We start from the raw sequence: 49,543 nt of genomic DNA, 5'->3' as shown, positions 1-49,543 counted from the left end.
AACGCCCGGTTACATTCCGAACCCGGAAGCTAAGCCTCGTAGCGCCGATGGTACTGCAGGGGGGACCCTGTGGGAGAGTAGGACGCCGCCGAACAATCATTCCAAAGTAGCCCCCATCCATCCGGATGGGGGCTACTTTGCGTTAACCTCTGCGAATGCAGAACCTGACCCTTACCTGGCAGAGCGCCGGCGGATCCGCTGTCGCGCTCCTCGGAGCGGCGTACGCGGCGAAGCGTATTCGGCGTCCGCGGGCGGCTCCTGCGGCCGCCCTGCTCCGCGAGGCGGGTACGTTGCTCGCGCTCTTCTCCCTGTGGCAACTGGTCGGCCGTCTCTCGGTGTTGAGCGCGGACCACGCACTCGACCGGGCGGACTGGATCCACCGGACCGAGTTGCGGTGGGGGTTCCCGGACGAAGCGGCACTGCAACAGGCGGTGCTCCCGCACGCGTGGCTGGTGACGGCGAGCAACTACTACTACGCGACGATGCACTTCGCGGTGATGATCGCTCTGCTGGCCTGGGTCTTCCTCCGGCACCGTGACCGCTACGGCTGGGTCCGGAACACCGTCGTGCTCACGACGGGGGCCTGCCTGGTCATCCAGTTCATTCCCGTCGCGCCGCCCCGGATGCTCGCCGAGAGCGGGTTCGTGGACGTCGCGGCGCAGTACGGGCAGTCGGTGTACGGAGGTGCGGTCGGCGGGGTGGTGCCGGACCAGCTGTCGGCGATGCCCTCGGTCCATGTCGCGTGGAGCGTGCTGGCCGCCGTCGCAGTGCTGAAGGTGGCCAGGGGGCCCTGGCGCTGGCTGGTGGTGCTGCATCCGGTCGTCACGGTGTTCGTCGTGGTCGCGACCGCGAACCACTTCTGGGCGGACGGGCTGGTGGCCGTGGCACTGCTGCTGGTCGCGTACCTGGTGCAGCACGCGTTCAGCGGCTGGCGCCCGTCGCAGCAGGAGGCCGCCACAGCCCCGGAGCCCGAGCGGACCTCCGTCAGCAGCTGAGAGCGCGAACGCAGGCGGCCCCGGAAACACAGGTGGGCCGGACCTCCCCTCGCGGAGAGGTCCGGCCCACCTGCGTGTGCCGAGCTGTGCCTTACCTGACCGGCAGTGCGGCCCGGCCCCAGCCGCTGTTGACCAGCGTGCTGGTGGCCCAGTACCAGGCCGTCAGACCGGAGACCGCGGCGATCCACCCGGCGGCCTTGGCGAGTCCGCCGTTGCCGGCGAAGGTCGCGATGGCGCTGAGCAGCAGGCTGAGCGTCAGCAGGCCGTAGACGAGCCGGCTGAACAGCCCCGAGCGCCAACCGGCAGCGGTCAGGGTCAGTGCGAGCAGGGCCCACAGCAGCAGGAACAGGCCGGTGGCGTCCTTGCCGGCGCTGCCGCCGACCGACCAGACCGCCCAGAAGGCGCCAAGGCCGGTGAAGGCGGTGCCGGTGAATCCGTCGCCGCCGCGCAGCTGCCAGAGGCCGGCGACGAACAGGGCGAGCCCGCCGAGCAGGTGGGCGAGGGAGGCGGCGTCCTTGACGCCGGCACCGCTGAGGATGCCGGTGCTCAGCAGGCCGTAGGCGAGGAGGGTGAGGCCGAGTGCCAGGTATCCGAGAGGACCCGCGTCGGCTCCTGCGGGTCGGGCGTTCTGTGCCCCGGTAGCTTCGTTGCTCACCGGAGGCTCCTTTCACTCTGTGCGCCGGCATGGCGCGGTCAGTGCGATCAGGTGGGGGTGTGGCTGTGCGGTTGCCGGGCCTGGGCGCACGGAACCAAGGCGGCGAGAGGCCGTGGCAAGGTGTGGGCGGCTGCGGCTGAGTGAAGAACCAGCGGCTCGGCCGCCGGTCGGTGTCCCCTGCCGGGGGATTCCCCGGTGACAGCGGTGTACCCGCCCCTACCTCGCTTGTACCCTTGTGAATCGCACAATTTGTACGCTCGTCAGCTGTAGGGCGCCGTCGATGGACGGTTGTTGAACGAGAGTGAGCATCCCGGGGCCGGAAGCGCCACGGAGGCAGGACGGAGGCGGGGTGTCGGGTTGCCGTGGCCCGGACGCCCCGTCAGCCCTGGCGCTGCTGCGGGACCCGCAGGGTGAGGATGGCCATGTCGTCCGAGGGCGGCTCGGGCGCGAAGCGTTCGACCGCTCGCTGGACGCGGGCCGAGACGGCGCCGGCGGTCAGGCCGGTGCAGCCGGTGAGCACCTGGACGAGCCCGTCCTCGCCCAGCATCCGCAGCCCCTCCCGCCGTTCGGTGACGCCGTCGGTCACGCACAGCAGCACCTCGCCGGGCAGCAGGACGAGGTCCTCCGCGGTCAGCTCCAGGTCGTCCATCACGCCGAGCAGCGGCTGCGGGGAGGCGGCCAGGTCGACCTGGCCGTCGGTGCGCAGTCTCAGCGGCAGCGGGTGTCCGGCGCAGACCAGTGAGAGGGCGGTGCTGCCGTCGGCCTTGGGTGTCAGCTCCCCGTACAGCAGGGTGAGGAACCGGCTGCGGGTGCCCTCGTCCAGGATCGCGGCGTTCAGCCGGGTGAGGACCTGCGGGGCGTCCAGACCCTCGCGGGCCAGCAGGCGCAGTGAGTTGCGGGCCAGGCCGGTGACCGAGGCGGCCTCCGGGCCGGTGCCGCAGACGTCGCCGATCGCGAAGCCGTAGGTGCCCTCGCGGATCGGGAAGATGTCGTAGAAGTCGCCGCCGACCTCGTTGCCCTCGCCGGCCGCCTGGTAGAAGACCTCCACCTCGACGCCGGGGATCTTCGGCAGCTCGGGCGGCAGCAGGGCGCGCTGGAAGGCCTGGCTGGTGGCGTTCCGCTCCGAGTAGAGGCGGGAGTTGTCGAGCGCCAGGGCGGCCCGGCGGGACAGGTCCTCGGCGAGTTCGAGGATCTCCTGACGGAACCGCATGCCCGCGCCGACGCCCAGCACCAGCAGCCCGATCACCCGGTTCCGGGCGGCGAGCGGCAGTACCACGGTCTCGCCGAGCAGTCCGGAGAGCTCGGGGCTGTCCGCCAGCCCGGAGGTGCGGGCCCGCTCGCCGGGTGCGGTCCAGAACCGGGCGCCGGGGGCCGGGCTGCTGTCCGGGGCCGGGGTCTTGTCGAGCAGGGCGCGCAGCGGGTCGATGCGGTCCTCGTCCTCGTGCAGGACGAAGGCGAGGTCGGCTCCGGTGCCCTGCTCGCCGGTGGTGTAGACGGCGCACCAGGAGGAGAGCGTGGGCACGGCCATCTGGGCCATCAGGGCCAGGGTCTGTTCGTGCTCCAGCGTCCCGGCGAGCAGGTCGGAGGCCTCGACTAGGAAGGAGAGCGAGCCCCGGCGGAGGCGTTCGAGTTCGGCGAGCCGGGCGCTCTCCAGGGCCAGCGCGATCCGGTCGGCGGCGAACTGGAGCCGCAGCGCGTCCTCGTTGTCGAAGCGGCCGGGTGCGGCGGCGGCGACGCCGAGCGAGCCGGTGAGCCGGCCCTCGACCTTGAGCGGCACGGTGATCAGCGAGCGCAGCCCGGTGCCGATCAGCAGCGGCGCGGCGGTGGGCCGGACGGCGAGGTCCTCGTGGACGGTCGGCAGCCGGGCGGAGTCGTAGCGGCCGACGCCGGACTCGTTCGGGATGGGCGCGAGCCGGCGGCCCGCCGCCGCGAGGCCGGTGGCCGCCCGGACCTCGAACTCGGTCTCGTCCTCGGTGCTCAGCATCAGGTAGGCGGCGTCGGCGTCGAGCAGGTCGCGGGCCCGCTCGACGATGGTCTGCAGCAGCTCGCCGAGGTCGTCGGGGTTGGCCGGGCCGACCAGCAGGTCCAGCGGTTCGACGGCGGCCGGCTGCTCGGCGGAGCCGCCGGGGGAGCGCAGGACGCCCCGGTCGTTCTCGCGCACCAGCAGGCAGAGCGTGGAGGCGCTGCCCTCGGTGTCGCGGACCCGGACCTGGAGCCCGTAGACCTCCTCGACCGGCCCGGTCGCGCGGCGCACCCCGAAGGTGCCCTCCCAGCGGGCCAGCCGCAGGGTGTCGGTGAGGGCGAGTCCGGCGGCGGCGCCCGTGGCCTGCGGCCAGACGGTGAGCTCGGCCCAGGGGAGGCCGAGCACCTGCTCGGCGGTGTGCAGGAAGAGCGCTTCGGCGTCCGGGTTCCAGGAGCGGACCAGCCCGTCCTCGCCGACCTGGACGACGCCGACCCGGACGGGGGCGGCCGCCTCTGGCAGCTCGCCGCCGGGCAGGCTCGGCAGTGCGTACCGGGTGCCGGCCTCGTGCGCGGGCAACGGCAGCCGGAACCAGACGGTCTTCTGCCCGGCGGAGTACTCGACGCCCCAACTGGACGAGAGCGCCGAGCACATCAGCAGGCCGCGGCCGCCCTCGCCGTCGGGGTCGGCGTACCGGTCGGAGGAGGCGGTGGGGACGTGCGCGAACGAGGGCAGGCCGCGCTCGGGGTGGCGGTCCGTCACCTCGATCCGTACCGTCTCCTCCTCGCGAAGGCAGTGCACCTCGGCGGCCGTCCCCGCGTGCACCACGGCGTTCGTGACCAGCTCGCTGACCAGCACGACCGCGTCGTCGACGACCTCGGGCAGGCCCCAGCCGAGCAGGGCGTCGCGGACGAAACCGCGCGCTGCGGCGGCCGACCGGCCGACCGGTTCGAAGGTGGCGGCTGCGCGCGCGGTGACCACGTGCCACTTCTCCCATCAGGTCGACGTCTCTGCCCCGGGCCGGGCCGGGCCGGGCCGCGGGCGCACCCGCTGTCGGCGCCCGGAGGCGGGCGAGGCGGAGCGCTTTTGGCGCGGTGCAGCGTTCCACCCTACTTTCCGCTTGGTACCCCGTGGGGCCAGGGCGGTGAAACAGGCACCTGCGGGTGATTCTGGACACCTGATCCGGCATCGTCACCGTTGACCCTGCGCAACCCGACGGACACACGCCGCCGGGACTGACAGACTGGGGGGTCGGCAGTACCCCGGCCGGGGAAGTACGGTCGAGGCTGAGCAGGCCGCTGTGGAGCGGGCCGGCCGGGCAGGATCAGGCCGGTGCCAGGAGCCGGCTGGGAAGCGGCACAGAGCAGCACGGAACAGTCACGATGTGGGAGGGCCCGTTGAGTTCGGCCACCAAGGACGTACCCGGTACGACTCCGGCGCCCGCGCGCTCGGCCCGGACGGCGGCGCCGTCCCGCAGCGGTGCGGGACGGCGCCCGAATCACAACCGGGGTGCCGAACCGGCCGACCTGCGCAAACTGCTCGCCGCGCTCACCGCGATGCGGGACGGCAACTTCCGCCGCCGGCTGACCGTGCCGGGGGACGGGCCGCTGGCCGAGATCGCGGCGGTGTTCAACGAGGTGGCCGAGCGCAACCAGCACCTGACCGGCGAGCTGGCCCGGGTGCGGCGTGCGGTCGGCCGTGAGGGCCGGCTCTCCGAGCGGCTGGAGACCGGGGTCGGCGAGGGCGCCTGGATGGCGGCCGTCGACAACTGCAATGCGCTGATCGACGACCTGGCCCGCCCGATGGCCGAGGTCGGCCGGGTGCTCAGCTCGATCGCCGAGGGTGACCTGGACCAGCGGATGGAGCTGCGTTCGGTCCACACCAACGGGGTGAGCCACCCGCTGCGCGGCGAGTTCCTCAAGGTGGGGCGGACGGTGAACGGGCTGGTCGACCAGCTCTCGGAGTTCACCGACGAGGTGACCAGAGTCGCCATCGAGGTCGGTACCGAGGGCAAGCTCGGCGGCCAGGCCCGGGTGAAGGGCGCGACCGGCAGCTGGAAGGACCTGGCGGACTCGGTCAACACGATGGCCGGCCGGCTGACCGCGCAGGTGCGCAACATCGCCGAGGTGACCACGGCGGTGGCCAAGGGTGACCTGTCGCACAAGGTCACGGTCGACGTGGCCGGCGAGATGCTGGAGCTGAAGAACACCGTCAACACGATGGTGGACCAGCTCAACGGCTTCTCCGCCCAGGTGACCAGAGTCGCCCGCGAGGTGGGGACCGAGGGCCGGCTCGGCGGTCAGGCGCAGGTGCCGGGCGTCGCCGGGGTGTGGCGTGACCTCACCGACTCGGTGAACTTCATGGCCAACAACCTGACCGGTCAGGTGCGCAACATCGCGCAGGTGACCACGGCGGTGGCCAAGGGCGATCTCTCGCAGAAGATCGAGGTGGACGCCCGGGGCGAGATCCTGGAGCTGAAGAACACCATCAACATCATGGTGGACCAGCTCTCGGGCTTCGCCGAGCAGGTGACGCGGGTGGCCCGCGCGGTCGGTACGGAGGGCATCCTCGGTGGTCAGGCCGAGGTGCCCGGGGTCGCGGGGGTCTGGAAGGACCTGACCGAGAACGTCAACTCGATGGCCAACAACCTGACCGGTCAGGTGCGCAACATCGCGCAGGTGACCACGGCGGTGGCCAAGGGCGACCTGTCGCAGAAGATCCAGGTGGACGCGGCCGGCGAGATCCTGGAGCTGAAGAACACCATCAACACCATGGTCGACCAGCTCGGCGCCTTCGCCGACGAGGTCACCAGAGTGGCCCGGGACGTGGGCACCGAGGGCATTCTCGGCGGGCAGGCCAGCGTGCCGGGGGTGTCCGGTACCTGGAAGGACCTGACCAACAGCGTCAACCTGATGGCCAACAACCTGACCAGTCAGGTTCGTAACATCGCCGAGGTGACCACGGCGGTCGCCCGGGGCGACGTCTCCAAGAAGATCACCGTCGACGCGCGCGGCGAGATCCGCGAGCTGGTGATGACCGTCAACACCATGGTCGACCAGCTGTCCGCGTTCGCCGACGAGGTCACGCGAGTGGCACGCGAGGTGGGGACGGAAGGCAACCTGGGCGGTCAGGCCCGGGTCAGCGGGGTCTCCGGCATCTGGCGGGATCTGACCGACAACGTCAACTTCATGGCGTCCAACCTGACCAGCCAGGTCCGCAACATCGCCGAGGTCGCCACGGCGGTGGCCCGGGGCGACCTGTCGAAGAAGATCACCATCGAGGCGCAGGGCGAGGTCGCCGCGCTGGCGGGCACCCTGAACACCATGGTCGACCAGCTGTCGGCCTTCGCCGTCGAGGTGACCCGGGTCGCCCGCGAGGTGGGCACCGACGGCATCCTGGGCGGCCAGGCCGGGGTGCCCGGAGTCGCCGGGATCTGGAAGGACCTGACCGACAACGTCAACCAGATGGCCAACAACCTGACCGGGCAGGTCCGCAACATCGCCCTGGTCATCACCGCCGTCGCCCGCGGCGACCTGTCGCAGAAGATCGACGTGGACGTCCGGGGCGAGATCCTGGAGCTCAAGACCAGCATCAACACCATGGTCGACCAGCTCGGCGCCTTCGCCGACGAGGTCACCCGCGTCGCCCGCGAGGTCGGCACCGACGGCCGGCTCGGCGGCCAGGCCCGGGTGCCGGGCGTGGACGGCACCTGGCAGGACCTCACCGAGTCGGTGAACGAACTCGCCAACAACCTGACCCGCCAGGTCCGCGCGATCGCGCTGGTCGCCACCGCCGTGACCCGCGGCGACCTCTCCCTGCGGATCGACGTGGACGCGTCCGGTGAGCTCGACGAGCTCAAGGACAACATCAACCAGATGATCGCCAACCTGCGCGAGACCACCCGCACCAACCAGGAGCAGGACTGGCTCAAGACCAACCTGGCCCGGATCTCCGGCCAGTTGCAGGGCCGCCGCGACCTGGAGGCCGTGGCCGCGCTCATCATGACCGAGCTGACCCCGGTGGTCTCCGCCCAGCACGGCGCCTTCTTCCTCGCCCAGCCGGCCGGCCGGACGGCCGAGCTGATCACCGAGGACGACGACGAGAACGACACCGTGCTGCGCCTGATCGGCAGCTACGGCTACCAGCGCCGCGCCATGCCGACCACCTTCCGCCCCGGCGAGGGCCTGGTCGGGCAGGCGGCGGTGGAGAAGCGCTCGATCATCCTCAAGGGCACCCCGCCCGGCTACCTGAAGATCGCCTCCGGCCTCGGCGAGGCCTCGCCGGCCCACGTCGTGGTGCTCCCGGTGCTGTTCGAGGGCCGGCTGCTCGGGGTGATCGAGCTGGCCACCTTCAGCTCCTTCACCACCGTCGCGCTGGACTTCCTGAACCAGATCGCCGACCTGATCGGCGTCACCGTCAACACCATCAGCGTCAACACCAAGACCGAGGGCCTGCTGCTGGAGTCCCAGCGGCTCACCGCCGAACTCTCGATGCGATCAGCCGAGTTGGAGGCACGCCAGGAGGAACTGGAGCGCACCAACGAGGAGTTGCAGGAGAAGGCCGAGCAACTCGCCCAGCAGAACCGCGACATCGAGATCAAGAACAGCGAGATCGAGGAGGCCCGCCAGGTCCTGGAGGAGCGCGCCGAACAGCTCGCCCTCGCCTCCCGGTACAAGAGCGAGTTCCTCGCCAACATGTCGCACGAGCTGCGCACGCCGCTCAACTCGCTGCTGATCCTGGCCAAGCTGCTCTCCGACAACAACGAGGGCAACCTCTCGGCCAAGCAGGTCGAGTTCGCCGAGACCATCCACGGCGCCGGCTCCGACCTGCTCCAGCTGATCAACGACATCCTCGACCTGTCCAAGGTCGAGGCGGGCAAGATGGACGTCCGCCCGGCCAAGATCGCGCTGGTCCAGCTGGTCGACTACGTGGAGGCGGCGTTCCGCCCGCTCACCGCCGACAAGAGCCTGGACTTCGCGGTGGTCGTCTCGCCCGACCTCCCGGTCACCCTGCACACCGACGAGCAGCGCCTCCAGCAGGTGCTCCGCAACCTGCTCTCCAACGCGGTGAAGTTCACCGACACCGGCGCCGTCGAACTGCGGATCCGCCCGGCCGACGGCAGCGTCCCGCAGCACGTCCGCGAACAGCTGCTGGAGAGCGGGTCGATCACCGACCCGGACGAGCCGCTGATCGCCTTCTCGGTCTCCGACACCGGGATCGGCATCCCCGACAACAAGCTGCGGGAGATCTTCGAGGCGTTCAAGCAGGCCGACGGCGGGACGAGCCGCAAGTACGGCGGCACCGGGCTCGGGCTCTCCATCAGCCGGGAGATCGCCCGGCTGCTCGGCGGCGAGATCCACGCCGAGAGCGAGCTCGGCCAGGGCTCCACCTTCACCCTCTACCTGCCGCTGCGCAGCGAGGCCCCCGGCACGGTGACGCTGGAGCGCCCCGCCGGGCCGCCGATCCGGGCCGTCGTGGCCGTCACCCCGATGGGCACGCCCGTCCCGGTCGGGGAGAACCCGGCGGAGCACTGGGCCCAGGAGGTCCGGGAGCTGGCCGAGGAGCGGCGGCGCAGCACCGCCGCCCGGCGCCGGGCGGCCGCCGAGGAGGAGGCCGGGCAGCGCCAGCCGGCCGAGCCGGCCGCCCGGCCGGTGGTGCCCGCCCAGTTCCAGGGGCGCTTCCACGGCGAGCAGGTGCTGATCGTCGACGACGACATCCGCAACGTCTTCGCGCTCACCAGCGTGCTGGAGCAGTACGGGCTGACCGTGCTCTACGCGGAGAACGGCCGCGAGGGCATCGAGGTGCTCGAACAGCACGAGGACGTGGCGCTCGTCCTGATGGACATCATGATGCCGGAGATGGACGGCTACGCGACGATGAAGGCGATCCGCCGGATGCCCCAGTTCGCGAGTCTGCCGATCGTGGCGCTGACCGCCAAGGCGATGAAGGGGGACCGGGAGAAGAGCCTGGACGCCGGGGCGACCGACCACGTCACCAAGCCGGTCGAGACCGACCACCTGCTCGCGGTGATGCGGCAGTGGCTGCCGTCGGCCTGAGCGGCCCGGCCGGGCGGGGGCGGTCGCCGTGGGCCCGGTCGCAGTGGGCCCGGCTGCGGCGGGTTCGGTCGCAGTGGCGGGTCGAGTCGGGAACCCGATAGGGTCACCCATCGTTGCGAACAGTGACCGATCGGTGACATGGTGCGCAGGCCTCCGGTTGTGCGGGGCGCGGTCCGGCGGTACTGGATCACGTATCCCGACGCGGCGGGCGAGGGGGTGCGGCTAGCATGACCGGGGCAGTGGTGGGCGGCACACGGGTGCCTTCCCTCGGAAGACAACCGGCAGGAGGGCGGGTCGTGGTGCAGAAGGCGAAGATCCTCCTGGTAGACGACCGACCGGAGAACCTGCTGGCGCTGGAGGCCATCCTCTCCGCGCTGGACCAGACCCTGGTCCGGGCCGCGTCCGGTGAGGAGGCGCTGAAGGCGCTGCTCACCGACGACTTCGCGGTGATCCTGCTCGACGTCCAGATGCCCGGCATGGACGGCTTCGAGACCGCCTCGCACATCAAGCGGCGGGAGCGCACCCGGGACATCCCGATCATCTTCCTGACCGCGATCAACCACGGCCCGCACCACACCTTCCGGGGCTACGCGGCCGGCGCGGTGGACTACATCTCCAAACCGTTCGACCCATGGGTGCTGCGCGCCAAGGTCTCGGTCTTCGTCGACCTCTACATGAAGAACTGCCAGCTCAAGGAGCAGGCCTCGCTGCTGAGGCTCCAGCTGGAGGCGGGCGGGCAGCCGGCCCTGGGCGGTGCGCTGCTCGGCGAGTTCTCGGCCCGGCTGCTCGCGGTCGAGGAGCAGGCGGAGGCCCTCACCAAGCAGCTGGACGGCACGGCGGAGCCGGGCGTGGCCGCGGCGGTGGGTCACCTGGAGCGCAAGCTCGCCGCCTTGCGGCAGGCGCTCGACGCCCTCCGGCCCGGGGCGAACTGACAGTCCCCTCAGGGGGCACTGTTCAGGATCGGGTTCCTCCAGGGGCGCGGGGGACTGCGCGACCAGGGCTCTACGGAGGTGCAGGGTTGCGCGCGCAGTTCCCCGCGCCCCTGCTGTGGTTGCTGTGAGCACAGAGTCCATGCGCCCCCGCTGTGGTTGCCGTGAGCGCAGGATTCCCGCGTCCCGGGCAGGAGCCCGGCGGGGCCTGCCTGGTGGGTCTCTCGTCCCGGGTTCGCCCGCGCCGGTAGGCTGCTGACCCATGGCCACACGTACGCCCGGCAGCGCGGCACGCAACCCGAAGCCCGGACCGGCCAAGAAGGCCCCCGCGGCTCCCAGGCCGGCCGCGAAGAAGGCCGCCGCCAAGGCTCCGGCCAAGGCCCCGGTGAAGCGGGCCCCGGCGAAGAAGGCCGTGGCCAAGCCCCCGGCAGCGCCGCCGCCGCCCGCGCCGAGGCCGATCCTCTTCCGGGCCGTCCGGGCCGTCTGGCTGGGTCTCGCGCACAGTGTCGGCGCGCTCTTCCGGGGCTTCGGCGACGGTGCCAAGAACCTGCACCCCGAGCACCGCAAGGACGGCGTGGGCCTGCTGCTGTTCGCGCTGGCCCTGGTCACCGCCGCCGGGACGTGGTTCGGCCCGCAGGGCTGGCTCGGCGAGGCGGCGATCACCGTGGTGTCCGGCCTGTTCGGGCGGCTCGACGTGCTGATCCCCTTTCTGCTCGCCGGCGTCGCCGTCCGGCTGATGCGTCATCCGGAGCTGCCGGAGGCGAACGGACGGATCGTGGTCGGCCTGTCCGCGCTGGTGCTCAGCGTGCTCGGCCTGGTGCACATCGGCTGCGGCGCGCCCGTGATGTCCAGTGGCGCGACCCGGATACGGCAGGCCGGCGGCATCCTCGGCTGGGCGGTGTCGACGCCGATGATGGCCGCCGCGGGTCCGCCGCTCGCGGTGCCGCTGCTGCTGCTGGTGGCGTTCTTCGGCCTGCTGGTGGTCACCGCGACGCCGGTGAACCGGATTCCCGAGCGGCTGCGCCTGCTGGGCGAGAAGCTCGGTGTGGTGGAGCCCGCGTACCACGAGGACCACGACGGTCAGGACGCCGTCGGCCACGAGTACTCCACCGACCCGCCGGAGGACGCCGACCCGTCGGCGCTGCCCATCACGGTCGAGGGCTCGCCGGAGGACGAGATCGCCGTCCGCCGGCGGCGCCGCCGCAGGAAGGCGGACGAAGCCCTGCCGGAGTCCGGGCCGGACGGCGACCCGTACCAGACCAGGGACATCGCGGCCGGTGTCGCGGCCGATCTGGACGGCGCGCTGCTGTACGGGGTGCCGGCCTCCCCGGCGGTGGCCAGCATGATGCACCAGGTGCAGGACCGGACGGCGCCGCCCGAGGAGCCGGCCGTTCCGGCGGCCCGGACGGCCGGTGCCCCGGACGGCGTGGACATGGAGAAGCACACCCCCGCGCCGGCCCGGATGGAGCAGCTCCAGCTCTCCGGCGACGTCACCTACTCGCTGCCGCCGCTGGACCTGCTGGAGCGCGGCGGGCCGGGCAAGACCCGCAGTGCGCTGAACGACGAGGTGGTCGCGCAGCTCAGCGGGGTCTTCGCGGAGTTCAAGGTGGACGCCAAGGTCACCGGTTTCACCCGGGGCCCGACGGTCACCCGCTACGAGGTGGAGCTCGGACCCGCCGTCAAGGTCGAGCGGATCACCGCGCTGGCCAAGAACATCGCCTACGCGGTGGCCAGCGCGGACGTCCGGATCATCAGCCCGATCCCGGGCAAGTCGGCGGTCGGCGTGGAGATCCCCAACAAGGACCGGGAGATGGTCAACCTCGGCGACCTGCTGCGCTCGCGCACGGCGGCCGAGGACGACCACCCGATGCTGGTCGGCATGGGCAAGGACGTCGAGGGTCACACCGTGATGGCCAACCTCGCCAAGATGCCGCACATCCTGGTCGCGGGCGCGACCGGCGCGGGCAAGTCCTCGTGCATCAACTGCCTGATCACCTCGGTGCTGGCCCGGGCCACCCCGGACGAGGTGCGGATGGTGCTGGTCGATCCCAAGCGGGTCGAGCTGACGGCGTACGAGGGCATCCCGCACCTGATCACGCCGATCATCACCAACCCGAAGAAGGCGGCCGAGGCGCTCCAGTGGGTGGTCCGTGAGATGGACCTGCGCTACGACGACCTGGCGGCCTTCGGCTTCCGGCACGTGGACGACTTCAACGCGGCGGTGAAGGCGGGGAAGATCACCCCGCCGCTCGGCAGCCAGCGCGAGCTGACGCCGTACCCGTACCTGCTGGTGATCGTCGACGAGCTGGCCGACCTGATGATGGTCGCGCCGCGCGACGTCGAGGACTCGGTGGTCCGGATCACCCAGCTGGCCCGCGCGGCCGGCATCCACCTGGTGCTCGCCACCCAGCGGCCCTCGGTCGACGTCGTGACCGGTCTGATCAAGGCGAACGTGCCGTCCCGGCTGGCCTTCGCCACCTCGGCGATGACCGACTCCCGGGTCATCCTGGACCAGCCCGGCGCCGAGAAGCTGATCGGCAAGGGCGACGCGCTCTTCCTGCCGATGGGCGCGAGCAAGCCGGTCCGGATGCAGGGGGCGTTCGTCACCGAGGCCGAGATCGCCAAGATCGTCCAGCACTGCAAGGACCAGCTGACGGCGACCTACCGCGACGACGTCACGGTCGGCGGCGGGCCCAAGAAGGAGGTCGACGAGGAGATCGGCGACGACCTCGACCTGCTGGTCCAGGCGGTCGAGCTGGTGGTCTCTACCCAGTTCGGTTCGACCTCGATGCTCCAGCGCAAGCTCCGGGTCGGCTTCGCCAAGGCGGGCCGGCTGATGGACCTGATGGAGTCCCGTGACATCGTGGGCCCGAGCGAGGGTTCGAAGGCGCGTGACGTCCTGGTCACACCCGAGGAGTTGGACGGGGTGATCCTCGGTATCCGGGGCTGACTCCGGCCGCCCTGAGGGTGACTCACCCACCCTCTCACTCGTTCGGAGGACGGGGGAGTACGGGAACCGGCCGACCGGAGCGTACGTCCCCTCAGCGGAGGGTGCTCATTCGGGCCTGCTCCGCTTGAAAAGGCCCTGGACCCCACCCCTAGACTGTCTTCTCAGCAGGTGGCCAACGCTCGAAAGGCGCGCCCAGTGACCATCGGCAAGTCCCCCCGACGAGACAACCGCCGGTCTTCCGCCCCCCACTCCACCACCGGGTCGCCGTCCGCCGTGCCTTCGGGCGAGGAGGCGGCCGGGCCCGCCGAGGCGGTGGGCATCGGGCGGGTGCTGGCCGACGCCCGGCTGCTGGCCGGGCTGACGGTGGACCAGGTGAGCGCCGGCACCCGGGTCCGGGTGCCGATCGTGCACGCCATCGAGGAGGACGACTTCGGGCGCTGCGGCGGCGACTTCTACGCCCGGGGGCACATCCGGGCGATCGCGGCGGCGGTCGGTGCGGACGGCGACGCGCTGGTCGCCCGGTACGACGCCGCGCACGGCGGAGCCCCCGTCACCAAGCGCCCCGCCCAGCTGATGGACACCGGCCCGATCCGGATCACCGACCACCGCCGCCCGAACTGGACGACCGCGATGATGGTCGCGATCGCCGCCGTGGTCGCGCTGATCGGTTTCAACCTGTTCGCCGGCAAGCCGAGCCGGTCCACCGCGGGTGCCTCCGGCGTGCCGCTGGCGGTCGCCGCCTCGGCGGCGGCGAGCCCCTCCGTCCAGCCGCCCGCACCGGCCGCCCCGGCCTCGCCGAGCGTCGCCGCCATCGCGGCGGCCCCGGCCGACAAGGTCACCGTGAAGCTGGTCGCCGAGAAGGACACCAGCTGGGTGTCGGCGCTCGACGGCAACGGCAAGTCGCTCTTCCAGAACAACCTGGACCAGGGCGCCGACCAGACCTTCACCGACCCGAAGCAGATCAAACTGGTGATCGGGAACGCCGGCGCCGTGCACGTGTACGTCAACGGCAAGGACCTCGGCGCGGCGGGTGAGGACGGCCAGGTGGTGCACCTCACGTACACCCCCGGGGACCCGCAGGCAGGCTGAAGCAGGCGGTCCGTCGTGGGCAAAGATCTTGTGAAGTGAGGCGCGCGGCCTCCGGGGCGAACGGCACCGGGGGCCGCGCGTTAATCTTGGCGTTATGCCTGAACGCCGTACTGTCGCCCTTGTCACGCTCGGATGCGCCCGCAACGAGGTGGATTCCGAGGAACTCGCCGGGCGCCTGGAGGCCGATGGCTGGCTCCTGGTCGACGACGCCGCCGATGCGGACGTCGCCGTGGTCAACACCTGTGGCTTCGTCGAGGCCGCCAAGAAGGACTCCGTGGACGCCCTGCTGGAGGCCAACGACCTCAAGGGTCACGGCCGCACGCAGGCCGTCGTGGCCGTCGGCTGTATGGCCGAGCGCTACGGCAAGGAGCTCCAGGACGCGCTGCCCGAGGCCGACGCGGTGCTCGGCTTCGACGACTACGCGAACATCACCGACCGCCTCCAGACCATCCTCTCCGGCGGCACCCACGCCGCCCACCTCCCGCGCGACCGCCGCAAGCTGCTCCCGCTCACCCCCGTCGAGCGCCAGGCCGCCGCGGCCGACGTCGCGCTGCCCGGCCACGGCGCCCCCGAGGACCTCCCGGAGGGCGTCGCGCCCGCCTCCGGTCCGCGCACGCTGCGCAAGCGCCTCGACGACAACCCCGTCGCCTCGGTCAAGCTCGCCTCCGGCTGCGACCGCCGGTGCTCCTTCTGCGCCATCCCCGCCTTCCGCGGCTCGTTCATCTCCCGCCGCCCGTCCGACGTGCTGCACGAGGCGCAGTGGCTGGCCGGGCAGGGCGTCCGCGAGGTCGTGCTGGTCAGCGAGAACAACACCTCGTACGGCAAGGACCTCGGCGACATCCGCCTGCTGGAGACGCTGCTGAGCGAGATCGCCGCCGTCGAGGGCATCGAGCGGGTCCGGGTCAGCTACCTGCAGCCCGCCGAGATGCGGCCCGGCCTGATCGACGTGATGACCGGGACGGCCGGCGTCGTGCCGTACTTCGACCTGTCCTTCCAGCACTCGGCCCCGGCCGTGCTGCGCCGGATGCGGCGGTTCGGCAACACGGACCAGTTTCTCGACCTGCTCGGCACCATCCGGGGCAAGGCCCCGGAGGCCGGTGTCCGGTCGAACTTCATCGTGGGCTTCCCGGGGGAGACCGAGGAGGACTTCGCCGAGCTGGAACGGTTCATCACCAACGCCGGACTCGACGCGATCGGCGTCTTCGGCTACTCGGACGAGGACGGCACCGAGGCCGCCGGCTTCGACGGCAAGCTGCCGCAGGACGTCGTCGACGAGCGGCTGGCCAAGCTGTCCCGGCTCGCCGAGGAGCTGACCGCGCAGCGCGCCGAGCAGCGGATCGGCAGCGAGGTCGAGGTGCTGGTCGAGTCGGTCGAGGACGGCGTGGTCGAGGGCCGGGCCGCCCACCAGGCGCCGGAGACGGACGGCCTGACCACGCTGCTCGGCCTGGACGACGCCGTGGTCGGCCGCTACTACCGGGCCCGCGTGGTCGGTACCGAGGGCGTCGACCTGGTGGCCGAACTCGTCGGAGGCGGGGTATGACCAAGGGGCCAGGTGCCCCGGCGGCAGCCCGTCCCGGCCGTCCGGGGGCGGCGACGCCCCCGCAGGCCGGGATCTGGAACATCGCCAACATGCTGACGATGCTCCGGCTGCTGCTGGTGCCGGTCTTCGTGCTGCTGCTCTTCGCGGGCGGCGGGCACGACCCCAAGTGGCGCGCGGTGGCGTGGGCCTCCTTCGCCATCGCGATGATCACCGACCTGTTCGACGGCGAGATCGCCCGCCGCAAGGGCCTGGTCACCGACTTCGGCAAGATCGCCGACCCGATCGCCGACAAGGCGATCATGGGCTCGGCCCTGGTCAGCCTCTCCGTCCTGGGTGACCTGCCCTGGTGGGTCACCGTGGTCATCCTGGCCCGCGAGCTCGGCATCACCCTGCTGCGGTTCTGGGTGATCCGCTTCGGCGTCATCCCGGCCAGCCGGGGCGGCAAGCTGAAGACCCTCACCCAGGGCATCGCGGTCGGCATGTACGTGCTGGTGCTCACCGGCTGGCTGGCCACCGGCCGGGCCCTGCTGATGGGCCTCGCGGTGCTGCTGACGGTGGGCACCGGCCTGGACTACGTCGGCCAGGCCCTGCGGCTGCGCCGCGAGGGCCTGGCGAAGGCCCGGGAGGGCCGGTGAACGCGCCGGGGGGCGCGGGGGGAAGGCCGCAGGCCTACGGGCTGGCGGAGCGGGCCCACGAGGCGCTGCGCGAGCGCGGTGCCACGGTGGCCGTCGCGGAGTCGCTGACCGGCGGGCTGCTGGCGGCCGCGCTGGTCGACGTCCCCGGCGCCTCGGCGGGCTTCCGGGGGTCGGTGACCGCGTACGCCACCGAGGTGAAGGCGTCCGTTCTCGGGGTGGACGAGGGCCTGCTCGCCGTCCGGGGGCCGGTGGACCCGGTGGTGGCCCGTCAGATGGCCGAGGGCGTGCGGCGGCTGCTCGGTGCCACGTACGGGGTCGCGACCACGGGGGTGGCCGGCCCTGAGCCGCAGGACGGGCAGCCGGTCGGCACGGTCCACCTCGCGGTGGCCGGACCGACGGGAAGCCTGGTCGCCTCACCGTTGTTGTCGGGGTGTCGTGCCACGATCCGTGAGGCGGCCGTCGCCGGGGCGCTGGAGCTGCTGCTGAGCCGACTTGTCGACGAAGCGCGGTGAAGTACCCCAGGACTTGAGCTTTTCCCACTGAGTTTTCCTGAATTAGGGCTGAACTGGGGACCACGGCTGGAGTATGGGGTTAGACCGGACGGTCTGCTTGGGCAGAATCCAGGCAGCAGACCAGGTATCTGACGAGTCGCGTGGCTCCGGCCACGGGTCCCGGGCGGGCGGCCGGACTGTCCGGTGGCGAACGAACAAGGGGAGGGGGCACCAGTGCAGCCCAGAGTGAACACGACCACGGTCCCCGCACGTGATGCGGACAAGGCGGTACGGTGGGGGCGTGACATCTCGATCCGCAGTCCGAGGAGGGAGGCACCGATGATCCTGCTCCGTCGCCTACTGGGCGATGTACTGCGTCGGCAGCGCCAGCGCCAGGGCCGCACACTCCGCGAGGTGTCGGCGGCCGCCAGGGTTTCGCTCGGCTACCTCTCCGAGGTCGAGCGGGGGCAGAAGGAGGCCTCCTCCGAGCTGCTCTCCGCCATCTGCGACGCACTCGACGTCCGGATGTCCGAAGTCATGCGCGAGGTCAGCGACGAGCTCTCGCTCGCCGAGCTCGCGGCGATGGCCACCCTCTCGGAGGGCGACCTGCTCAGGCCGGTCCTCGAACCGGTGTCGCTGCCGGCCCCCGGCGTCGACCGGATGAGTTCGATCTCGTCCAAGACCGCCGTCGACGTGGTGGCGGCCTGACCGAGCCTCGACCTCCCCGGGACACGGGGAGCGGGGGTTCGGACAAGGAGGCCGTGGTGCGGAGTGTCGCGAGGTCGTGTGCCGGTGCGGCGTCCGCCCTGCTCGGGCGAATAGGTCCGCGCGGGCGTTGGTGTCTGGCCGCCCTGCTGGGTGTTCTCGCGTGGTGGCTGCTGCTGGACAGCGGCCTCCGGACGGATGGTGCCGCCCTGGGCCTGTTGGCCGCGGGCGGTTGGGGCCTCGGGCTCGTACCCGTCCACAGCAACCGGCTGCCGGTCGTGAAGCGGTCTCGCACCGCTGCGGAGCCGGTGGAGGCCGAGCGCGCTTCCTAGGACCCGACGAGGTGCCGGTCCGGTCCGACCAGGGCCGTGCGTGGGGGGCATGGCGTCCGCCCCCGGGTCCGCCCTCCGGTGCACGCCCCTTGTGTCCGCCCCCTTCGTTCGTCCTCCTGTGTTCGCTCCTCCTGTGTCCGCCTACTCGGGCGCGCCCTTGTGGCGGCGGCCCACCCGCTTCAGCCGCGCAGGCGCAGACCGCGCGGGGTGGGGTGGAAGCCGGCGGCCTCCAGGACCCGGCCGAGCGCCGAGCCGAGGGCGGGCTCGCCGTTGGTGCGTTCGATGGTGACGGTGGCGCCGAGGGCGCCCTCCCGGACCGCCGCGGCCAGGGCCTCGACCGCCGCGGGCTGCTCGCTCCACGCCAGCAGGGTCTTCCCGCCGCGTTCGACGTACAGCGCCGGTGCGCCGTCGACCAGCACCACCAGGGCGCCCGCCTTCCGGCCCGGCCGGTGGCCGGCGGCGGGCTTGGCGTCCGCCGCCGCCGGGGGATCGGGCCAGGGCAGTGCGGCGCCGTAGGCGTTGGCCGGGTCGGCGGCGGCCAGCACCAGGACCTGCGGCGGCTCGCCGGCTGCGGTGCCGGGCCACTCGGCGGCGGTGCCGCGCTCCAGCCGCCCGCTGACCGACCGCAGCCGGTCGGCGGCGCCGTCCATGGCGAACTGGGCGCCGCCCAGCCCCTCCACGAAGTAGCCCCGGCGGGCCCGGCCGCGCTCCTCGAAGGCCGACAGCACCCGGTAGACGCCGGCGAAGCCGCCGGGCACCCGCTCGGCGGCCACTGCGCCCCGGGTGAGGACGCCGTGCCGGTCCAGCAGGCTCTGGGCCTGCGCGGCGGCCCGGACGGTCGGGTCGGCCGCGAACTCCGGCAGCAGCGACCACCGCCCGGCGGCCGTCGGCGGACCGGAGCGCAGCGCCCCCGCCGGGCGGACCGGTCCGCGCCCCACACCGCCGTAGCGGGCGCGCGGGGCGCTCCTGGGGGCGCGGTGGGCGGTGGCACCCGCCGTCCGGCCGGAGCCGAGCAGGGCGCGCAGCGGGGCGAGCGTGTCGTTGGTGACGTACCCGGCCCAGACCAGGTCCCAGAGCGCCTCCACCAGGTCGGGGACGGGGGTGTCGGGCACGTGGTCGGTGAGCTGGCGGAAGAACAGGCCGTACCCGCCCGCCAGGGCGTCCAGCAGCGCCGTGTGCACGGGGGTGAGGGCGGGGGGCACGGGCTCGGGGCGGAGCAGGTGGGCGGAGTCGGGCAGGTGCAGGCTGACCCAGCCGTCCCGGCCGGCCAGCGCGCCCGCGCCGGACCAGCTGATCTCGCCCGCCGCCGTCAGCTCGTCGAGCATCCCGGGCGTGTAGCCCGTCAGCCGGGCCGGCAGGACCAGCTTCTCCAGCGCGGAGGCGGGTACGGAGGTGCCCTGGAGCTGCTCGACCACCCGCAGCAGCCCGTCCGGGCCGCGCAGCCGGTGCCCGCCCAGGTGCTGCCACTGCGGGAGGAAAGCGGCCAGCGCGCGCGGCGGCACCGCCTCGACCTCCTGGCGCAGTGCGGCCAGCGAGCGGCGGCGCAGCCTGCGCAGCACCTCGGCGTCGCACCACTCGACCGCGCCGGTGTGCCCCTCGCCGGGCCGGAACTCGCCCTGGACGAGCCGGCCCCCGGCCGCCAGCCGGTGCAGGGTGCCGGTGACCACGGCGGTGCCGAGGCCGAACCGGTCGGCCGCCTCGGCGGCGGTGAACGGCCCGTGGGTACGGGCGTAGCGGGCCAGCAGGTCGCCCAGCGGGTCCTTGACGGGCTCGGTGAAGGCTTCGGGCACGCCGACCGGCAGCGGGGTGCCCAGGGCGTCCCGCAGCCGCCCGGCGTCCTCGATCGCGGCCCAGTGCAGTTCGCCGCCGATCCGGACCTCGATGGTCCGGCGGGCGTCCCGCAGCCCGGCCGCCCAGGCCGGGTCGGCGCCGCGGGCGGCCAGCTCGGCGGTGCTCAGCGGGCCGAGCAGGCGCAGTGCGTCGGCGACGCCCTCGGTGTCCTTGATCCGGCGGTCGGGGGTGAGGCGCTGGAGCTCCGCCGCCAGCTCGGCCAGCACGGCCGGGTCGAGCAGCTCGCGCAGTTCGGCCTGCCCGAGCAGCTCGGAGAGCAGCCGGGAGTCGAGCGAGAGCGCGGCGGCCCGGCGCTCGGCGAGCGGTGAGTCCCCCTCGTACAGGAACTGGGCGACGTAGCCGAAGAGCAGGGAGCGGGCGAACGGGGAGGGCTCGGGGGTGGTGACCTCGACCAGCCGGACGGCCCGGGACTCCAGATCGCCCATCAGCTCGACCAGGCCGGGGACGTCGAAGACGTCCTGGAGGCACTCGCGGACGGCCTCCAGCACGATCGGGAACGACCCGTACCCGGCGGCGACCTCCAGCAGCTGGGACGCGCGCTGGCGCTGCTGCCAGAGCGGTGTGCGGCGGCCCGGGCTGCGGCGGGGGAGCAGCAGGGCCCGGCCGGCGCACTCGCGGAACCGGGCGGCGAACAGCGCGGAGCCGCCGACCTGGTCGGTGACGAGCTGTTCGATCTCGCCGGAGTCGAACAGGGCGGCGTCGGCGCCGACCGGTGCCTCGTCGGGTGCCGGCCGCTCCGCCAGGTGCCCGGGCGGGAACCCCGCCGTGAACTCTGCTGGGAAGTCGAGCAGGTCGGCGTCGGGGAGGCGGAGCACGATGCCGTCGTCGGCGTGCATCACCTGGGGGTCGAGGCCGTGCTTCTCGCGCAGCCGGGCGCCGAGCGCCAGCGCCCAGGGGGCGTGCACCTGGGCGCCGAAGGGGGAGTGGATGACGATCCGCCAGTCGCCGAGCTCGTCCCGGAAGCGCTCGACCACGATGGTGCGGTCGTCGGGCAGGTGGCCGCAGGCGGTGCGCTGGTCGTCCAGGTAGCCGAGCAGGTTGCTCGCGGCCCACTCGTCCAGACCGGCCCTGCGCAGGCGCTCGGCGGCCTGCTCCGGCGCCAGGCTGCCCAGCTCGCGGACGAAGGCGCCGAGTGCCCGGCCCAGTTCGAGCGGCCGGCCGAGGCTGTCGCCCTTCCAGAACGGGAGCCGCCCGGGGACGCCGGGGGCCGGGACGACCAGGACCTTGTCGTGGGTGATCTCCTGGATCCGCCAGGAGGTGGTGCCCAGGGTGAAGACGTCACCGACCCGGGACTCGTAGACCATCTCCTCGTCCAGCTCTCCCACCCGTCGCCCGCCGCCACCCTTCTTGGGAAGCGCTTCGCGCTGCCCCTCCTGTTGGCCCCCGCCCTTCTTCGGGTCGGCTCCGGCGATGAAGACGCCGAACAGCCCCCGGTCGGGGATCGTGCCGCCCGAGGTGACGGCCAGGCGCTGCGCGCCCGGGCGGCCGGTGACCGTACCGGCGACGCGGTCCCAGACCAGGCGGGGCCGCAGCTCGGCGAAGGCGTCCGAGGGGTAGCGGCCGGCCAGCATGTCCAGCACGCCGTCGAAGGCGGACTGCGGGAGGGTGGCGAACGGCGCCGCCCGGCGGACCAGGGCGAGCAGCTCGTCCACGTCCCAGGTGTCCAGGGCGGTGATCGCGACCAGCTGCTGGGCCAGCACGTCCAGCGGGTTGCGGGGGACGCGCAGCGCCTCGATCAGCCCGGCCCGCATCCGCTCGGTGACCACGGCGGACTGCACCAGGTCGCCCCGGTACTTGGGGAAGACCACGCCGGTGGAGACCGCGCCGACCTGGTGCCCGGCCCGGCCGACCCGCTGGAGGCCGGAGGCGACCGAGGGCGGCGACTCGACCTGCACCACCAGGTCGACCGCGCCCATGTCGATGCCCAGCTCCAGGCTGGAGGTGGCGACCACGGCGGGCAGCCGGCCGGCCTTCAGCTCCTCCTCGACCAGCGCGCGCTGCTCCTTGGAGACCGAGCCGTGGTGCGCCCGGGCGATCACCGGCGGAGCGCCGCCCGCGGCACCCGAGCCGCCCATCAGCTGCGCCGGGGCGTGCGCCTCGGGCAGGGCGGTGCCGGTGGCGCGTTCGACGGCGATCTCGTTCAGCCGGTTGCAGAGCCGCTCGGCCAGCCGGCGGGAGTTGGCGAAGACGATGGTCGAGCGGTGCGACTGGACCAGGTCGGCGATCCGCTCCTCGACGTGCGGCCAGATCGAGGCGCCCCCGCGGCCGCCGGGGGGCGCCCCCGACGGGTCGGCCGCGCCGTCGGCCGGGAGGTCGTCCAGGTCGGCGACCGGGACGACCACCGAGAGGTCGAACTCCTTGGCCGACGGGGGCTGGACGATCGCCGCGCCGCGCCGCGGGCTGAGGAACCTGGCCACCTCGTCCACCGGCCGCACCGTGGCGGAGAGCCCGATCCGGCGGGCCGGGCGCTCCAGCAGTTCGTCGAGCCGCTCCAGGCTGAGCGCGAGATGGGCGCCGCGCTTGGTGCCGGCGACGGCGTGCACCTCGTCCAGGATCACCGTGTCGATGCCGCGCAGCGCCTCCCGGGAGGCGGAGGTGAGCAGCAGGAAGAGCGACTCGGGGGTGGTGATCAGGATGTCCGGCGGGTGGGTGGCGAAGCGGCGGCGGTCGGCGGGCGGGGTGTCGCCGGAGCGGATGCCGACCTGCACCTCCGGCTCGGGCAGCCCGAGCCGGACGGCGGCCTGCCGGAGCCCGGCCAGCGGCGCCCGCAGGTTGCGCTCGACGTCCACCGCGAGGGCCTTGATCGGCGAGATGTAGAGCACCCGGCAACGGCGCTTCGGGTCGGCCGGCGGCGGGGTGTGGCTGAGCCGGTCGAGGGCGGACAGGAAGGCCGCCAGCGTCTTGCCGGAGCCGGTGGGCGCGACCACCAGGACGTCCGTCCCGCGGCCGATGGCGGCCCAGGCCTCGGCCTGGGCCCGGGTGGGCGCGCTGAACGCACCCGTGAACCAGGCCCTGGTCGCCGGGGCGAAGCCGGCGAGCGGGTCCGCGTCGGCGAGGGGGCCGGGGTCGTCCGACGGGCCGGTGCCGCCGAGCGGGTCAGGGCCGTCGAGCGGGTCTGCGGTGCTGCGTCGCGCCATGCCCCCATGGTGCCGGTCGGGACCGACAAGTCGGGCGGCCGGGGGCGGCGGTTCCGGATGACCTAGTCCGACCAAGCAAGTATGACAATCCGCTCATATGGTGATGTATCAGGTCCGCACCCTGGACGGGCCCGACGAGCGGAGACCGCGCGATGGAACGGGTGCGCCTGGCCGACGTCAGTCCCGCGTGGCGCGGCCGGCCCGGGCGGCGGCACCCCGTCCGCCGCCGCAACGGCGCCGTCCGGACGGTGCTCACCATGCTGCTCGTCGCGCTGCTCCTGGGCGGTGCCGTCCCGTACGTGTCCGGTCCCGGCCGCTCCTACCTCAGCTACCTGGTGCTGGCCGACGCGCAGGACGCCCAGGGCTCCGCGCAGGCCGCGGGCCGGGTGCGGGCGGCGGGCGGCCTGGTCGTCCAGGAGTACCCGCAGATCGGCGCGGTGCTCGCCTACGCCACTGGCGGCTTCGCCGGCCGGCTGCGCGGCCTGCCCGGGATCGCCGCCGTCGGTGCGACCCGGACGGCCGCCGTGGCGGCCCCGCCCGGGCCGCTCAGCGGTGCCGGGGACTTCCGCCCCGGCACCCGGGCGGCCGCCCTCGGCGGCGAGTCGGCCCGGTGGGGCGGCGACGACGAGGCGGCCGTGCCCGACCCGGACGAGGGCGGCAGCTGGAACCTCGCCATGATCGGGGCCACCGGGCGCCCGGCCGGCTCCACGGTCCTGCTGCGCAGCCCCGCCGCCGACCGGGCCGCGCCCTCCACCCGGGCGCTGCACCGGGTGCTGGTCGCCGTACTGGACTCCGGCGTCGACGACACCCACCCCGACCTGCGGAGCGCCGTCGACCCGTACGCCTCGGCCTCCTGCGCGGACGGGCGGCCGGACGCCCGGTTCGGCGTCTGGCGCCCGGACCAGGGGGTGACCGAGAGCGGGCACGGCACCCACGTGGCCGGGATCATCGGCGCGAGCCGGGACGGCAAGGGCGTCACCGGGGTCGCCCCCGGGGTCCGGATCGCGGCGGTGCGGCTGCTCGGACCGCTCGGGCAGTACTACCCGGAGAACATCGTCTGCGGTCTGCTCTGGGCGGCGGACCACGGTGCCAAGGCGGTCAACGACAGCTACTTCGCCGACCCGTGGAAGTACAACTGCCCCGAGGACCGGGATCAGGCGGCCCTGATCCAGGCGGTCGGCCGGGCCGTCGGGTACGCCCGGCGGCAGGGCGCCGTGGTGATCGCCTCGGCGGGCAACGACAGCCAGGACCTCACCGGGACCCGGACGGACCGCCGCAGTCCGAACGACCGGCTCTCCGGCCCGCCGCAGACCCGGCAGCTGGGCACCGAGTGCATCCGGCTGCCCGGCGAGCTGCCCGGCGTGCTGACGGTCGGCGCCGTGGACCGCAGCGGCCTGCCCGCCGGGTATTCGAACTACGGGCGCGGGCGGATCTCGATCGCGGCGCCGGGCGGCGATCCGGACGGCGGCCTGCGCGGCGGGATCGTCTCCGACTGGCCCGGCGGCCAGTACGTCTCGCTGGCCGGCACCTCGATGGCCGCCGCCCACGTCACCGGCGCCGTCGCGGTGGTGGCGGCCGCCCACCCCGACCTGGGGCCGGACGCGTTGGCGGCGCTGCTGGAGGCGGCCGCCACGGCCAACTGCCCGGCGGCGGCCGGTGGCTGCGACCGGCAGTACGTCGGCGCCGGCGTGCTCACGCTGCCGCACTGAGAGCCCGGGGGCGTCCCGGGGACGTCCCCGGGACGCCCCCGGGACGCCGGGCCGGGTTGGGGATACTGGGTCCCATGAGGCTGACGGAGTTCTGGCGACGGATGTACGAGCACTTCGGCGAGGCGTACGCGGAGTCGTTCGCCCAGGATCACCTGATGAGCGAGCTCGGGGGCCGGACGGTCGGCCAGGCGCTGGCCGCGGGCTGGGAGGCGAAGGACGTCTGGCGGGTGGTCTGCCAGACCCAGGGGGTCTCGGCTCAGCTGCGCTAGGGGCTGTCGTCAAACCCCCGTCGTCGCCCGAAGGGCGGCGGCGCGGCTCCCCCAGCCTTCGGCCGGGAGGTGCCCCCACGGTGCGTGCTCTCGGCGTGCCGGGTGGAAGTCCTCGTACTGGACGTACTTGGGCTTTCGCCCGGTGCGGCGAATGGGGGCACCCCCGGCCGAAGGCTGGGGGAGCGTGCCAGGCGTCGCGCCGCAGACGGGGGTTTGACGACAGGCCCTAGGGGCAGCCCGGCGTCCGCGCTGCTGTGGCGGTGTCCGAGCCGCCGCGACGGCGCCCGTACTGCCGCACCGGCGCCCGTCCTCGGGTGCGCGCCGGGCCGGGGGAGCGGTCTTGCGTTCTAATCGAACATATGTTCTTTATACTCTTCGGTGGCGAGTTTTCCACAGGCGGAGACCGATTCGGGTCGATTGTCAGTGGGACGCGCTAGCGTCGAGGACGATGAAGCGCACAGCACAGAACCCGAGGGTGGAAGCCATGGCAGGTACGGACCGCGAGAAGGCCCTTGAGAACGCCCTCGCCCAGATTGAGCGGCAGTTCGGCAAGGGCTCGGTGATGCGCCTCGGCGACCAGACCCGCTCCCCGATCGACGTGATCCCGACCGGGTCCACGGCCCTGGACGTCGCGCTCGGCGTCGGCGGCCTGCCGCGCGGCCGCGTGGTCGAGATCTACGGCCCGGAGTCCTCCGGCAAGACGACCCTGACCCTGCACGTGGCGGCCCAGGCCCAGAAGCTCGGCGGCACGGTCGCCTTCGTCGACGCCGAGCACGCCCTCGACCCGGAGTACGCCCGCAAGCTCGGCGTCGACACCGACGCCCTGCTGGTCAGCCAGCCGGACACCGGTGAGCAGGCGCTTGAGATCACCGACATGCTGATCCGCTCCGGCGCGGTCGACCTGATCATCATCGACTCGGTCGCGGCGCTCGTCCCGCGTGCCGAGATCGAGGGCGAGATGGGCGATTCGCACGTCGGTCTGCAGGCCCGCCTGATGAGCCAGGCGCTGCGCAAGATCGCCGGTGCGCTGAACCAGTCGAACACCACCGCGATCTTCATCAACCAGCTGCGCGAGAAGATCGGCGTGATGTTCGGCTCGCCCGAGACCACCACCGGTGGCCGTGCGCTGAAGTTCTACGCCTCCGTGCGCCTGGACATCCGCCGGATCGAGACCCTGAAGGACGGCACCGACGCGGTCGGCAACCGCACCCGCGTCAAGGTGGTCAAGAACAAGGTCGCCGCGCCGTTCAAGCAGGCCGAGTTCGACATCCTCTACGGCCACGGCATCAGCTGGGAGGGCGGCCTGATCGACATGGGCGTCGAGAACGGCTTCATCCGCAAGGCCGGCGCCTGGTACACCTACGAGGGCGACCAGCTCGGCCAGGGCAAGGAGAACGCCCGCAACTTCCTGCGCGACAACCCGCAGCTGGCCGAGGAGATCGAGAAGAAGATCAAGCAGAAGCTCGGCATCGGCCCGAAGGACGAGACGGCGGAGGAGGGCGCGGCCCCGGCCGCCGCTGACGCCGACGGCGCTGCCAAGCCGATCACCGCGACGGCCGCCAAGACTGCCGCCGCGAAGAAGACGGCCGCCGCCAAGGCCTGAACCGTTGAAGCAGAGTGAGGAGTCCACCGGATCCGGCGAGCACGGGCCGCCGGACTGGTGGACGGGCGGCCCCGGCACCCTTGAGCCGCCGGTCGAGCGGCCGAGGGCGCGGCGGCCCAAGGCGGAGCGCCCGGCGGTGGAGCGGCTCGCGGCACGGCAGGGGCAGCCGGAGCAGCCGGCCCCGGAGCGGCCGGGAGTGGAGCGGCTGGAGGTCGTCCGGGCCTCCGAGCTGCCTGTCGGCCGTCGCCGTCGGCGGACGGCCGTCGAGGAGGAGCGGCTCGGCGCCGCCGAGCCGCTCGGCGAACCGCTGCCCGAGCCCGCCCGCGAGCCGCGCCGGGCCGCCCGGGCGGAGCGGCAATCCGAGCGGCAACCCGAGCAGCGGTCCCGGCAGCGCACACAGCAACGGGCACCGCAACGGGCCCAGCAACCCGTCGATCCGGCGGCCCAGGCCCGCGACATCTGCCTGCGGCTGCTGACCGGGACGGCCAAGACCCGGCGGCAGCTGGCCGACGCGCTGCGCAAGCGCGAGATCCCGGACGAGGTCGCCGAGGAGGTGCTGAACCGTTACGAGGAGGTCGGGCTGATCGACGACGCGGCGTTCGCCGAGGCGTGGGTCGAGTCCCGGCACGCCGTCCGGGGGCTCGGCCGCCGCGCCCTGGCGCAGGAGCTGCGGACCCGTGGGGTGGCCGGCGAGCTGGTGGAGCGGGCCGTCGCACAGGTGGACTCCGAGGACGAGGAGCAGGCGGCCCGGGCTCTGGTCGACCGCAAGCTCCGGGCGACGGCCGGTCTGGAGCGGCAGGTCCGCACGCGTCGGCTGGTCGGGATGCTGGCGCGGCGCGGCTACTCCGAGGGCCTGGCCTTCCAGGTGGTGCGGGCCGCGCTGGACGCCGAGGGTGAGGACCCGGAGGAGGCTGTGGAGGACTGGTGAGGCCCGTTCTGGGAAGAGTCCGAGCAGTGAAGTGTCAAGTCTCGATCGCATCTTGACCGTTTCGTAACCTGCGCCTAGCCTCACAGGCAGTGAGAGATCACAAGCAGTGAGGGACCACTCCGACCACGCGGCAGCCGCGACCCGCGCGCCGGGGCACCGGAGCGTGCAGGGATGGGGAGTGGCGCCGGATGAAGATCGCGATGACCGTCGGATCGGCGGCCTCCGTCGGACTGGCCGGGGTGCTCTGCGTGGTCCTGGCCGCCAGCTGGCTGATGATCCGCCGGTGGCGGGCCGCCCAGCGCCGGGCCACCGCCGAGGCCGACCGGGCCCGTGAGCGGTCCGAGGCGCAGGCCGCCCAGCTGCGGGCTGAACTCGACCGCCGGGAGGACCGGCTCACCGAGGAACTGACCAGGCTGCGCACCAGGGAGGCGGAACTCGCCGAGCGGGCCGCCGAGCTGGACACCCTGCGAGCGGCGGCGCGGCGGCTGGAGAGCGAGCGGCTCCGGGCGGTGGAGCTGGCCGCCGGGCTGACCGTGGGCCAGGCCAGGGCCGAGCTGGTGCGGGCGGCCGAGGCCGAGGCCGAGCGCGAGGCCGCCGTCGCCGTCCGGGAGATCGAGCGGCGGGCGAAGGCCGAGGGGGAGCAGCGGGCCCGCGAGATCATCGTGGGCTCGATCCAGCGTCTCGCCGGCGAGCAGACCGCCGAGGCGGTCATCACCTCCTTCCCGCTGGCCAGTGAGGACCTGAAGGGCCGGATCATCGGCCGCGAGGGCCGCAACATCCGGGCCTTCGAGGCCGTCACCGGCGTGAACCTGATCGTCGACGACACCCCGGGGCTCGTCCAGCTCTCCTGCTTCGACCCCGTCCGCCGGGAGACGGCCCGGCTGACGCTGGAGGCGCTGGTCGCGGACGGCCGGATCCATCCGGCCCGGATCGAGGAGATCCACGAGCGCAGCCGGGCCGAGGTGGAGCGGCTGTGCGTCCGGGCCGGCGAGGACGCGCTGCTGGCGACCGGGCTCGACACCATGCAGCCGGAGCTGGTGCGGACCCTCGGCACGCTGCGGTACCGCACCTCGTACGGGCAGAACGTGCTCGGGCATTTGGTGGAGTCCGCGCACATCGCCGGGATGATGGCGGCCGAGCTGGGGGTGGACCGCGGGCTGGTGGCGCGGGCCGCGCTGCTGCACGACATCGGCAAGGCGATGAGCCACGAGGTCGCGGGCAGCCATGCGGCGGTCGGCGCGGAGTTCGCCCGTCGGCACGGCGAGTCCGCCGAGGTGGTGCACGCGATCGAGGCGCACCACGGCGAGGTGGAGCCTCGCACGGTGGAGGCGGTGCTCACGCAGGCCGCCGACGCGTGTTCGGCCGGGCGGCCGGGGGCGCGCCGGGAGTCGGTGGAGTCGTACGTGCGGAGGCTGGAGCGGCTGGAGGAGATAGCGGGCGCGCACGCCGGGGTCTCCAAGGTGTTCGCGATGCAGGCGGGGCGGGAGGTACGGGTGATGGTCCAGCCCGAGCTGGTGGACGACCTGCGGGCCCAGGTGATCGCCCGCGAGGTGGCGAAGCAGGTCGCCGACGAGCTCACGTATCCGGGGCAGATCCGGATCACCGTGGTGCGGGAGAGCCGGGCCACGGAGTTCGCCCGCTGACGCGGCCCTCCGGGTGGGCCCCACGACGGGGCCCCCACGACAGGGGCCCCCACGACGGGGCCCCACGCGCCTCTGGCGGGTGCCCTCAGCCGGCCGGTTCCGCGTCGGCCAGGGGCGAAGGGCCGCCACGGGCGCGGTCGGCGAGGTCCTGGAGGTCTTCGGCGTGGCAGCCCTGGGTGGTGCCGACCAGGTGGCCGTCGGGGCGGATCAGCAGGACGGTGTGCGGGTCGGCGCCGGGGTAGGCCTCGGTGACCAGGACCTCCGCCGGGACGGGCAGCGCGGCGGCGACCTCGGCCAGCCGGGGCATCAGGCCCGCGCCGAGCCAGTGCTGCGAGGACCAGACGGCCGTGCCGGGCGCGACCAGCAGCAGCAGGAAGCCGGCCCCGAGCCGGGCCCGCAGCGAGTCCGCCGAGCCGTCCGTGGTGACCACGGGTACGTCCGGGACGAGCACGCCGGGGGCGGTGGCGGGCAGCGTCTCGGTGAGGGCGGTGCCCCGGCCGGCTCCGCGTTGGACGGGGACGCGCCCGGGGACGCCGGACGGAGCGGCCGGGTAGGCGGGTGCGCCGCCGAACCGGCCGGTGCCGAGCTGGCCGTCCGCCAGCAGCGGTGCGTGCTTGCGGAACGAGCCGGTGAGCAGTGAGCGCCGGGTGTGCTGCCAGCCGCGCAGCGGGCGCAGCAGCGGCATGCTCTGGTCGACCGCGCGCAGCCGCGCGCCGACCGCGCCGCGCCGCTCGGCCTCGTACCCGTCGAGCAGCGAACCGCCGGGCTGCGGGCCGCCGGCGTGCAAGTGCCAGGCCAGTGCGAGGCGCCAGGAGAGGTTGTCGGTGTCCCGGAGGCCGTCGACCAGGTTCTGCATCCCGAGCGCGCCGTGCAGGTGCGCGGCGTCGCCGGCCAGGAAGCAGCGGCCGACCCGGAAGCGGGCGGCGAGACGCTGCTGGGCGGTGTGGTCGGCGGCGGCGAGCAGGTCGTACGCGGGCAGTTCGCCGCACCAGCCGGTCAGGGTCGATTTCACCCGGGCGAGCAGGGTGTCCCCGGTGACGACCCCGGGCCAGGTGGCGTGCGGGTCCACCGGTGTGGTGGGGGCCGGGCGGCCGGGGGGCAGCCGCCAGTCGAGCCGCCAGAGCCCGTCCGGCAGCGGGCGGGCGGAGGCTTCGCGGTCGCCGCGCCACGGCGGCTCGCGGTGCACGCGGGCCTCGCCGCCGAAGGGCAGCTCGACCCGGACGGTGGCGACGGCGTGCCGGTCCACGGCGGGCCGGCCGGGGAAGCGGACCTTGAGCAGTTTGCGCACGGTGGAGCGGGCGCCGTCGCAGCCGACCAGGTGGCTGCCGCGCCACCACGTCCGGGTGCCGTCCTTGGCGTGGTCGGTACGGACGCTGACGCCGTCCCGGTCCTGTTCCAGCTCGGTGACCCGGCTGAGCGGGACCAGCTGGATCAGCGGGGTCGCGGTGACGGCGTCCCGCAGGCCGCGCTGGAGGCGGTGCTGCGGCAGGTGGAGCACCGGGTCCTCGTCGAGCGGCAGCCGCAGCACCTCGGAGCGGCGGCGCCAGACCGTGAAGGCGTCCCAGCGCGCGGCGTCCGAGGCGGCCCGGAGGTAGCCGAGCCGTCCGAGCAGCGCGGTGGTGTCGGTGCCGAGCACCACGCTGCGCGGGCCCTCCGGGCAGACGCCGGCGCCCTCGTCCAGGACGACGGTCGGCACCTCGTGCCGGGCGAGCGCGAGTGCCAGGGCCAGGCCGACCGGCCCGGCCCCGACCACGATCACCGGGTCCACGGCAGGGCCTCCGGACGCACGGACGGAACAGCCGATGCGGCGTCAGGTACTGATGGGGCCTGTCCGGGTGGTGTCACGAAGAGCAATGCAACAGATCACCTGCGTGTCCGTCAAGCAGCGGCAGGTGTGCGCCGGTTCGCGCCGCGGCGGCCGCGCGCCTCGATCCACTTTGCCAGAGCGGTGAGCAGCAGGCACATGCCGATGTAGATCGGGCCGATCACCAGGACCACGGGGACGTACGGATAGCCGTCGGGGGTGGCCGTGTTGCTGGCGATCAGCTTCCCCGCGTAGAGCAGCTCGCCGTACGTGATCACGAAGCCGAGCGAGGTGTCCTTGAGGGTGACGACCAGCTGGCCGATGATGGCCGGGAGCATCGACCGGACGGCCTGCGGCACCAGGATGGTGGTCATCACCTGGGTCTTGCGCATTCCGAGCGCGTACGCGGCCTCACCCTGCCCGCGCGGCACCGCGTTGACGCCGCTGCGGATGATCTCGGCCTGGACGGCGCCGTTGTAGAGCGTCAGCCCGGTGACCAGGGCCCAGAGCGGCGAGGTGGTGAACACCGACTGGTACAGCGCGAAGATCATGATCAGCAGGGGCATCGCCCGGAAGAACTGGACGACCGCGGTCGCCACGGCCCGCACCGGCCGGTGGTCCGAGAGGCGCCCGGCGGCCAGCAGCGAGCCGAGCACCAGCGAGAACGCCGCGGCCAGGCCGAACGCCTTCAGGGTGTCCAGCAGGCCGTTGAGGATCAGCTGCTGGATGGCCGTGTACTGGAACGGGTCCCACATCGCGGCCGAGAACTGGTGGGTGGCGGCCAGGCTGTCGTACGCGTACCAGAGCAGCCCGGCGATCCCGAGCACGGACAGCACGCCGAACGCCCGGTAGCGGGCCTTGGCCCGGGGGCCGGGCGCGTCGTAGAGGACACTCGAAGAGCTCATCGGGCCACCGCCAGTCGGTTCTCCAGGACACGGAACAGCAGGCCCACGGTCGCGCTGATCGCCAGGTAGGCGAGTGCCACCCAGAAGAAGATCGCGAAGATCGCGTAACCCCTCTCGCTCAGCGTCTGCTGCAGGCTGTAGAGCTCGGGGACGCTGAACGCGCCCGCGATGGCCGAGTTCCTCGGCAGGGCGATGAACACGCTGCTGAGCGGCGAGAGCACCGTCCGGGCCGCCTGCGGCAGCACCACCTGGGTCAGGCTCTGGCCGAACGTCATCCCCAGGCTGCGGGCGGCCTCGGCCTGGCCCAGCGGGACGGTGTTGATGCCCGCGCGCAGCACCTCGCAGACGAAACTGCCGGTGTAGGCGCTGAGCGCGAAGATCGCGAAGACGAAGGGGGAGAAGTGCACATCGAGCTGCGGGAGCCCGAAGTTCACCGCGATGAAGAGCAGCGTCAGGGGGGTGTTGCGGAAGATGTTCACCCAGACGGTGCCGAACACGCGCAGTGCCGGCACCGGGGAGACCCGGAAGGCCGCCAGCAGGGTTCCGAGCAGCAGTGCGAGCACGGCGCTGACCGCGCTGAGCTCGACCGTCCGCAGAAAGGCGTCGCGGAACAGCGTGAAGTTGCCGTGGTCGAAGACTACGCCCATGCCGGCGGCCCTCCTCTCGATTCTTAAGGGGCTGTCAGACCCGGATCAGTTGGTGGCGAGGGCGGGGATCGGCGCGGCGGCGGAGCCGGAGAGACCGAGGGTGGCGTCGTACGCCTTCTTCCAGTCGCCGTTGTCCTCGTGCGCCTTGAGCGCCTTGCTGATCGCGTCCTGGAGCGTCGCGTCGCCCTTCGCCAGGCCGATGCCGTACGGCTCCTGCGAGAACGGCTGGCCGATCACCTTGAGCTTGCCGGGGTTCTTGGCGGCGAAGCCCTTGAGGATGGTGTCGTCGGTGGTGACCGCGTCGACCTCGCTGGTGAGCAGCTTGTCCACGCACTGCGCGTAGGTGTCGTACGTGACGGTCTTGCCGCCGAGGTCGTTGATCCGGCCGATCGAGGTGGAGCCGGCCACCGAGCAGACGGTCTTGCCCTTGACCGACTCCTTGCCGGTGATGTCGGTGTTGCTCTTGAGCACCAGCAGGTCCTGGCCGGCCACGTAGTACGGCCCGGCGAAGGCGACCTGCTTCTTGCGGTTGTCGTTGATGGTGTAGGTGCCGACGTAGTAGTCGATCTGGCCGTTGGCGATCGCGGTCTCGCGGTTGGCGGAGACGATCGTCTTCCAGGTGATCTGGTCCGGGGTGAAGCCCAGGTCGGCGGCGACCATCTTGGCGATCTCGATGTCGAAACCGTTGCGGGTGTTGGTCGTCAGGTCCTCGAAGCCGAGGTACGGCTGGTCGGCCTTGGCACCGATGGTCAGGTGGCCCGCCTTCTTGGCCTTGGCCCAGGTCGGCGAGGCGTCCAGCTTGAAGGCGGTGTTCACCTGGTAGGTCGGGAGCTGAGGGGCGCCGGCGGGCGCGGCGCTCGGCGACCCGCTCTTGCCGCAGGCGGCGACGGCGGTCAGCGCGAGCACCGACATGGCGGCGGCGATGGTACGACGAGTCCTCATGAGGGGCTGTTCTCCTCGGTCTTGGCCACGGGTTCAACCGGGCAGTTCAGGGCTGGGTCCGGGCAGGCGCGGCAGCGCGCACCGGCCGACGGGCCGGGCGGCGGGTGCGGCACGGCCCCGGGATCGCTGCTGACGCTGGATCAGCGGGCTGCTCAGTGGTGCAGGATCTTGGAAAGGAAGTCCTTCGCGCGGTCGCTGCGGGGCGCGGTGAAGAAGGCCTCGGGGGTGTTCTCCTCGACGATCCTGCCGTCCGCCATGAAGAGCACGCGGTTGGCGGCGGAGCGGGCGAAGCCCATCTCGTGGGTGACCACCACCATCGTCATGCCCTCGGCGGCGAGCGAGCGCATCACCTCCAGGACCTCGTTGATCATCTCGGGGTCCAGGGCGGAGGTCGGCTCGTCGAAGAGCATCACCTTCGGGTTCATGGCCAGCGCGCGGGCGATCGCGACCCGCTGCTGCTGGCCGCCGGAGAGCTGCGAGGGGAACTTGTCCGCCTGCGCGGCCACGCCGACCCGCTCCAGCAGCTCGCGCGCGGTCTGCTCGGCCTCGGCGCGCGGGATCTTCCGCACCTTTACCTGACCGAGCACCACGTTCTCCAGCACGGTCTTGTGCGCGAAGAGGTTGAAGCTCTGGAACACCATCCCGACCTCGGCCCGGAGCCTGGCCAGCTCCTTGCCCTCGGCGGGCAGCGGGCGGCCGTCCAGGGTGATCGTCCCGGAGTCGACCGTCTCCAGCCGGTTGATCGTGCGGCACAGCGTGGACTTGCCGGAGCCGGACGGCCCGATCAGCACCACGACCTCGCCCTGCGCGATTTCCAGATCGATGTCCTGCAGCACGTGCAGCGCCCCGAAGTGCTTGTTGACGCCGCTGAGCACCACCAGAGGGGCGGCCTTCGAGTCGCTCACGGTCGTCTCGGTCATCGCGGCTGGCTCCCTCGTGTCTGACCCCGGGTGAACTCCCTCGGGCCACAGTGCTGGTGCTGCTGGTCCTGGCTGCTGCTGGTCCGGGGGCCGAGAGCCGGCGGAGCCCGCAGCCCCCGGTGGGCCGACCCTAGAAGGCCTGACCATGTCACGTCTGCCGATCTGAGCGGAACTTGAGCATCACGATCCGGCCACACCGCCCCCACACGGTCCGTGAGCGCGTCCGCGGGGCGGTGGCCCCGTGACAGGACGCGCGGACTGGACAATACTCCGCAGGACCGGGCCCCCACCCGGAGCCCCGACAGGCTGGGACAGCCGACGAAAGGAGGCCGGGATGCGCTTGCTCCTCGTAGAGGACGACGAACGCGTCGCCGCCGCGCTGGTGGCGGTGCTGAGCCGGCACGGCTTCCAGGTCCGCCACGCCCGCAGCGGGCACGAGGCGCTGGACGCGCTGGTGCCGGACGGCAGCGAGCCGTACCGGGTCGTGCTGCTCGACCTCGGGCTGCCGGACCGGGACGGCTTCGAGGTGTGCAGCCGGATCCGCTCGCACAGCGGCGTCCCGGTGATCATGGTCACCGCGCGGGCGGACATCCGCTCCCGGATCCACGGCCTCAACCTGGGCGCCGACGACTACGTCACCAAGCCGTACGACATGGGCGAACTCCTCGCCCGGATCCACGCCGTGGCCCGCCGGGGCGTCGCCGCCGGAGCCGAGCCCGGCCCGGACGAGCAGGCGGCCCAGCCCGGACCACTGGAGTCGCGCGGCATCAGCATCGACCGCGAGCGCCGCCGGGTCAGCGTGCAGGGCCGCGACGTGCCGCTCACCCGCAAGGAGTTCGACCTGCTCGCCCTGCTCGCGCAGAGCCCCGGCGTGGTCTACCGGCGCGAGCAGATCTTCAGCGAGGTCTGGCGCAGCGGCTGGGAGGGCAACGGGCGCACCCTGGAGGTGCACATCGGCTCGCTGCGCACCAAGCTGGCGCTGCCCGGCCTGGTCGAGGCCGTCCGGGGCGTCGGCTACCGGCTGATCCCGGAGCAGCCCGCGCCCGCCGCATCCGCCGAGCCCGCCCTGCCCGCCCCCTCCACGCCGTCCGCCCCTTTCACGCCGTCCGCCGAAACCGCCGACGGCTCCGAAACGGGGCGTTGACCGCACGTGCGCAACCGTCTGCTCGGCATCCTGCTCTCGCTGATGGCCGCCGTCCTCGCCGCCCTCGGGGTGCCGCTCGCCGTCGCCATCGCAGCCGCCGAGCAGACCCGGGTGGTGGTGGACCGGATCGACGATGCGGCGCGCTTCGCCCAGGACCTGCCCACCGCGGGCCAGGCCACCCTGGGTACCGCCCTGAAGGGCGACCCCGCGCCGGCCCCCGGCGACACCAGCCGCCTGCGCGTGCTGACCGAGGAGACCGCGCGCTACCACGACCTGTACGGCATCCGGGTCGGCGTCTTCCACCGGGACGGCAGCGCGGTGGCCATCGCGCCCGACGACTGGAAGCCGCCCCACGGCGGCCCCGGCGACGTGGCGTTCCACGAGGCGCTGGACGGGCGGCGCAGCCACAACCCGGCGCAGGTCTGGCCCTGGACACCGGACCGCACCCTCACCGTCGCCGCCCCGGTGACCCGGGACGGCGACGTCGTCGCGGTGGTGCTCACCGAGTCCCCGACCGGGCCGCTGCGGTCCCGGGTGCTGCACCGCCTGCTGCTGCTCGGCGGCGGCGAGTCGCTCGCCATGATCGCGGCGATCCTGCTCGCCATGCGGCTGACCGGCTGGGTGCTGCGGCCCGTCCAGACCCTGGACCGGGCCACCCACGACATCTCCACCGGCCGGATGAACGCCAGGGTCGCGGCGAGCGTGGGCCCGCCCGAGCTGCGCCGGCTGGCCCGTTCGTTCAACGACATGGCGGACAGCGTGCTGCTCGCCATGGACCAGCAGCGGGCCTTCGTCGCGGACGCCTCCCACCAGCTGCGCAACCCGCTCGCCGCGCTCCTGCTGCGGGTCGAGCTGCTCGGCATGGAACTCCCCGAGGGGCACGACGAGGAGCTCGTCGGCGTCCGGGAGGAGGGCCTGCGGCTGGCCCGGGTGCTGGACGACCTGCTCGGCCTGGCGACCGCCGAACACGCCCGGCCCGAGCCCGAGCGGGTCGACCTCACGGCGCTGGTGCTGAGCCGGATCGACGCCTGGCGGCCGGTCGCCGAGCAGCGCCGGATCAGGCTCGACTGGGACGGTCCGGCGCTGGCCGTCGGCCTGGCGGATCCGATCGGGTTCGGCAGCGCGCTGGACGCGGTGATCGACAACGCGCTCAAGTTCACCCCGGCGGGGGAGCAGGTCCGGCTCGGCATCGAGAGCGGCAAGCGGGAGATCACCGTGACGGTCTCCGACGCCGGGCCCGGTCTCACCGAGGAGGAGCTGGCCCGGGTCGGCGACCGGTTCTGGCGCAGCGCCCGGCACCAGAACGTGGACGGCTCCGGGCTGGGCCTCTCGATCGCCCGCACCCTGCTGCTGGCGGGCGGCGGTTCGCTCGGCTTCGCCCCCGTCGAGCCGACGGGGCTGGCCGTCCGGCTCACCGTCCCGCGGCCGCGCTGAGGCCCGGCCGGGTCACCCCCCGGCCGGGTCGGCGCACGGGTCAGGGTTTGACCGAGGTGTAGTACCGCCGGGCGCCCTCGTGCAAGGGCAGCGGATCGGTGTAGACGGCCGTCCTCAGGTCCACCAGCTGGGCGGCGTGCACATTGCTGCCGATCTCGTCCCGGCTGTCCAGCACCGCCCGGGTGATCCCCTCCACCAGGCGCGGGTCCACGTCGTCCCGGGTGACCAGCAGGTTCGGCACCGCGAGGGTGGCCACGGCGGTCTGCGACGGGTAGGCCTTCGGGTAGGCGTCGGCCGGTATGGTCGCGGCCCGGTACGCGTCGGTGCCGCCGCCCTCCTGCTGGTGCACCGTCTCGGCCAGGTCGCCGAGCGGGACGATCCGGATCGGGAACCGGCCGGAGAGGTCGGTCAGCGCGGTGGTGGGCAGGCCGCCGGACCAGAAGAAGGCGTCCAGCTTGCCCGTCCGCAACTGGTCGGCGGCGTCGCCGACGCCCAGCATCGCGGGGACGATGTCCTTGTCCGGGTCCAGCCCGGCGCAGGCCAGCAGCCGCCGGGTCACCAGGTTCACCCCGGACAGGCGCTGGCCCACCCCGACCCGCAGCCCCTTGAGGTCGGCCGCCCGCTGCACCGGCGAGCCGGCCGGGACGACCAGCTGCAGGTAGTCGTCGTACAGCCGGGCGATGGCCCGCAGCCGGGGCTTGCCGGCGCCGTGGTAGTCGGCGACGGCGTCGGCGGTCGCTATGGCGAACGAGTCCTGGCCCGAGGCCACCCGGTCCAAGTTGTCTACCGACCCCTCGGAGCTGTCCAGCCGCAGCCGGACCCCGGGCATCGCGGTGGCCAGGTAGTCGCTCAGCATGTGCCCGTACTTGTCGTAGACGCCGCTCTGCACACCGGTCGCGAAGCCGCTCTCCCCCCGGGGGTACCCGCCGGCGCTGTCCGAGGCGAGCCACCACCCGCCGACGGCGCCCGCGACCAGCAGCAACGCGGCCACGGCCCGGCAGAGCCGGCTGTCGGCCGCAGTGCGCAGCAGGGCGCCGGGGGTGGAGGTCATGCGCTGGAGTGTGCCAGGCCCGGGCCCGGAAAGGGAGAGGGTGCCGGGTGCGGACTGCGGTCTCGTACTCTTGGGTCCGTGGGTACGAGCCAGGATTCCAAGAGCTACAAGGTCGTCACGTACGGCTGTCAGATGAACGTCCACGACTCCGAGCGCCTCTCCGGGCTGCTGGAGGACGCCGGATACGTCAAGGCCGGCCAGGAGGGCGACCCCGATCTGGTGGTCTTCAACACCTGCGCGGTGCGCGAGAACGCCGACAACAAGCTGTACGGCAACCTCGGGCAGCTCGCGCCGGCGAAGACCCGGAACAAGGACATGCAGATCGCCGTCGGCGGGTGCCTGGCACAGAAGGACCGCGACACCATCGTGCGCAGGGCGCCGTGGGTCGACGTGGTCTTCGGCACCCACAACATCGGCCACCTGCCCGCCCTGCTGGAGCGGGCCCGGATCGAGCAGCAGGCCCAGGTGGAGATCCTGGAGTCGCTGGAGACCTTCCCCTCCACGCTGCCGACCCGCCGTGAGTCGGCGTACGCGGCCTGGGTCGCGATCTCGGTCGGCTGCAACAACACCTGCACCTTCTGCATCGTCCCGGCGCTGCGCGGCAAGGAGGAGGACCGCCGTCCCGGCGACGTGCTCTCCGAGATCGAGGCGCTGGTCGGCGAAGGCGTCATCGAGGTCACCCTGCTCGGCCAGAACGTCAACTCCTACGGCTCCGACCTGGGCGACCGCGAGGCGTTCTCCAAGCTGCTGCGGGCCGCCGGGCAGATCGACGGGCTGGAGCGGATCCGCTTCACCTCGCCGCACCCGCGCGACTTCACCGACGACGTGATCGCCGCGATGGCCGAGACCCCGAACGTGATGCACCAGCTGCACATGCCGATGCAGTCCGGTTCGGACAAGGTGCTCAAGGCGATGAAGCGCTCGTACCGGCAGGAACGGTTCCTCGGCATCATCGAGAAGGTCCGGGCCGCGATGCCGGACGCCGCGATCTCCACCGACATCATCGTTGGCTTCCCCGGCGAGACCGAGGAGGACTTCGAGCAGACCATGCACGCCGTCCGCGAGGCGCGGTTCGCCAACGCCTTCACCTTCCAGTACTCCAAGCGGCCCGGCACCCCGGCCGCCGAGATGGACGACCAGATCCCCAAGGCCGTGGTGACGGAGCGCTACAACCGGCTGATCGCCCTCCAGGAGGAGATCTCCTGGGAGGAGAACAAGAAGCAGGTCGGCCGCACCCTGGAGATCCTGGTCGCCGAGGGCGAGGGCAAGAAGGACGACCGGACGGACCGGCTCTCCGGCCGGGCCCCCGACAACCGCCTGGTGCACTTCACCCGGCCGGCCTCGCCGGTCCGCCCCGGCGACGTGGTGACCGTCGAGATCACCTACGCGGCCCCGCACCACCTCCTCGCGGAGGGCCCGACCCTCGCCGTCCGCCGCACCCGCGCGGGCGACGCCTGGGAGAAGCGGCAGGCGGCACCCGCGGGTGCCAAGCCGGCGGGCGTGATGCTCGGGCTGCCCACGATCGGGGCTCCCTCGCCTGCGGCAGCGCCTGCGGCAGCGCCTGCGGCGGGCGGCTGCTGCGGCGACTGAGCGTACGCAACTGGGAACCCACAGGGGCGCGGGGAACTGCGCGACCAGGGCACGACGTTCGTGTACGGTTGCGCGCGCAGTTCCTCGCGCCCCTGTTCGGGTTGCTGTGAGCGGTCACCCTGAGCTGCTCGCTAGAGTGATCCGCATGCTTGTCGCCGCCGCCGTCTGCCCCTGTCCGCCGCTGCTCGTGCCCGAGGTCGCCGCCGGGGCGGCTCCTGAGCTGGAGCCGCTGCGCGCGGCCTGCGGGGAGGCGGTCGGCGGGCTGCTGGCCTCCGGGGCCGAGTTGATCGTGGTGGTCGGGACCGGGCCCGCGCCGCAGGTGTGGACCGAGGGCGGGGCCGGGTCGTTCCACCGGTACGGTGTCGAGCTGGCCGTCCGGCTGCCCTCCGGAGGGGTGGAGGGGCCCGAGCTCCCGCTCTCGCTCACGGTCGGGGCCTGGCTGCTCGACCGGGCCGGCGCGGCACTGCCCACCCATGCGTGCGCCGTGCCCGCCGACGCCGCGCCCGGCCGGATGCTCGGCCTCGGCCAGGGCCTGGCCGAGCTCGCCGACCGGGTCGGCCTGCTGGTGCTCGGCGACGGCAGCGCCCGCCGCTCGGTGAAGGCGCCCGGCTACCTGGACGAGCGCGCCGAGGGCTACGACGCGGCGGTGGCGCGTGCGCTCGCCGCCGCCGACACCGAAGCCCTGGCGGCGCTCGACCCGGTGCTCTCGGACGAGCTGCTCGCCGACGGCCGGGCGCCCTGGCAGGTGCTCGCGGGCGCCGCGCACGGAGCCGGGCTCGGCGCGCGGCTGCACTTCGACGAAGCGCCGTACGGCGTCGGCTACTTCGTCGCCTCCTGGACGTAGCTGGTCAGGAGCTGCTCACGAGCTGGTCAGGAGCGGGTCGCGCGCGGGTCAGGAGGCCGCCGGGCCCTGGCCGTCGCCCTCGCCCTTGGGCTTGGCGGCGAAGTGGTCGACCGCGTCCTTGGTCTTGCTGGTGCCGTGCTCGATCTTGTCGCTGTACTTGTGCTTGGTGGCCTTGTCCACCGCAGCGCCGGCCTTGTCCACCACTTCGTCGATCTTCTCGTTGTGCTTGCCCGCGAGTTCGCTGGCCTTCTCCTTGAGCTCCTCGGCCTTGCCCTTGAGGTCGTCCATCAGGCCCATGGCTGCTGTCTCCTTGTGTCGGGTCGGCTGCGTCACCTGGTCCAACGCCCGGACCGCCCGAGTCGTTCGCGGGCGGCCACCGGATCGAACCACTTCAAATCCACCCATATCCTTCCACGGTCGCCTGCCGTGACACGCGTCCCTCGGGCATTTGGGACACTTGGCCGGTGAGCAGCTCCCAGCCAGTCCCGTCCAGCACCCCGCCCCGGGTCGTCTCCGTCGTCGGCGCGACCGCCGCCGGCAAGTCCGATCTGGCCGTCGCCATCGCCGCCCGGCTCGGCGGCGAGGTGATCAACACCGACTCGATGCAGCTCTACCGGGGCATGGACATCGGTACCGCGAAGCTCACCCAGGAGGAGCGCGGCGGCATCCCGCACCACCTGCTGGACATCTGGGACGTCACCGAGGCCGCCAGCGTCGCCGAGTACCAGCGGCTGGCCCGCGCCGAGATCGACCGGCTGCTGGCGGCGGGCCGCACCCCCGTCCTGGTCGGCGGTTCCGGGCTGTACGTCAGGGCGGCGATCGACGAGATGGAGTTCCCCGGCACCGACCCGGCCGTCCGGGCCCGGCTGGAGGAGGAGCTGGCCGGGTCCGGGTCCGGCGCGCTGCACCTGCGCCTGGCCGGGCTCGACCCCGCCGCCGCCGCGGCCATCCTGCCCAGCAACGGCCGCCGGATCGTCCGGGCCCTGGAGGTCATCGAGATCACCGGCCTGCCGTTCACCGCGAACCTGCCGGGCAACACCGCCGTCTACGAGACGGTGCAGATCGGCGTCCAGGTGCCGCGCCCCGAACTGGACGAGCGGATCGCGCTCCGGGTCGACCGGATGTGGACGGCGGGGCTGCTGGAGGAGGTGCGCGAGCTGGAGAAGGCCGGGCTGCGGGACGGCCTCACGGCCCCCAGGGCGCTCGGCTACCAGCAGGTGCTGGCGCACTTCGCGGGGGAGTGCACCGAGGACGAGGCCCGGGCCGAGACGGTACGGGCGACCAGGCGGTTCGCCCGCCGGCAGGAGTCCTGGTTCCGCCGGGACGACCGCATCCACTGGCTCGCCCGTCCGTCCGGCGCGGATCCGGCCGAGCTGCTGGAACGCTCGCTGGAGCTGATCAGCGGTCAGCTCTGAGGCGGGCTCCGGGACGGCATCCGGACTCCCGGCGAGGGATTCAGGCCATCGGCCGGTGCATTTGCAGGTGCATGACGAACCGGGGGTTACGGCCGCATCACGTCATGGCCACGGATCACCCGTGTTCCCGGTGGGACGCCCTGTCGGCGGCCCTGGACATGCCATCATCGAGAACATCAGAGGACGGTCGCGGGGGCCGACCTCACCGTTCGCGAGTCCGTGAACTCGTGTCGAACCGTCAGGGGAGGCCGCGTGTCGACGGGTACCGGCCCCGAAACCGAGCAGTTGCCGAACAGTGCCGACAGCGCCGAACTCACCCTGTCAGGACCGATGGTGAACACCTCGTACGCACTCGCGATGCCCGCGCTCACCGAACTCGCCCCCGGCGTGGTGCACGAGCGGGAGATCCGCCCGCGCCGCAGGCTCCGCTGGTGGCAGACCCTGCCGATCGTCCTGCTGGCCAGCTTCGGCTCGCTGATGTTCGCCTTCCCGCTCGCCTTCGGCTCCGGCGACCGCGCCTCCGCGATGATCGGGATGCTCGGCCTGCTGCTCACCGCCGCCTCGCTCGGCTGGGGCGCGATGGCCGCCCGGATGGCCGGGTACAAGTGGCCCGGCGTGCCGAGGCGCGGCAGCGGCCGGCGGGCCAGCCGGGCCGCCATCGGCAGCTACACGCTGGCGGTGCTGGTGGCCGTCGCGCTGGCCGTCTGGCGGGTCGTCCACCTGCGCGCCTGAGACGGCCGGCCGGCCCGGCCGGGCGGTCAGTACCATCGGCGGTGTGAGCGCATCGACTACCCAGGGCCTGCCCTTCCTCAAGGGACACGGCACCCAGAACGACTTCGTGATCGTCCCCGACCCGGACGGCACCCTCGACCTCGGCCCGGCAGCGGTCGCCGCACTGTGCGACCGGCGGGCCGGCATCGGCGGGGACGGGCTGCTGCGGGTGGTGCGCTCCGCCGCCGAACCGGCCGCCGCCGCGCAGGCCGACCGGGCCGAGTGGTTCATGGACTACCGGAACTCCGACGGCTCGATCGCCGAGATGTGCGGTAACGGCGTCCGGGTCTTCGCCCGCTACCTCGTCCGGGCCGGCCTGGCGGAGCCGGGGCCGTTCGCGGTCGCGACCCGGGCCGGGGTGCGGCAGGTCCTGGTCGCCGAGGACGGGCCGGACGGCACGCCCGGCGAGGTCACCGTCGAGATGGGGCGCGCGGTGCTGCCCGGCCCCGACACCGTCGAGGTCACCGTGGGGGAGCGGCGCTGGCCGGCCCTGAACGTCAACATGGGCAACCCGCACGCCGTCGCCTTCGTCGACGACCTCGACCACGCCGGCACCCTGTACACCGCACCGCTCACCGCCCCGGCCGGGACGTACCCCGAGGGCGTCAACGTCGAGTTCGTGGTGGAGCGGGGCCCCCGGCACGTCGCCATGCGGGTGCACGAGCGAGGCTCCGGCGAGACCCGCTCCTGCGGCACCGGCGCCTGCGCGGTGGCCGTCGCCGCCGCCCGCCGGGACGGCCTCGACCCGGCCGTCACGGGCGAGACCGCCACCTACACCGTCGACCTCCCGGGCGGCCGCCTGCTGATCGCCGAGCACCCGGACGGACGGGTCGAGATGACCGGCCCGGCCGAGATCGTCGCCGAGGGCGTCATCGCGCCCGGCCTGCTGCCCCGCTGACACCCCTCCCGGGCGGGCGCGGGGAACTGCGCGGTCGGCCTCCGGGGGCGCGGGGAACTGCGCGGTTCCTCGTGCCCCTGGGGTGGTTGCCCGTACGTGTGTGGGTCCCCTGAGACGGTTGCCGTGAGCAGCGTCCCGCTTTGCCCCGTTCCGCGACGCGCGAATCCCCCCGTACGGGTGATCCCGGTAGCGGACGGGAAGCAACGCGTCGCGGAACGTGCTGTGCTCGGTAGCATGGACCACCGGGTCGGGCGTCGCTCCGGTGACGGCTGCCGGAGGTTCAGATGACCATCCGCCCCGAGCTGGAGGCCGGTCAGGAGGTGGGCCCGCCCAGGGCGGCCCACCCGGTCGAGCCCAAGCGCACGATGGGCAGGCTCAACCGGGCCACCCTCGGCCGGGCCGGGCGCGCGGCCCTGCTCGCCACCGGCCGCCAACCGCTGCCGGACGCCGTCGAGCCCGTCGTCGAGGCACACCGCAGACACCACCCGCAGGCCGACCTGGCGCTGCTGAGCCGGGCCTACCGCACCGCCGAGGCCAGCCACCGGGGGCAGAAGCGCAAGAGCGGCGAGCCGTTCATCACCCACCCGCTCGCGGTGACGATGATCCTGGCCCAGCTCGGCGCGGGCACCACCACGCTGGTCGCCTCGCTGCTGCACGACACCGTCGAGGACACCGAGGTGACGCTGGACCAGGTCGCCGCGGAGTACGGCCCCGAGGTGGCGTACCTGGTGGACGGCGTCACCAAGCTGGAGAAGGTCGACTTCGGTGCCGCCGCCGAGGCCGAGACCTTCCGCAAGATGCTGGTCGCCACCGGGGACGACGTCCGGGTCATGGTGATCAAGCTCGCCGACCGGCTGCACAACATGCGGACGATCCGTCACATGAAGCCCGCCAGCCGGATCCGGATCGCCAAGGTCACCAGGGACGTGCTGATCCCGCTCGCCGAGCGGCTCGGCATCCAGGTGCTCAAGGCCGAGCTGGAGGACATCGTCTTCGCCACCCTCCACCCGGAGGAGTACGCCCGCACCCGTGCGCTGGTGACCGCCCACGAGGGTTCGCCGGACGCCCTGCTGCGCCCCTTCGCGGACGCCCTGACCCGCCAGCTCGCCGAGTCCGGGGTCACCGCCACCGTCACCGTCCGGCCCCGGCACTGCGTCTCGCTGCACCGGGTGCTGCTCAAGCGCACGGCGGCGGCCGGCTCCGACGGCCTGCCGCAGGGCCTCCAGCCGGCCGACTTCGGCCGGCTGCTGGTGGTGGTCGAGGAGAACGCCGACTGCTACGCCGTCCTCGGTGAGCTGCACACCTGCTGGACACCGCTGCCCGGTGAGTTCAAGGACTTCGTGGCCGCCCCGAAGTTCAACCTGTACCAGTCGCTGCACACCGCCGTGGCGCTGGCCGGCGGCGAGGTGGTCGAGGTGCTGGTGCGGACCCGGGCGATGCACCGGGTGGCCGAGTTCGGCGTGGTCGCCCTCGGCGACCCGCACCAGGGCGAGCCGCAGCAGGGGGACGACCTCGACCGCACCGACCCCGCCCGCCCCGGCTGGCTGAGCCGGCTGCTGGAGTGGCAGCAGGAGACGCCCGACCCGGACACCTTCTGGTCCGCCCTCACCGCCGACCTCTCCGACGACCGCGAGATCACCGCCGTCACCGAGGACGGCACGACCCTCCACCTGCCCGCCAGCGCCAGCTGCGTCGACGCGGCGTACCTGCTCGGGGAGGAGACCGGCCACCGATGTCTGGGGGCCCGGGTCAACGGGCGGCTGGTCGCCCTCTCCACCACCCTCGGCGACGGCGACGTGCTGGAGGTCCTCACCGAGCCGAACGGCGAGCCGTCCGGCCCGTCGCCCGAGTGGCTCGACCACGTCCGTACGCCGGGCGCGCGGCTGGCCATCGAACGCTGGCTGGCCGACCACCCCGCCGCCGCGCCGGTGGTGGAGAGCTGCCGGGCAGGCAGCCAGCTCCAGCCGCCCGCCCCGCCCGCCTCCGAACGGGGCGAATCCCCGGTGGCCGTCGTCGGCCGGCCCGGCGCGGCCGTCCGGCTGGCCCGCTGCTGCACGCCCGTCCCGCCGGACGAGATCACCGGCTACCCGATCCGGGGCGGCGCGGTCGCCGTGCACCGGACCGGCTGCCCGGACGGCGAGCAACTGCGCGCGGGCGGGCGCGGCGCCGTCCGGATCTCCTGGGCCCTGGGCGTCGAGCCGCCGTCCGGCTACCGCGTCACCCTGCGGGCCGAGGCGCTCAACCGCCCCCGGCTGCTCGCCGACCTGACCGCCGCGATGTCCGCCGAGGGGATCGGCATCATCTCCGCCGCCGTCGAGCCGCCGCAGGAGCTGCGGGTCCGGCACACCTACACCATCGAGCTGCCGGCGGCCCGGACGCTGCCGGCCGTGATGCGCGCGATGCTGCGGGTCTCCGGGGTGTACGACGTCTTCCGGCCCGGATTCCACGCCGGTAATGAGGATGACCCGGTCAGCCCGGGCGTGCGACCATCGACGGGAATGCACGGCCGGTCCGCCGCGTTCACCGGAGCAAGTGGTGCCGGTGTCGATCGGGGCCTCCCGGGGTAGCCCAGTCCTTGCGGGGCGGCTCCGAGGCGCACGGTCGGCGCGCCGGCCCTCCCCCTACCGCAAAGGACAAGATGACCTCCACGTTCGACAGCCGCAACCACTCCGGCGAGTCCGCCAAGCGGCTCACGGACCTCAGGGCGGAAGCCCTGATGGACGAGGACCTCGCGGCGATCGACGAGGACCTCGACGAGCAGCACTACGACGGCGACCAGTACGACCGCACCGACCGGGCGGCCCTGCGCCGCGTGGCCGGTCTCTCCACCGAACTCCAGGACGTCACCGAGGTCGAGTACCGCCAGCTCCGGCTGGAGCGCGTGGTACTCGTCGGCGTGTGGACGAACGGTACGGCGGAGGAGGCCGAGAACTCGCTCGCCGAGCTCGCCGCGCTGGCCGAGACCGCCGGTTCCGAGGTGCTCGACGGCGTGATCCAGCGCCGCGACAAGCCGGACGCAGCCACCTACATCGGTTCGGGCAAGGCGAAGGAGCTGCGCGACATCGTCGCCTCCACCGGCGCCGACACCGTGGTCTGCGACGGTGAGCTCACCCCGGGCCAGCTGATCCAGCTCGAAGACGTCGTCAAGGTCAAGGTGGTCGACCGGACCGCGCTGATCCTGGACATCTTCGCCCAGCACGCCAAGTCCCGGGAGGGCAAGGCGCAGGTCTCGCTGGCGCAGATGCAGTACATGCTGCCGCGCCTGCGCGGCTGGGGTGCGTCGCTGTCCCGGCAGATGGGTGGTGGCGGCTCCGGCTCGTCCGGCGGCGGCATGGCCACCCGTGGTCCCGGTGAGACCAAGATCGAGACCGACCGCCGCCGGATCCGCGAGAAGATGGCGAAGCTCCGCCGCGAGATCGCCGACATGAAGAAGGGCCGCGACACCAAGCGCCAGGAGCGCCGTCGCAACCAGGTCCCCTCGGTGGCCATCGCGGGCTACACCAACGCCGGCAAGTCCTCCCTGCTCAACCGGCTCACCGGCGCGGGTGTGCTGGTGGAGAACTCCCTGTTCGCCACCCTCGACCCGACCGTCCGGCGCGCGCAGACCCCCAGCGGCCGGGTGTACACCCTGGCCGACACCGTCGGCTTCGTCCGGCACCTGCCGCACCACCTGGTCGAGGCGTTCCGCTCCACCATGGAGGAGGTCGCCGAGGCGGACCTCATCCTGCACGTGGTGGACGGCTCGCACCCCGAGCCGGAGACCCAGCTGGCCGCCGTCCGCGAGGTGGTCGTCTCGGTCGACGCCCAGCACGTGCCGGAGATCGTCGTGATCAACAAGGCCGACGCGGCCGATCCGCACGTCCTCCAGCGGCTGCTGCGGCGCGAGCCGCACGCCATCGTGGTCTCGGCCCGCACCGGGCTGGGCATCGAGGAACTGCTCAAGCTGATCGACGACGAGCTGCCCCGGCCGGCCATCGAGATCCAGGCCCTCGTCCCGTACACCCGGGGCGACCTGGTCTCCCGCGTGCACGCCGAGGGCGAGCTGATCTCCACCGAGCACACCGGTGAGGGGACGCTGCTGCGGGCCAAGGTCGCCGCGGAGCTCGCCTCCGAGCTGGAGCGCTTCGCGGTCGTCACCCAGTAACCGGGTCACCGCTCGGATAGCTGTTCAGGACGGGATACCCCAGGGGCGCGAGGAACTGCGCGAGATCGGAAGGCTTCGGCCTGTTGCCTTCCGCATCGCGCAGTTCCTCGCGCCCCTGTTTTTTGCTCCCTTACTTCTGGGAGAGGTAGGCGAGGGCCTGCTGGGCGACGGTTTCCAGGTACGGGCCGCTGAGTGAGGTGTGGTCGGCGGTGCCGATCGAGGTGTCGCTGACCAGGGCGAGCCGGCCGTCCGGCATGGGGGCGAACCAGCCGCCGCCGCTGGCGCCCGCCGTCATGGTGCAGCCGATGGTGAGCATCGGGGGCCGGGTGGCGTCGTAGGAGAGGCGGACGGGCGTGCCGCCGTCGCAGCGGTCCAGCTCCTGGCCGTCGAAGGGTTTGACGGCCGGGTAGCCCCAGGCGGAGACCTTCAGCTGGTCGCGCGGTGCGTTGAACCAGACCGGCACGGCGGAGCCGACCGTCTCCTCCAGGGACTTGCCGCCGCCGTCCGGGTTGTGGACCCGCAGCACGGCGAAGTCGTACTGGTTGGCCGCGCCGCCGCTGTGGCCGCCCTCGGCCATCCACTGCGGGGAGGTGACGACCCGGTCGGCCCACCACTCGCCGAGCGGCGCCACCTGGTCCAGGGTGGCGTGCCTGCCCTGGCTCGCCGCGCCGGAGCTGTTGTAGGCGGGGACGAAGATGATGTTCTTGTACCAGTCGCCGCCCTTGCCCTGGTGCACGCAGTGGCCCGCCGTCCAGACCAGGTTGCTCTTGCCCGGGTGCGCCGGGTCGGCGATCACCGTGGCGGAGCACTGGCCGGTGCCGTCGCCGCTCGCCGTGCTGGTGAAGACCTTCCCGGAGGCCGCGTTGTCGGTGTAGGGGCGCGGCACCGGGACGGCCTGGACCGGGGACGGGTCGGGATCGGTGACGCCCGCGGAGCCGGTGGCCGTCGCGCTGCCGCCGGTACCGGTACCGCCGCTGTCGGGGGAGGGGGCGGCGGGGGCGCTCGGCGGGGTCGGGTCCTGCGCCTGCGCGGCCTTCATCTTCTCGGCGTTCCAGAGGTTCTTGACCACCGGGTTGTGGAAGACGTGCTGGGAGGCCCACTTGTCCCAGTCGTCCAACTTCCACTTCTTCAGGTCGTCCCAGTTCTTCGGCAGCCCGTCGAGCAGCCCGGACGGGAGGCCGCCCGGCAGGTGCGGCTTGCCGCCCGCCGTGGCGGAGGCCGAGGCCGCGTCGGCCCCGCCGTGGGCCGGGGCGGCGGAGCCGCAGGCGGTCGCGGTGAGGAGGAGCGCGGCGACCAGCGCGGCGCGGCCCGTCCGGCGGATCGGCGTTCGGCGGACCGGCGTCCGGGTGAGCGGTGAGCGGTGTGTCGATGGCATGAGTGGAGCCCCCCGAGGCGTGCGCGTGGACGGCTTCGAGTCTCCCATGCCCGTCCGCCCGGCCCTGACGGGTGCTCACCGGCAGGCCGCGGACCGGGCCGATCACTCCAACGGGTGGGTGATCCAGCGGTATTCACCACAACGAGTGAGCTGATCTTGTGATCACCACCCGGGCGTAGGTA

34 protein-coding genes and 1 rRNA gene are annotated in these 49,543 nt (G+C 73.1%); 24 read left to right on the top strand and 11 right to left on the bottom strand.

The features are described 5' to 3' along the window. A 5S ribosomal RNA gene (rrf, locus tag ABD330_RS19545) occupies positions 1-94 on the top strand; the annotation flags it as partial. Between the two features lie 61 nt (positions 95-155). Further along, complete coding sequence (locus tag ABD330_RS19540; RefSeq protein ID WP_344466780.1) at positions 156-995, top strand: phosphatase PAP2 family protein; 840 nt, start codon at positions 156-158, stop codon at positions 993-995. A 91-nt stretch (positions 996-1,086) separates the two neighbouring features. Here the strand turns inward: ABD330_RS19540 and ABD330_RS19535 are convergent, their stop codons facing one another. Together ABD330_RS19535 and ABD330_RS19530 are read right to left on the bottom strand one after the other, a co-directional pair. Next, entirely contained in the window at positions 1,087-1,650 is a 564-nt protein-coding gene (locus ABD330_RS19535; protein WP_344466778.1) for an acetate uptake transporter, read from the bottom strand. A gap of 379 nt (positions 1,651-2,029) precedes the next feature. Further along, entirely contained in the window at positions 2,030-4,591 is a 2,562-nt protein-coding gene (locus ABD330_RS19530; protein ID WP_344466776.1) for a SpoIIE family protein phosphatase, read from the bottom strand. Between the two features lie 401 nt (positions 4,592-4,992). On the opposite strand from ABD330_RS19530, the gene ABD330_RS19525 reads away from it, so the two are divergent. The 8 genes from ABD330_RS19525 to ABD330_RS19490 all read left to right on the top strand — a co-directional run bounded on the left by ABD330_RS19525 (position 4,993) and on the right by ABD330_RS19490 (position 18,008). Then, positions 4,993-9,666, top strand: coding sequence for a HAMP domain-containing protein (locus tag ABD330_RS19525; protein ID WP_425555585.1), 4,674 nt, complete (start codon positions 4,993-4,995; stop codon positions 9,664-9,666). A 296-nt stretch (positions 9,667-9,962) separates the two neighbouring features. Further along, positions 9,963-10,598 carry a response regulator gene (locus ABD330_RS19520; protein ID WP_344466774.1) on the top strand — a complete coding sequence of 212 codons (636 nt, stop codon included), beginning with the start codon at positions 9,963-9,965 and terminating at the stop codon, positions 10,596-10,598. 259 nt (positions 10,599-10,857) lie between these two features. Then, positions 10,858-13,545 carry a DNA translocase FtsK gene (locus ABD330_RS19515; protein WP_344466772.1) on the top strand — a complete coding sequence of 896 codons (2,688 nt, stop codon included), beginning with the start codon at positions 10,858-10,860 and terminating at the stop codon, positions 13,543-13,545. Positions 13,546-13,740: 195 nt separating this feature from the next. Continuing rightward, a complete protein-coding gene (locus ABD330_RS19510) occupies positions 13,741-14,634 on the top strand; it encodes a helix-turn-helix domain-containing protein (protein WP_425555584.1) in 894 nt (297 codons plus the stop codon). Positions 14,635-14,728: 94 nt separating this feature from the next. Next, positions 14,729-16,174 carry a 30S ribosomal protein S12 methylthiotransferase RimO gene (rimO, locus tag ABD330_RS19505; RefSeq protein WP_344466770.1) on the top strand — a complete coding sequence of 482 codons (1,446 nt, stop codon included), beginning with the start codon at positions 14,729-14,731 and terminating at the stop codon, positions 16,172-16,174. After that, entirely contained in the window at positions 16,171-16,809 is a 639-nt protein-coding gene (gene pgsA, locus ABD330_RS19500) for a CDP-diacylglycerol--glycerol-3-phosphate 3-phosphatidyltransferase (RefSeq protein WP_344466768.1), read from the top strand. The genes rimO and pgsA overlap by 4 nt, the downstream gene beginning before the upstream one ends. Continuing rightward, positions 16,806-17,321, top strand: a complete 516-nt coding sequence (locus tag ABD330_RS19495; protein ID WP_425555583.1) for a CinA family protein — start codon at positions 16,806-16,808, stop codon at positions 17,319-17,321. The genes pgsA and ABD330_RS19495 overlap by 4 nt, the downstream gene beginning before the upstream one ends. A gap of 318 nt (positions 17,322-17,639) precedes the next feature. Further along, positions 17,640-18,008: a helix-turn-helix domain-containing protein gene (locus ABD330_RS19490; RefSeq protein ID WP_280716093.1), complete on the top strand. Its 369-nt coding sequence runs from the start codon at positions 17,640-17,642 to the stop codon at positions 18,006-18,008. Between the two features lie 508 nt (positions 18,009-18,516). Here the strand turns inward: ABD330_RS19490 and ABD330_RS19485 are convergent. Then, complete coding sequence (locus tag ABD330_RS19485) at positions 18,517-23,325, bottom strand: ATP-dependent helicase (RefSeq protein WP_344466765.1); 4,809 nt, start codon at positions 23,323-23,325, stop codon at positions 18,517-18,519. 152 nt (positions 23,326-23,477) lie between these two features. Here ABD330_RS19485 and ABD330_RS19480 point away from each other — a divergent pair, with 152 nt between their 5' ends. From ABD330_RS19480 to rny, 5 genes are all read left to right on the top strand, one after another. Beyond that, the gene (locus ABD330_RS19480) at positions 23,478-25,034 is read left to right on the top strand and encodes a S8 family serine peptidase (RefSeq protein ID WP_344466763.1); all 1,557 of its coding nucleotides are present in this window, start codon (positions 23,478-23,480) and stop codon (positions 25,032-25,034) included. Between the two features lie 74 nt (positions 25,035-25,108). Beyond that, on the top strand, positions 25,109-25,303 hold the full coding sequence (locus ABD330_RS19475; protein ID WP_344466761.1) for a DUF3046 domain-containing protein: 195 nt from the start codon (positions 25,109-25,111) through the stop codon (positions 25,301-25,303). A 484-nt stretch (positions 25,304-25,787) separates the two neighbouring features. Then, positions 25,788-26,906: a recombinase RecA gene (gene recA, locus ABD330_RS19470; protein ID WP_344466759.1), complete on the top strand. Its 1,119-nt coding sequence runs from the start codon at positions 25,788-25,790 to the stop codon at positions 26,904-26,906. Between the two features lie 229 nt (positions 26,907-27,135). Continuing rightward, on the top strand, positions 27,136-27,834 hold the full coding sequence (locus tag ABD330_RS19465) for a regulatory protein RecX (protein WP_425555586.1): 699 nt from the start codon (positions 27,136-27,138) through the stop codon (positions 27,832-27,834). A gap of 188 nt (positions 27,835-28,022) precedes the next feature. Further along, positions 28,023-29,477, top strand: a complete 1,455-nt coding sequence (rny, locus tag ABD330_RS19460; protein WP_344466757.1) for a ribonuclease Y — start codon at positions 28,023-28,025, stop codon at positions 29,475-29,477. An 85-nt stretch (positions 29,478-29,562) separates the two neighbouring features. Here rny and ABD330_RS19455 read toward each other — a convergent pair whose 3' ends face one another. The 5 genes from ABD330_RS19455 to ABD330_RS19435 all read right to left on the bottom strand — a co-directional run bounded on the left by ABD330_RS19455 (position 29,563) and on the right by ABD330_RS19435 (position 34,695). Then, positions 29,563-31,245, bottom strand: coding sequence for an FAD-dependent monooxygenase (locus ABD330_RS19455; RefSeq protein WP_344466755.1), 1,683 nt, complete (start codon positions 31,243-31,245; stop codon positions 29,563-29,565). A gap of 110 nt (positions 31,246-31,355) precedes the next feature. Further along, positions 31,356-32,186, bottom strand: coding sequence for an amino acid ABC transporter permease (locus tag ABD330_RS19450; protein ID WP_344466753.1), 831 nt, complete (start codon positions 32,184-32,186; stop codon positions 31,356-31,358). After that, positions 32,183-32,833 carry an amino acid ABC transporter permease gene (locus ABD330_RS19445; protein WP_344466751.1) on the bottom strand — a complete coding sequence of 217 codons (651 nt, stop codon included), beginning with the start codon at positions 32,831-32,833 and terminating at the stop codon, positions 32,183-32,185. Before ABD330_RS19445 ends, ABD330_RS19450 begins: the two co-directional genes overlap by 4 nt. A gap of 45 nt (positions 32,834-32,878) precedes the next feature. Then, positions 32,879-33,775 carry a glutamate ABC transporter substrate-binding protein gene (locus ABD330_RS19440; protein ID WP_344466749.1) on the bottom strand — a complete coding sequence of 299 codons (897 nt, stop codon included), beginning with the start codon at positions 33,773-33,775 and terminating at the stop codon, positions 32,879-32,881. A gap of 152 nt (positions 33,776-33,927) precedes the next feature. Then, complete coding sequence (locus ABD330_RS19435; protein WP_425555582.1) at positions 33,928-34,695, bottom strand: amino acid ABC transporter ATP-binding protein; 768 nt, start codon at positions 34,693-34,695, stop codon at positions 33,928-33,930. A gap of 334 nt (positions 34,696-35,029) precedes the next feature. Between ABD330_RS19435 and ABD330_RS19430 the strand changes: the two genes are divergently transcribed. Both ABD330_RS19430 and ABD330_RS19425 read left to right on the top strand, forming a co-directional pair. Beyond that, entirely contained in the window at positions 35,030-35,839 is an 810-nt protein-coding gene (locus tag ABD330_RS19430; protein WP_344466747.1) for a response regulator transcription factor, read from the top strand. 6 nt (positions 35,840-35,845) lie between these two features. Next, positions 35,846-37,273: a sensor histidine kinase gene (locus tag ABD330_RS19425; protein ID WP_344466745.1), complete on the top strand. Its 1,428-nt coding sequence runs from the start codon at positions 35,846-35,848 to the stop codon at positions 37,271-37,273. A gap of 40 nt (positions 37,274-37,313) precedes the next feature. On the opposite strand, the gene ABD330_RS19420 is transcribed toward ABD330_RS19425, so the two are convergent. Then, positions 37,314-38,324, bottom strand: coding sequence for a TAXI family TRAP transporter solute-binding subunit (locus ABD330_RS19420; RefSeq protein WP_344466743.1), 1,011 nt, complete (start codon positions 38,322-38,324; stop codon positions 37,314-37,316). 78 nt (positions 38,325-38,402) lie between these two features. Here ABD330_RS19420 and miaB point away from each other — a divergent pair, with 78 nt between their 5' ends. Together miaB and ABD330_RS19410 are read left to right on the top strand one after the other, a co-directional pair. Beyond that, a complete protein-coding gene (miaB, locus tag ABD330_RS19415) occupies positions 38,403-39,914 on the top strand; it encodes a tRNA (N6-isopentenyl adenosine(37)-C2)-methylthiotransferase MiaB (protein WP_344466740.1) in 1,512 nt (503 codons plus the stop codon). Positions 39,915-40,059: 145 nt separating this feature from the next. After that, positions 40,060-40,758, top strand: coding sequence for a class III extradiol ring-cleavage dioxygenase family protein (locus ABD330_RS19410; protein WP_344466738.1), 699 nt, complete (start codon positions 40,060-40,062; stop codon positions 40,756-40,758). Between the two features lie 48 nt (positions 40,759-40,806). Here ABD330_RS19410 and ABD330_RS19405 read toward each other — a convergent pair whose 3' ends face one another. Continuing rightward, positions 40,807-41,055 carry an antitoxin gene (locus tag ABD330_RS19405; protein ID WP_344466736.1) on the bottom strand — a complete coding sequence of 83 codons (249 nt, stop codon included), beginning with the start codon at positions 41,053-41,055 and terminating at the stop codon, positions 40,807-40,809. A gap of 167 nt (positions 41,056-41,222) precedes the next feature. On the opposite strand from ABD330_RS19405, the gene miaA reads away from it, so the two are divergent. From miaA to hflX, 5 genes are all read left to right on the top strand, one after another. Continuing rightward, positions 41,223-42,173, top strand: a complete 951-nt coding sequence (gene miaA / locus ABD330_RS19400) for a tRNA (adenosine(37)-N6)-dimethylallyltransferase MiaA (RefSeq protein WP_344466734.1) — start codon at positions 41,223-41,225, stop codon at positions 42,171-42,173. 252 nt (positions 42,174-42,425) lie between these two features. Further along, positions 42,426-42,905: a hypothetical protein gene (locus tag ABD330_RS19395; RefSeq protein ID WP_344466732.1), complete on the top strand. Its 480-nt coding sequence runs from the start codon at positions 42,426-42,428 to the stop codon at positions 42,903-42,905. 43 nt (positions 42,906-42,948) lie between these two features. Continuing rightward, complete coding sequence (dapF, locus tag ABD330_RS19390) at positions 42,949-43,842, top strand: diaminopimelate epimerase (protein ID WP_344466730.1); 894 nt, start codon at positions 42,949-42,951, stop codon at positions 43,840-43,842. A 284-nt stretch (positions 43,843-44,126) separates the two neighbouring features. Then, positions 44,127-46,409 carry a RelA/SpoT family protein gene (locus tag ABD330_RS19385; RefSeq protein WP_425555581.1) on the top strand — a complete coding sequence of 761 codons (2,283 nt, stop codon included), beginning with the start codon at positions 44,127-44,129 and terminating at the stop codon, positions 46,407-46,409. Positions 46,410-46,480: 71 nt separating this feature from the next. After that, positions 46,481-47,986, top strand: coding sequence for a GTPase HflX (gene hflX, locus ABD330_RS19380; RefSeq protein WP_344466728.1), 1,506 nt, complete (start codon positions 46,481-46,483; stop codon positions 47,984-47,986). 130 nt (positions 47,987-48,116) lie between these two features. On the opposite strand, the gene ABD330_RS19375 is transcribed toward hflX, so the two are convergent. After that, positions 48,117-49,361: a trypsin-like serine peptidase gene (locus tag ABD330_RS19375; RefSeq protein WP_344466726.1), complete on the bottom strand. Its 1,245-nt coding sequence runs from the start codon at positions 49,359-49,361 to the stop codon at positions 48,117-48,119. Positions 49,362-49,543: the final 182 nt, after the last annotated feature.

The organism is Kitasatospora kazusensis (assembly GCF_039529945.1).
GTDB classification, from domain to species: Bacteria; Actinomycetota; Actinomycetes; order Streptomycetales; family Streptomycetaceae; genus Kitasatospora; species Kitasatospora kazusensis.
Note: the sequence above shows the minus strand (reverse complement) of the source record. Positions and strands in the feature narration are given on the sequence as shown.

What these genes read in the sequence shown, in the direction of transcription:
- ABD330_RS19540 (WP_344466780.1), top strand. Translation starts at nt 156, where the DNA reads ATGCAGAACCTGACCCTTACCTGGCAGAGCGCCGGCGGATCCGCTGTC.
- ABD330_RS19525 (WP_425555585.1), top strand. Translation starts at nt 4,993, where the DNA reads ATGTGGGAGGGCCCGTTGAGTTCGGCCACCAAGGACGTACCCGGTACG.
- ABD330_RS19515 (WP_344466772.1), top strand. Translation starts at nt 10,858, where the DNA reads ATGGCCACACGTACGCCCGGCAGCGCGGCACGCAACCCGAAGCCCGGA.
- rimO (WP_344466770.1), top strand. Translation starts at nt 14,729, where the DNA reads ATGCCTGAACGCCGTACTGTCGCCCTTGTCACGCTCGGATGCGCCCGC.
- pgsA (WP_344466768.1), top strand. Translation starts at nt 16,171, where the DNA reads ATGACCAAGGGGCCAGGTGCCCCGGCGGCAGCCCGTCCCGGCCGTCCG.
- ABD330_RS19490 (WP_280716093.1), top strand. Translation starts at nt 17,640, where the DNA reads ATGATCCTGCTCCGTCGCCTACTGGGCGATGTACTGCGTCGGCAGCGC.
- ABD330_RS19485 (WP_344466765.1), bottom strand. Translation starts at nt 23,325, where the DNA reads ATGGCGCGACGCAGCACCGCAGACCCGCTCGACGGCCCTGACCCGCTC.
- ABD330_RS19480 (WP_344466763.1), top strand. Translation starts at nt 23,478, where the DNA reads ATGGAACGGGTGCGCCTGGCCGACGTCAGTCCCGCGTGGCGCGGCCGG.
- ABD330_RS19475 (WP_344466761.1), top strand. Translation starts at nt 25,109, where the DNA reads ATGAGGCTGACGGAGTTCTGGCGACGGATGTACGAGCACTTCGGCGAG.
- recA (WP_344466759.1), top strand. Translation starts at nt 25,788, where the DNA reads ATGGCAGGTACGGACCGCGAGAAGGCCCTTGAGAACGCCCTCGCCCAG.
- rny (WP_344466757.1), top strand. Translation starts at nt 28,023, where the DNA reads ATGAAGATCGCGATGACCGTCGGATCGGCGGCCTCCGTCGGACTGGCC.
- ABD330_RS19450 (WP_344466753.1), bottom strand. Translation starts at nt 32,186, where the DNA reads ATGAGCTCTTCGAGTGTCCTCTACGACGCGCCCGGCCCCCGGGCCAAG.
- ABD330_RS19445 (WP_344466751.1), bottom strand. Translation starts at nt 32,833, where the DNA reads ATGGGCGTAGTCTTCGACCACGGCAACTTCACGCTGTTCCGCGACGCC.
- ABD330_RS19440 (WP_344466749.1), bottom strand. Translation starts at nt 33,775, where the DNA reads ATGAGGACTCGTCGTACCATCGCCGCCGCCATGTCGGTGCTCGCGCTG.
- ABD330_RS19435 (WP_425555582.1), bottom strand. Translation starts at nt 34,695, where the DNA reads ATGACCGAGACGACCGTGAGCGACTCGAAGGCCGCCCCTCTGGTGGTG.
- ABD330_RS19430 (WP_344466747.1), top strand. Translation starts at nt 35,030, where the DNA reads ATGCGCTTGCTCCTCGTAGAGGACGACGAACGCGTCGCCGCCGCGCTG.
- ABD330_RS19420 (WP_344466743.1), bottom strand. Translation starts at nt 38,324, where the DNA reads ATGACCTCCACCCCCGGCGCCCTGCTGCGCACTGCGGCCGACAGCCGG.
- ABD330_RS19410 (WP_344466738.1), top strand. Translation starts at nt 40,060, where the DNA reads ATGCTTGTCGCCGCCGCCGTCTGCCCCTGTCCGCCGCTGCTCGTGCCC.
- ABD330_RS19405 (WP_344466736.1), bottom strand. Translation starts at nt 41,055, where the DNA reads ATGGGCCTGATGGACGACCTCAAGGGCAAGGCCGAGGAGCTCAAGGAG.
- ABD330_RS19385 (WP_425555581.1), top strand. Translation starts at nt 44,127, where the DNA reads ATGACCATCCGCCCCGAGCTGGAGGCCGGTCAGGAGGTGGGCCCGCCC.
- hflX (WP_344466728.1), top strand. Translation starts at nt 46,481, where the DNA reads ATGACCTCCACGTTCGACAGCCGCAACCACTCCGGCGAGTCCGCCAAG.
- ABD330_RS19375 (WP_344466726.1), bottom strand. Translation starts at nt 49,361, where the DNA reads ATGCCATCGACACACCGCTCACCGCTCACCCGGACGCCGGTCCGCCGA.